Source organism: Chitinivibrionales bacterium (assembly GCA_014728215.1).
GTDB lineage: Bacteria > Fibrobacterota > Chitinivibrionia > Chitinivibrionales > WJKA01 > WJKA01.
The window spans coordinates 1-57,671 of the sequence record WJLZ01000185.1; the positions used below are offsets into that span (position 1 = coordinate 1).

Annotated in this window: 51 protein-coding genes and 1 pseudogene (1 of these 52 running past the window's edge); 26 read left to right on the forward strand and 26 right to left on the reverse strand. The window is 48.5% G+C overall.

Annotated features, from left to right (window positions below; genetic code table 11):
• The 4 genes from GF401_16120 to GF401_16135 all read right to left on the reverse strand — a co-directional run.
• Positions 1 to 368: single-stranded DNA-binding protein (locus GF401_16120; GenBank protein ID MBD3346582.1), on the reverse strand; the 368-nt coding region annotated here is incomplete at its 3' end.
• Between the two features lie 123 nt (positions 369 to 491).
• Positions 492 to 1,013 (reverse strand): AAA family ATPase, encoded by a 522-nt coding sequence (locus tag GF401_16125; GenBank protein ID MBD3346583.1) that lies wholly within the window; start codon positions 1,011 to 1,013, stop codon positions 492 to 494.
• 25 nt (positions 1,014 to 1,038) lie between these two features.
• The gene (locus tag GF401_16130) at positions 1,039 to 1,302 is read right to left on the reverse strand and encodes a hypothetical protein (GenBank protein MBD3346584.1); all 264 of its coding nucleotides are present in this window, start codon (positions 1,300 to 1,302) and stop codon (positions 1,039 to 1,041) included.
• Positions 1,299 to 5,735, reverse strand: coding sequence for an activase (locus GF401_16135; protein ID MBD3346585.1), 4,437 nt, complete (start codon positions 5,733 to 5,735; stop codon positions 1,299 to 1,301). Before GF401_16135 ends, GF401_16130 begins: the two co-directional genes overlap by 4 nt.
• A gap of 151 nt (positions 5,736 to 5,886) precedes the next feature.
• Between GF401_16135 and GF401_16140 the strand changes: the two genes are divergently transcribed.
• Complete coding sequence (locus GF401_16140; protein ID MBD3346586.1) at positions 5,887 to 6,471, forward strand: cytochrome c; 585 nt, start codon at positions 5,887 to 5,889, stop codon at positions 6,469 to 6,471.
• 171 nt (positions 6,472 to 6,642) lie between these two features.
• On the opposite strand, the gene GF401_16145 is transcribed toward GF401_16140, so the two are convergent.
• From GF401_16145 to GF401_16155, 3 genes are all read right to left on the reverse strand, one after another.
• Positions 6,643 to 10,152 (reverse strand): PAS domain S-box protein, encoded by a 3,510-nt coding sequence (locus GF401_16145; protein ID MBD3346587.1) that lies wholly within the window; start codon positions 10,150 to 10,152, stop codon positions 6,643 to 6,645.
• A 230-nt stretch (positions 10,153 to 10,382) separates the two neighbouring features.
• Positions 10,383 to 14,618, reverse strand: coding sequence for a PAS domain S-box protein (locus GF401_16150; GenBank protein MBD3346588.1), 4,236 nt, complete (start codon positions 14,616 to 14,618; stop codon positions 10,383 to 10,385).
• 211 nt (positions 14,619 to 14,829) lie between these two features.
• On the reverse strand, positions 14,830 to 15,858 hold the full coding sequence (locus tag GF401_16155) for an SDR family NAD(P)-dependent oxidoreductase (GenBank protein ID MBD3346589.1): 1,029 nt from the start codon (positions 15,856 to 15,858) through the stop codon (positions 14,830 to 14,832).
• 236 nt (positions 15,859 to 16,094) lie between these two features.
• On the opposite strand from GF401_16155, the gene GF401_16160 reads away from it, so the two are divergent.
• Entirely contained in the window at positions 16,095 to 16,649 is a 555-nt protein-coding gene (locus GF401_16160; protein ID MBD3346590.1) for a hypothetical protein, read from the forward strand.
• Here the strand turns inward: GF401_16160 and GF401_16165 are convergent.
• Both GF401_16165 and GF401_16170 read right to left on the reverse strand, forming a co-directional pair.
• Positions 16,562 to 16,885, reverse strand: coding sequence for a DUF2383 domain-containing protein (locus GF401_16165; protein MBD3346591.1), 324 nt, complete (start codon positions 16,883 to 16,885; stop codon positions 16,562 to 16,564). The two genes, GF401_16160 and GF401_16165, sit on opposite strands and share 88 nt — an antisense overlap.
• A complete protein-coding gene (locus GF401_16170) occupies positions 16,882 to 17,196 on the reverse strand; it encodes a hypothetical protein (GenBank protein ID MBD3346592.1) in 315 nt (104 codons plus the stop codon). The genes GF401_16165 and GF401_16170 overlap by 4 nt, the downstream gene beginning before the upstream one ends.
• 269 nt (positions 17,197 to 17,465) lie before the next feature.
• On the opposite strand from GF401_16170, the gene GF401_16175 reads away from it, so the two are divergent.
• Together GF401_16175 and sppA are read left to right on the forward strand one after the other, a co-directional pair.
• Positions 17,466 to 17,912, forward strand: coding sequence for a CBS domain-containing protein (locus tag GF401_16175; GenBank protein MBD3346593.1), 447 nt, complete (start codon positions 17,466 to 17,468; stop codon positions 17,910 to 17,912).
• Positions 17,913 to 18,050: 138 nt separating this feature from the next.
• Entirely contained in the window at positions 18,051 to 19,820 is a 1,770-nt protein-coding gene (gene sppA, locus GF401_16180; protein ID MBD3346594.1) for a signal peptide peptidase SppA, read from the forward strand.
• Between the two features lie 367 nt (positions 19,821 to 20,187).
• Here the strand turns inward: sppA and GF401_16185 are convergent, their stop codons facing one another.
• The 8 genes from GF401_16185 to GF401_16220 form a co-directional block, all read right to left on the reverse strand.
• A complete protein-coding gene (locus GF401_16185; GenBank protein ID MBD3346595.1) occupies positions 20,188 to 20,475 on the reverse strand; it encodes a hypothetical protein in 288 nt (95 codons plus the stop codon).
• Positions 20,476 to 20,489: 14 nt separating this feature from the next.
• The gene (locus GF401_16190) at positions 20,490 to 21,182 is read right to left on the reverse strand and encodes a hypothetical protein (GenBank protein ID MBD3346596.1); all 693 of its coding nucleotides are present in this window, start codon (positions 21,180 to 21,182) and stop codon (positions 20,490 to 20,492) included.
• A gap of 216 nt (positions 21,183 to 21,398) precedes the next feature.
• The gene (locus tag GF401_16195) at positions 21,399 to 21,860 is read right to left on the reverse strand and encodes a DUF2383 domain-containing protein (protein MBD3346597.1); all 462 of its coding nucleotides are present in this window, start codon (positions 21,858 to 21,860) and stop codon (positions 21,399 to 21,401) included.
• Positions 21,861 to 21,967: 107 nt separating this feature from the next.
• Entirely contained in the window at positions 21,968 to 22,630 is a 663-nt protein-coding gene (locus GF401_16200) for a peptidase M15D vanX D-ala-D-ala dipeptidase (GenBank protein MBD3346598.1), read from the reverse strand.
• A 77-nt stretch (positions 22,631 to 22,707) separates the two neighbouring features.
• On the reverse strand, positions 22,708 to 23,802 hold the full coding sequence (locus tag GF401_16205; protein MBD3346599.1) for a prolyl oligopeptidase family serine peptidase: 1,095 nt from the start codon (positions 23,800 to 23,802) through the stop codon (positions 22,708 to 22,710).
• A 142-nt stretch (positions 23,803 to 23,944) separates the two neighbouring features.
• Positions 23,945 to 25,027 carry an acyltransferase family protein gene (locus tag GF401_16210; GenBank protein MBD3346600.1) on the reverse strand — a complete coding sequence of 361 codons (1,083 nt, stop codon included), beginning with the start codon at positions 25,025 to 25,027 and terminating at the stop codon, positions 23,945 to 23,947.
• 124 nt (positions 25,028 to 25,151) lie between these two features.
• Positions 25,152 to 25,535 carry a response regulator gene (locus tag GF401_16215; protein ID MBD3346601.1) on the reverse strand — a complete coding sequence of 128 codons (384 nt, stop codon included), beginning with the start codon at positions 25,533 to 25,535 and terminating at the stop codon, positions 25,152 to 25,154.
• A gap of 41 nt (positions 25,536 to 25,576) precedes the next feature.
• Positions 25,577 to 27,016 carry an AAA family ATPase gene (locus GF401_16220; protein ID MBD3346602.1) on the reverse strand — a complete coding sequence of 480 codons (1,440 nt, stop codon included), beginning with the start codon at positions 27,014 to 27,016 and terminating at the stop codon, positions 25,577 to 25,579.
• Positions 27,017 to 27,530: 514 nt separating this feature from the next.
• Here GF401_16220 and GF401_16225 point away from each other — a divergent pair.
• Positions 27,531 to 28,511, forward strand: coding sequence for a sodium:calcium antiporter (locus GF401_16225; protein MBD3346603.1), 981 nt, complete (start codon positions 27,531 to 27,533; stop codon positions 28,509 to 28,511).
• A gap of 176 nt (positions 28,512 to 28,687) precedes the next feature.
• The gene (locus GF401_16230; GenBank protein ID MBD3346604.1) at positions 28,688 to 29,260 is read left to right on the forward strand and encodes a methyltransferase domain-containing protein; all 573 of its coding nucleotides are present in this window, start codon (positions 28,688 to 28,690) and stop codon (positions 29,258 to 29,260) included.
• 153 nt (positions 29,261 to 29,413) lie between these two features.
• On the opposite strand, the gene GF401_16235 is transcribed toward GF401_16230, so the two are convergent.
• From GF401_16235 to GF401_16245, 3 genes are all read right to left on the reverse strand, one after another.
• Positions 29,414 to 29,674 (reverse strand): hypothetical protein, encoded by a 261-nt coding sequence (locus GF401_16235; protein MBD3346605.1) that lies wholly within the window; start codon positions 29,672 to 29,674, stop codon positions 29,414 to 29,416.
• Between the two features lie 13 nt (positions 29,675 to 29,687).
• Entirely contained in the window at positions 29,688 to 30,149 is a 462-nt protein-coding gene (locus tag GF401_16240; GenBank protein MBD3346606.1) for an arsenate reductase ArsC, read from the reverse strand.
• Positions 30,150 to 30,425: 276 nt separating this feature from the next.
• Positions 30,426 to 30,977 carry a hypothetical protein gene (locus GF401_16245; GenBank protein MBD3346607.1) on the reverse strand — a complete coding sequence of 184 codons (552 nt, stop codon included), beginning with the start codon at positions 30,975 to 30,977 and terminating at the stop codon, positions 30,426 to 30,428.
• 207 nt (positions 30,978 to 31,184) lie between these two features.
• On the opposite strand from GF401_16245, the gene GF401_16250 reads away from it, so the two are divergent.
• Positions 31,185 to 32,138, forward strand: a complete 954-nt coding sequence (locus GF401_16250; GenBank protein MBD3346608.1) for a DUF362 domain-containing protein — start codon at positions 31,185 to 31,187, stop codon at positions 32,136 to 32,138.
• Between the two features lie 397 nt (positions 32,139 to 32,535).
• Here GF401_16250 and GF401_16255 read toward each other — a convergent pair whose 3' ends face one another.
• Positions 32,536 to 33,147 (reverse strand): hypothetical protein, encoded by a 612-nt coding sequence (locus GF401_16255; GenBank protein ID MBD3346609.1) that lies wholly within the window; start codon positions 33,145 to 33,147, stop codon positions 32,536 to 32,538.
• A gap of 258 nt (positions 33,148 to 33,405) precedes the next feature.
• Between GF401_16255 and GF401_16260 the strand changes: the two genes are divergently transcribed.
• The 8 genes from GF401_16260 to GF401_16295 all read left to right on the forward strand — a co-directional run bounded on the left by GF401_16260 (position 33,406) and on the right by GF401_16295 (position 41,810).
• Positions 33,406 to 34,329, forward strand: a complete 924-nt coding sequence (locus GF401_16260; GenBank protein MBD3346610.1) for a hypothetical protein — start codon at positions 33,406 to 33,408, stop codon at positions 34,327 to 34,329.
• Positions 34,330 to 34,375: 46 nt separating this feature from the next.
• Positions 34,376 to 37,285, forward strand: coding sequence for a PAS domain S-box protein (locus tag GF401_16265; protein ID MBD3346611.1), 2,910 nt, complete (start codon positions 34,376 to 34,378; stop codon positions 37,283 to 37,285).
• Positions 37,282 to 38,694 carry a response regulator gene (locus GF401_16270; GenBank protein MBD3346612.1) on the forward strand — a complete coding sequence of 471 codons (1,413 nt, stop codon included), beginning with the start codon at positions 37,282 to 37,284 and terminating at the stop codon, positions 38,692 to 38,694. Before GF401_16265 ends, GF401_16270 begins: the two co-directional genes overlap by 4 nt.
• A gap of 316 nt (positions 38,695 to 39,010) precedes the next feature.
• A complete protein-coding gene (locus tag GF401_16275; protein ID MBD3346613.1) occupies positions 39,011 to 39,481 on the forward strand; it encodes a hypothetical protein in 471 nt (156 codons plus the stop codon).
• On the forward strand, positions 39,403 to 40,581 hold the full coding sequence (locus GF401_16280; GenBank protein ID MBD3346614.1) for a DUF116 domain-containing protein: 1,179 nt from the start codon (positions 39,403 to 39,405) through the stop codon (positions 40,579 to 40,581). Before GF401_16275 ends, GF401_16280 begins: the two co-directional genes overlap by 79 nt.
• A 43-nt stretch (positions 40,582 to 40,624) precedes the next feature.
• Positions 40,625 to 40,849 (forward strand): hypothetical protein, encoded by a 225-nt coding sequence (locus GF401_16285; protein ID MBD3346615.1) that lies wholly within the window; start codon positions 40,625 to 40,627, stop codon positions 40,847 to 40,849.
• A gap of 27 nt (positions 40,850 to 40,876) precedes the next feature.
• Positions 40,877 to 41,458: a hypothetical protein gene (locus GF401_16290; protein ID MBD3346616.1), complete on the forward strand. Its 582-nt coding sequence runs from the start codon at positions 40,877 to 40,879 to the stop codon at positions 41,456 to 41,458.
• An 82-nt stretch (positions 41,459 to 41,540) separates the two neighbouring features.
• Positions 41,541 to 41,810 carry a hypothetical protein gene (locus GF401_16295; protein ID MBD3346617.1) on the forward strand — a complete coding sequence of 90 codons (270 nt, stop codon included), beginning with the start codon at positions 41,541 to 41,543 and terminating at the stop codon, positions 41,808 to 41,810.
• Here GF401_16295 and GF401_16300 read toward each other — a convergent pair.
• The 3 genes and pseudogenes from GF401_16300 to GF401_16310 all read right to left on the reverse strand — a co-directional run bounded on the left by GF401_16300 (position 41,800) and on the right by GF401_16310 (position 45,685).
• The gene (locus GF401_16300) at positions 41,800 to 43,200 is read right to left on the reverse strand and encodes a hypothetical protein (protein ID MBD3346618.1); all 1,401 of its coding nucleotides are present in this window, start codon (positions 43,198 to 43,200) and stop codon (positions 41,800 to 41,802) included. The two genes, GF401_16295 and GF401_16300, sit on opposite strands and share 11 nt — an antisense overlap.
• Before the next feature lie 544 nt (positions 43,201 to 43,744).
• A complete protein-coding gene (locus tag GF401_16305) occupies positions 43,745 to 45,277 on the reverse strand; it encodes a phosphotransferase (protein MBD3346619.1) in 1,533 nt (510 codons plus the stop codon).
• Between the two features lie 18 nt (positions 45,278 to 45,295).
• Positions 45,296 to 45,685 (reverse strand): annotated as a pseudogene (locus tag GF401_16310) (M48 family metalloprotease).
• A 412-nt stretch (positions 45,686 to 46,097) separates the two neighbouring features.
• Here GF401_16310 and GF401_16315 point away from each other — a divergent pair.
• From GF401_16315 to GF401_16325, 3 genes are read left to right on the forward strand one after another with little or no spacing between them, the layout of a single operon-like run.
• Positions 46,098 to 47,282: a hypothetical protein gene (locus GF401_16315; GenBank protein ID MBD3346620.1), complete on the forward strand. Its 1,185-nt coding sequence runs from the start codon at positions 46,098 to 46,100 to the stop codon at positions 47,280 to 47,282.
• Positions 47,283 to 47,322: 40 nt separating this feature from the next.
• Positions 47,323 to 48,327, forward strand: coding sequence for a hypothetical protein (locus GF401_16320; GenBank protein ID MBD3346621.1), 1,005 nt, complete (start codon positions 47,323 to 47,325; stop codon positions 48,325 to 48,327).
• A 24-nt stretch (positions 48,328 to 48,351) separates the two neighbouring features.
• Complete coding sequence (locus tag GF401_16325; protein ID MBD3346622.1) at positions 48,352 to 49,095, forward strand: hypothetical protein; 744 nt, start codon at positions 48,352 to 48,354, stop codon at positions 49,093 to 49,095.
• On the opposite strand, the gene GF401_16330 is transcribed toward GF401_16325, so the two are convergent.
• The gene (locus GF401_16330) at positions 49,046 to 50,608 is read right to left on the reverse strand and encodes a Do family serine endopeptidase (GenBank protein MBD3346623.1); all 1,563 of its coding nucleotides are present in this window, start codon (positions 50,606 to 50,608) and stop codon (positions 49,046 to 49,048) included. The two genes, GF401_16325 and GF401_16330, sit on opposite strands and share 50 nt — an antisense overlap.
• A gap of 253 nt (positions 50,609 to 50,861) precedes the next feature.
• On the opposite strand from GF401_16330, the gene GF401_16335 reads away from it, so the two are divergent.
• Positions 50,862 to 51,545 (forward strand): alpha/beta hydrolase, encoded by a 684-nt coding sequence (locus GF401_16335; protein MBD3346624.1) that lies wholly within the window; start codon positions 50,862 to 50,864, stop codon positions 51,543 to 51,545.
• 71 nt (positions 51,546 to 51,616) lie between these two features.
• On the opposite strand, the gene GF401_16340 is transcribed toward GF401_16335, so the two are convergent.
• On the reverse strand, positions 51,617 to 51,895 hold the full coding sequence (locus GF401_16340; GenBank protein MBD3346625.1) for an RNA-binding protein: 279 nt from the start codon (positions 51,893 to 51,895) through the stop codon (positions 51,617 to 51,619).
• Positions 51,896 to 52,216: 321 nt separating this feature from the next.
• On the opposite strand from GF401_16340, the gene GF401_16345 reads away from it, so the two are divergent.
• The 7 genes in view from GF401_16345 to GF401_16375 are tightly spaced (at most 54 nt apart) and all read left to right on the forward strand, a layout consistent with a single transcriptional unit that may run on beyond the window.
• Complete coding sequence (locus GF401_16345) at positions 52,217 to 52,981, forward strand: hypothetical protein (GenBank protein ID MBD3346626.1); 765 nt, start codon at positions 52,217 to 52,219, stop codon at positions 52,979 to 52,981.
• Positions 52,978 to 53,823, forward strand: coding sequence for a polyphosphate kinase 2 family protein (locus tag GF401_16350; protein MBD3346627.1), 846 nt, complete (start codon positions 52,978 to 52,980; stop codon positions 53,821 to 53,823). Before GF401_16345 ends, GF401_16350 begins: the two co-directional genes overlap by 4 nt.
• Positions 53,824 to 53,877: 54 nt before the next feature.
• Positions 53,878 to 54,129, forward strand: coding sequence for a ferredoxin (locus tag GF401_16355; protein MBD3346628.1), 252 nt, complete (start codon positions 53,878 to 53,880; stop codon positions 54,127 to 54,129).
• A 46-nt stretch (positions 54,130 to 54,175) separates the two neighbouring features.
• Complete coding sequence (locus tag GF401_16360; protein ID MBD3346629.1) at positions 54,176 to 55,336, forward strand: peptidoglycan DD-metalloendopeptidase family protein; 1,161 nt, start codon at positions 54,176 to 54,178, stop codon at positions 55,334 to 55,336.
• Positions 55,017 to 55,664 carry a DUF2760 domain-containing protein gene (locus GF401_16365; GenBank protein MBD3346630.1) on the forward strand — a complete coding sequence of 216 codons (648 nt, stop codon included), beginning with the start codon at positions 55,017 to 55,019 and terminating at the stop codon, positions 55,662 to 55,664. The genes GF401_16360 and GF401_16365 overlap by 320 nt, the downstream gene beginning before the upstream one ends.
• Before the next feature lie 3 nt (positions 55,665 to 55,667).
• On the forward strand, positions 55,668 to 57,512 hold the full coding sequence (locus tag GF401_16370) for an Hsp70 family protein (protein ID MBD3346631.1): 1,845 nt from the start codon (positions 55,668 to 55,670) through the stop codon (positions 57,510 to 57,512).
• Positions 57,505 to 57,671, forward strand: the beginning of a protein-coding gene (locus tag GF401_16375; GenBank protein ID MBD3346632.1) for an Hsp70 family protein. It continues 2,641 nt past the right edge of the window; the window shows 167 of its 2,808 coding nt (coding positions 1–167); it begins with the start codon at positions 57,505 to 57,507; its stop codon lies off the right edge, out of view. Before GF401_16370 ends, GF401_16375 begins: the two co-directional genes overlap by 8 nt.

A 57,671-nucleotide genomic window follows, 5' to 3' on the forward strand; every position in this document is an offset into this window, starting at 1 on the left:
ATACCATACCGTGTCATGGCCCATCCCCATAAACGCTTCCCGCTGGGCTCCCGACGGGTGACCTCGAAACCCTGTACAGGACGGTTTGGGTGGAGATCCGGCGGTTGCCCGACCTCTTCGTGTATGCCGAGCCACTCCCTTACCGCCTTGATTTCACCGAAAGGAATCCCTGTCTGGGCCATTCCCCACGGTCCGGGATTCATCCCTACCAGGAGTATTTCCTTTGGCGCTTTCCCATACCGGCGGAGATAGAGATCATAGGGACGGCGGGCATAATCGAGCGGATTATAAACATAGGCCACCGGTTTACCGAATTGTAACTGCTGAACGTCTCTGCTCAAGGTATCGGTGATTGATTTAAGATTCATGATTACGCTCCTGGAAGAATTATATCCATAACTGCACGATTACATAATTCAGTCAATTTTCCACTTCAGCGATCCGTTTCGAGAACGATTGATTTACTGCACGTCTCCACTTGCCCACAGTCACTATCGGGTCTCCTCCGATTCTTCCATATGTCGAATCACAACATTTTCGGTCGAATAGAGAATATACACCTGCGAAAACCCTTCACCGGTAATGCCGTCAAGGGTAGCATGTAAACGCCGGATCTGCCGGGAAATAACATCGGTTTCAACCCGCCGGGTACGCTTTCTGTTACGTTCGACACAGACATTCCGGGGAACATCAAAGACCACCGCAATTACATTTTCGACACCATATCTCCCGGCAATCCCGAGTATATGACGTCTGATTCTCCTGGCCACATTAGTGGCATCTATCACCGTTGTCCGCCGATTCTTGAGGCGCTTGTGGATTATATGATACAGAAGCTCGAAGGCATCCTTGCTGACCTCCTGATTATCGGGATTATCACAGACCATCGCCCGGCAGCCGTCGGAAGAAACGATTTCGGTGGATAGAAAATAATTCTCTGCAAATGTCGATTTCCCCGATCCCGCAGCACCAACCAGAGCAACCAGTACCTTATCAGGAACTACAATCACCATATATTAACAAACACGTCTTTTCGATTTACTCTCGGCAATGCGGTTTTTCATCAAAGATATTATAGGCCCATGCATACAACGCACCGCCCAGAAGACCGTCGACAAAACCCCACAGCAAACCGATTATACTTCCCTTTGGACTTATCTCATACCCCCGGTACACTTCACCGATCAATAATTTTTCCCTGCTGATCCCTCTGAACATGATGAGCCACCATGTTAAAAAGAATATACCCAGCCCCCATACAAGGCCGAAACTCAGACCGCACGCTTTTGGATTCAGTTTCATTGGTCCTCCCTCTTTTTTTTTAGCAAATTCTCTGCGATATCTCTCTGCGTATCGGTACATTCATCTTTTTTCGATACAACAACGGCATCGATTACACCATCCGCCCGGGACCGGTATTTTTTACCCTGTCGATTTTTGCCCTGCCCTTTCCGTAAGCTTCGGTGAATTGCCTTGACCCGCATGACAAAGGCCTCCAGATTGGCTTCAACGCTCTGTGGGAACCGGTTCCCATCGGTTTCGATAGCCATAAAAGGAAGAATGTCCGAACCACCACTTACGGCAGCGCGACCATTACCTCCGGTCGACCGAGTTCTTCCTGCAGTATTCATCTCGTTTTTCAGAATCGATTCGGCAATTCTGGTCTGCATGCATCCGAAGGGCCCGATAGCAACTACTCCACATGAACCGTTACGTATTTCATGCATCGATAACCCGACGGTCAAGGCATGTTCTCCATGAAACTGAGGATTTATAAGATGTTTTACTCCATGGATAGTGGCTTTGATATCAAGCGTACCCTTACGGCAGAGTCCCGATCTCGCGAGCTGGGATCGGATTGTACGGTCCCAGAACTGTTGAACACCGCCCACAAGCCCTGCACTCATGCGTGCGGGAAAAGTCGGCTGCTTTTCGCAAAGCTTATTCTGAATGACAAAATTGGAATAGAGCAGACATTCCGACATGGGCGCTACCTTGACCATGATACCATTGGTTTCAAAATACTCCAGTATATTTTTCCGCGAAAATTCTTCCCTGCGTACAAATATCTCACCTGTCAGCGTCACAACCGGGATATCATCAGGATCGCACCGCAGTGGAATCCTTCTCAACCGTTCACTAATTTGCCGAAGAAGTGCCACAAAGGAACCGTGATATTTCCGTTCAAAAAACTCCAGTATCCGGTTCCATGATGAATCCAGCACTTTGTTTGCGGCTGCAGGATCGACCGCCGCGACATTGAGAAGGCTTCGTATGTCACTAAAAACGTCCGAGACAACAATCACCTGCCAAGACCGCAAAAGGACTCCATACCCGAGCCCACTGAACCCGTCTTCATCCGAAATAGTCAGCACCGCAGCATCAGGGATACGCCATCGTTTAATAAGCAGCTCGAGTCCCCGGGCATACTGACCGAGCCTGCACGGCCCCCCGCCGGTGGCAACACTGAGCAAGCTGATTGTTCCCGGATCACGTGGTGCTTCCCGCAAAAACCGGGAATATGCTCCTGCGAGGAGAATAAAGGGAAAGCACTCTTTACAAGATGCATTCTTCCGGCCTTCCATGAGTGTCTGCTCATCGGGTACAGGAAGAGCCCGTGCCCGGATACCTCTTCCTCTCAACACCGACACAAGGCCTTGAGCATACCATTCACCCATCGGTGGAATGACAACCTCGACCCGTGGATGGGTTACAGGATAGATATGGCCGTCGCATGCAACCACTTTCATTTTACCCGGTACCATCTGCGCCCTGCGAAAAGTCGATTCTGAAATCTGTACTTCGGGTTCGGATGTCCGGTAGTGGTTGATGATATCGATAGCGGCATCGATACGGGTGTCGATACCTGCATCGGCTGTATGTTGATCGAGTTCGAGAGCGAGTGATGGTTTTTGTCCCATAATTTCTCCAAACCAGGTAAGAAGAAAAGAATCGGGGCCACAGGAGAAATTGGTAATGTAGCAGGCATAGAGATTTTTACGTTCCGCAACAAACCGGGCGCCCTTCATAATTTTTTGTCCCAGTGCCCAATAGTCTTTTGTATGGACCGGATAATTGTCAATCGGGAGCATGTCGAGGGGTATGACCATATGCCCCCGAGACGCGATTTTATGAGGAATCCCCATGTTGGCATCGCCTGCATAGGCATTATAGGACCGTCCGAAGAGTGCGATACCGAAGGTTTCGGGATGATCATCAAGAAAGGCAAGCGCTTTCTTTCCCTCCTGCCTGAGCCGTTGTTCGAATGTTTCCTGATAAGCACAGGCTTTGGTGAATGCAGCACGGGCCCGTCGTGCTCCAACTCCCATCTCCCGAGCGGCCGTAACAAATCCACTTTCGCCGTCCTGGTACGATGATTCCATTTGCACCACCGGAGAGATAATTCTGGAACGTGAAGCTTCTATCTCGCGGCGAAATGTTGACTTAAGGTAATACGGTTCTCCCTGAGCGATAAAACAGACCCGCCCCTGGGCAGACTTCGTATTTACCGGCATGAGCATGATATGGGGAAGGAAAATATAATCGGGATTTCTTTTTAAAAGATGATAAAAACTTCCGTGTGCCAACTCGGCCGGTAAACAGAATGATGCCTGGGTTCGGGAAAGCCCCCGGGAATCGATCTCATCGGAAAGAACAATCGAGAAGCCCAATTCGGAGAAAAAACGTGCATACAGAGGCAGCAGTGAATGGGTAAGAAAGGAATTGGAGATCCCCACGCTTTTTCTTGCATGTCTGTTGTAATGTTCGGCGGATGCACAGGCCGAATTGGCGGCTTCGATAAGCATATGATGCCGTTTTGCCACAAGATCGAGAAAAGCTGTATCCACATTTTTATTCATCCTCTGGTTGTAATACTTGTCGCAGATACCGCCAAAGGGATACCGACGGCCCTCGATGCGGATTTTGGCTATAGTACATTTCCGGTCGCACCGTTCTTTGCCGCCTCCGCAGGTAAAAACGCCTTCACGCGTGGCAGTACGTTGCGCAAGTTGACCGAGGTCAAAAGGGGCGGGTGAACATTGTCCGGAATCCAGGCGCCGCGCAACTTCTAAAGCCGCACCAAAGGCGCCCATTAAACCCGGGTCGGGAGGAACAACAATTCGGGTTCTGATAAGCGACGCCATTGCAGCAGGAACAGCCTGGTTATAGCAGACCCCACCCTGCATGAAAATTTTGCGGCCCATCGGGCGGGAACCCTTTACCTTATTCAGATAATTGCAGCAGATTGAATAGACCAGCCCGGCAATGATATCATCACCCCTTAGGCCTTCCATGACAGCCCGTTTGATATCGCTTGAAATAAATGCCGCACACTGATCCGAAAAGTTGGGGGGACGCCTGCTTGCAAATGCATGATCGGCAATGTCTTTTGTATCAACACCAAGACTTTCAATAGCAGCTTCTTCCAGAAAAGAGCCGGTACCCGCGCTGCATGCTTCGTTCATGGCATAATTTGAAGGCACCCCATTTGTCAAATACGTATATTTGGCATCCTGGCCGCCGATCTCGAAAATAGTATCGACATCACTGTCGAACCAGGCTGCTGCTGTTGCATGGGCGATAATTTCATTGGTAATATTGTCGGTGAGGGCATGCAGCCCTGCAATCTGACGGCCCGAGCCGGTTACTCCCAACCCGATAATCGTCACATCGATTGCACCAAGATCACGGGCAATGGCCTCGTAACAACGGCGGGAGGCGCCTGTCGGATCGCTGTTGGTGCGCAAATAGACAGAAGAAATTATCATTTTATCTTCTGCACGAATAAGCACCGCCTTTGTTGTTGTAGAACCGACATCAAGCCCCAGAATATAAACATCCCCTTCCCGGGGGGTGCCGTGATTCTGTTCTTTATAATCAACCAGACTCAAGGCATTGCTGAGTGGAGGATGAAATCCGAATGATCCCTCTTTATTATTCGAAAACACCCGCCTGTTAGAATGAATCGGTTTGCACTCATTATGCATGGCCCATATGGCCGCTCCAAAAGCTTCGAATACATCGGCTTGAGCGGGAATATCCACCAGTGGATACCGTTGCTTGAGAATTTTGACAACAGCGGTGTTTTTCGAACCACCACCGACAAGGGCGATGGATGAAGGGGCGGAATCTTTTGTCAACTCGCCTATTTTATCCGCAATCATCGAACAGAGCCCTGCGGCGACGTTTTCCTTTGGCTCCCCCTTATTAAGAGCATGGGTAACATCGCTTTTGCAAAAAACCGCACATCGGCCGGCAATCTTATGCGGTTCCCCCCGTTGCGCCAGCGAAACAGCTTCATCGATATTCAAATCCATCCTACGAATCTGCTGCAAAAAGAATTCTCCTGTTCCCGAGGCGCATTTGGTTCCCGAATTAACACTCAGAATATCCCCCTTTTCGCCGATACGATAGGCCATATGCGTCTCGCCACCAAGGCTGATCACATACTCCGGAACCTGTTTATCGGCATAGACCTCCTTGAGCGCATATTCCATTGCTACCGGCTCTGAAATTTTCGACAAAGTAATCTGAGACCGGAGGTTTCTTCCGGTTACCGCAACGGCATCGTAGTGATGGATATTTTCTCCCTTCAGATATTTGCTTGTCACCCCATGGGGATCTCCCTGATGAGCTATGCGGCGTGACAATTCAATCAGAATTCTATTCTTATCAATTACTAAACCGACAATTTGAACGGTTGTTGCACCAAAGCAGATTCCGAGTGTTTTCATAGATTTTTCCGTTGCATGAAGTGAATGATGTCTGATGAGAGGTTTTTACAGCAAAATGCGGGCCAGAGAAAGAAGCGTTGGAGTACTCCCTCCCCATTCTGGTACGATATTTGCAGAGTTCAAGAAGCTGTACAGAAATATTCGTCTTTAAATGTTTCAAGGAGAATCTTTTATGAAAAAACCGTCACGGATCGTTATCTCCGTTCTTTCCACAATTGCAGTTCTTGCCATTATTGTGCTTATTTTCATATTTTCGGGTCTCTACAATATTGCTGCTACCGAACCTCATAATCCATTAATCGGATGGGCATTTAGTACAATACAAGAGCGTTCGATTAAAACTCTTGCTCCTGATGATGCCGCAGTCCAGGCATCGGAGGAGCTATTTGAAGGCTATCAGAAATTTTCAGCCATGTGCGTTTTGTGTCACGGATCTCCGACCCGGACCCGGTGGGAACCGGCCCGGTATATGCTGCCCCAACCACCGAACCTGAAGGAAGAGGCTGCTGAATGGTCGCTTGCAGAACTCGTATGGATCGTGGAGCATGGCTTAAAAATGACCGGTATGCCCGCCTTCGGTCCATCCCATTCGCCGGATGAGATTATACAGATAGCGACATTTGTGGATACACTTCCAGGCTTCAGCGTATCGGAGTATAAAGAATTTACCCGTCATCCGCCCACGGAGGCGCCGATGGAGGAAGAGGAAGAGATTAAAGATTTCGAGAAGGAATAGGGTTAAAGGTTGAAACGCACCAGCCCGGCACTGAAGTGCCGGCCACACCTATACTGGAAATCCGAAATGAGATGGATCTATAGATAAATGCAATATTCTTATATGGGGGGCGTTGCCCGGTGAACATTGATAGTTTAAAAAAAACCTCCCCTTAACCCTACCCGGCCTTTGCTAACCCAGCGTAAAGTAAAATACCGCTCCCTTGTCTTCTTCGCCTTCGGCCCATATCCGGCCGCCGTGGCGATTGATAACCCGCTGGACAATGGAGAGTCCCACGCCGGTTCCATGATATTCTTTTTCCTTGTGAACCCGCTTGAAAGGTTCAAAAATGGTTTGTGCAAATTGCATATCAAACCCTGCACCATTGTCACGAATAAAAAAGACGGCTTCTCCGTCATGAGCGGTTGCACCGAATTCGATACGGGTTGTCTCTCTTTTGGAGGTAAATTTCCAGGCATTGCGGAGCAGATTTTCGATGGCAAGGCTAATCAGTCGCTTATCGGCATTGGCATGGAGATCATCCTGAACAACAAATTCCGCTTTTCGATCCGATTGCGAAATGCCAAATTCCTTAAGAGACGTGCGGACAATGTTGCTCAGGTTCACATCCTTTCGGTTCATCTCCTGTTTGCCGATACGCGACAGGTTGAGCATGTCATCGATCAGCCGTCCCATTTTCTCTACTTCAACATCAATATGTTTTAAATGCTCCATGCATTCTTTACTGATCTGGTCGGTGTATACTTCTTCAAGAAGGCTCGTATAGGCGGTGATAGTCTGGAGGGGGTTGCGAAGGTCGTGGGAAACCGAATAGGAAAAGGATTCAAGATCGCGGTTGGCGGTGGCGAGCTGTTCGGCCCGGCGATTGAGTTCTTCCTCAAGATCTTTACGTTCGGTTATATCGAAACCCGTCGCAATAATATATTCCGGATTGCCGTTATCATCATACATTGCACTGTTTCGCCACCGTATAAACCGCTGTTCCCCCGACTTTGTCAGCCAATAGATTTCATTTTCCACAATCGATTCACCGGCAAACAGACGCTCGACGACTTTATCATTCTTCTTGCGCTCCTCACCAGACAAAAGCTCAGAAAGTGAATGATTGTTAATCTCATCGGCACTGAATCCTGTCGACTGCTCACAGGCCCGGTTACAGCGGACGATTTTTCCATTTTTGTGGATTACCATTATCAGGGCACCCGAAGTCTGCAATACCGCATCCATGAAATTTCTCTCATCTGCCAATCTTTCCTGAAGCTCATGGAGGGGCGAAATATCCACAAAGGCCATGACGGCACCTGATATTCCGGTATCCTGCTCGATAATCGGTGATGCACTCACCGAGAGCCAGAAATCATGGTTTGCCCGGGGGCGGACTCTCATTATTTCATTCCTGACCGTCTCCCCTTTAAAGGCGCGGCGGACCGGTATCTGCTCCAGAGGAATCGGTTCCCCGTCAGGTGAGAACACCCGAAAAAGCTGGAGTCGCTGTGCAGAATCCTTATAAAAATCAGCTTCCGAAAAGCCCGACATCTCTTTTGCAATGTCATTCATACGGAGAATGGTTCCATCGGTGCTATACACCACATACCCGTGGGGTATGGAATTAATCGTCGCTTCGAGCTGCGCTGTTTTTTGCTGCAGTTCATCTTCGATCCGTTTCCGTTCGGTAATATCCATAAGGGTAATGACCCCTTCCACGATATTCCCCTCTGCATCCATGATAGGCGCCCCGCTGACTTCGGTATCGATCCATCCGGTGCCGCTTTTATGTTTGAACCGCATCTCCCGCCCTGTTGTTGTCTGTCCGCGTAAGGCTCTGGTCAGAGGAATATCTTCCAGTGGATAGGGACTCCCGTCACTATGATATGGTTTCCAACCATTGATATAATGTTCGATACCATCATGGGGGTATTCCGGCCCGAAAAGATTTTGGGCATACTCATTGGTATAGATAATTTCGCCTGAAGGTGCGACGGCAATCATCACCCCTGCCGGTAGACGACGCAGAATTGTATCAAGTCGCTGGCGTTCGGTGGCAATCTGGTTGAGCAGGTTTTCACGTTCCGCTTCAACTCGTTTGCGTGCGGTAATATCTTCTGCCACAAAGATTGCGCCACTGATTTCTTTTTTGTCACACCGGAATGGGACGGCTGATATTTTAACCCATTGATCCTCTCCTGTTCGGCTGGTATAGACAAATTCGACACCCGGCCTGACAGTTTCTCCCCGTAAAGCCCGGGCGTCCGGCCACTGTTCCGGAGGAAGTAACCGTCCTTCGTCATCGATCGCAAGCCACAGCTCTTTGAGTTCAGGATCCCGCGAGGGCATATACCGCTCGAGACCGAACTCCCGCGTAATCGAGTTGCTTAAGATAAAACGTCCTTCCTGGTCAAGAACACCAATACCTAAGGGCAATTGCTCCAGTATGGACGCCAATAGTGTTTCATTTTCCCGGAGGATCCGCTCCGCCTTCTTTATTTTGGTAACATCCCGCCACCCGCCGATAGCCCCCGTCACATTACCCTCGGAATCCCGAACCGGCGCTGCATTAACCGAAAACATTACCGTGGATCCATTCCGCTTCAGCATTATCTCAAAATCGGCATAGGCTTTGCCGGTAATAATCGCCTTCGCCAGAGGAAGGTCTTGGGCGCACACCCTTTCGCCATCGGGCAAGTACAACTCAAGCATATCGAGGCGTGCCGTGTCGCTGGTATGAAGCAGTTTTTCCACCGGTACCCCGAACAATTCCGCCATCCGGCGGCTTGCATTTTGCACCCTGTGATCGCTGTCGGTGATAAGTATCCCTTCGGGAATGAAATCCAGCAGCACATCCAGTGTCGCTGATTTTTCTTCCAGTTGCCTCCGTGTTGCTGCAAGCTCGGTAATATCATTGCCGTCAATAAGGATTTCGACAGGAGTTCCGGAGTCATCATCTATAGCCCTTGCGCTCCAGGAAAACCATACTCGCCGGCCGTCTTTGCACATTCCTTCACTTTCCTGAGAATAATATCTCTTCGGATGGGCAAAAATATCCCGCAGAATAGTACTGTTGTTGTTCCCCCGGGAATCGACCGTGGGAATAATCGTTCCGATCAGCGGCATGCCAAGAAGGTCGTTGCGCTCATAACCAAATATCTTTTCACTGAATCTGTTGAAAAAGGTAATCCTCCCCTTCCGGTCGAAACCGATAATAATGCTGTTCCCTTCTTCAACGAATTTACGATACAATGACTCTGATTGCTCAAGTTTTCTTTGAGCATTATATTGTTCGGTAATATCTTCGATCGCCAGGAGAATCAACGCCGGTTTTCCTTCTTCTCGTATCATCCGACGGGCATTGAGCAGCATGACCTTTTCACCGATATGTTCAAACCGGTGTCGTACCTCGAAATTATCGACAACCGCCTGCCGGGGGATTATCGTTTCGAGCAATTCCCGCAACTGCGAAATATTCCATTGCCCGTTCCCAAGTTCATAAATCACCCGTCCTTCGGTCTCCTCAGGTGATACCTGAAATTTCAGAAAAAAGTACCTGTTGGCCGATACCACGTGCATAGTATCGTCGAGCACTACTAGCGCCTCATGGGCCGAATCGATAATACTTTCCATATACGCCATTTTGTCCCGGTCATTAAAGGCTCCCCTGCCGATTGCATGAATGCCGTCACCCATCCCAAACCCCCAACTATATTACTTACAGTCAAGACTGCGTAGCTGTTTTGAATGCCTTTGTAAAGCTATTAGCAGCAAATAATGTGCCGCACGGGAAAAACGACACTACGACGCGAGGACGCGAGGACGCGAGGACGCGAGGACAAAGGAAAAATTAACCGTTCATGGCCTGAAAGGCTATGGCACACATTATTAAACTCGAAACTCGATCTTGCACGAATTCGCCATTCTCACCCAAACGTAAAGTAAAAACAGGCTCCTTTTCCCACCGCGCCCTCGGCCCATACTTTTCCGCCGTGGCGGCTCACCACTCGATAAACAATGGATAATCCGACGCCGGTTCCACGATATTCTTTTTCTGCATGCCCCCGTTTGAAGGGCTCGAATATTGTCTTTGCAATCTTCATATCGAACCCGGCCCCGTTATCGCGGATGTAAAATGCATATCCGTTATTATACGGGGTCGTGCCGAATTCGATGCGGGCTTTCTCTTTTTTGGAAGTAAATTTCCAGGCATTACGAAGCAGGTTTTCGAGGGCAAGGGTAATCAACCGCTGATCGGCAAGGGCATGAACATCTTCTTCGATATTAAATTCCACATTCTTGCCGGATTGGTCTCTGTGAAGTTTTTCCAGATACTCCCTTACGATGGCGCTAAGGTCCACTTCCTCACGAATTATCTCCTGCCGCCCTATCCGTGAAAGATTAAGAAGATCGTTTATCAGACTGCTCATTTTCTGGACCGCCACCTCGATTTGGTTAAGAAAACTTACCCCTTCCTCAGTAAGTTGCTCGCCATACAGTTCTTTTACAAGTGCGGTAAAGGCGTTTATTGTCTGAAGGGGATTGCGAAGATCGTGGGAGACCGAATAGGAGAATGATTCCAGTTCGCGGTTTGTTGCAGCAAGCTCCTCGGCTCGTTGATGGAGTTCATCTTCAAGGCTCTTACGGCCGGTGATATCCTGAACAGTCCCGAAACCACCCAGCAGTTCGCCAGATTCATCGAATTCGAGTTCCGCCAGTTCCCGGACCCATTTAACGGTTTTCTCGGCAACAATACGATGCTGAATATCGTAACTTTCTCCTTTCATTGCCGCATTCCACTTTTCATCGACAAATTCCCGATCGTCCGGGTGAATGAAAGACAGGAAGATTTCATAGGTAAGCGGTGTTCCCTTCGGAATACCAAACATATGGTAGACTTCATTCGACCACACCAATTCATTATGACGGGTATCCAGACGCCAGCTTCCGATATGAGCAACTTCCTGGGCCCGGTTCAGGTCCTTCCGGTTTTTTTGCAACTCATCCTCTACCCGTTTTCGTTCGGTGATGTCCCGTAAACTCGCCACCGCACCGGTTACCCGTCCTGATTCATCATGCACCGGAACGCTCCCCGCCAGAACAAAAACCTCTCTACCGTCTTTTCGCCGTATAATTATTTCCATATCACTGACCCGTTCGTCTGTCCGCACTGTCCTGATAAGGGGCATTTCTTCAGGCTGCAACGGTTCACCATCGGGTTTTAACAGCTCATATGACCCGGGTTCCGGTCCCTCTGCAGCACCGGTAACCGGACTGCCGAGAATGCGTTTCGCCGCCGGATTGAAAAAATTGATTTTGCCTTCACTATCGGAAAACACGATGCCGTCGGGTATGGCATTGAGGATAACCTCAAGGAGCACCTTATTCCGACGGATTTCTTCCTCTGCAAGTTTACGGTCGGTAATGTCGATGCCCGAGGCTATCACATACTCCACATCGCCGGACTTAGCGCGCACGACACTGTTTCGCCATCGAACAAACCGTTTTTGCCCCGACTTTGTCAACCAATGATTATCATGCTCGATCATTGATTCATCCGAAAGGAGTCGATTCGCCACCAGTTCCACTTCCTCGCGCTCTTCATCGGCGATAAAAAGATCTAATACCGATCGACCCTGTACTTCAGCCCCGGTATATCCGGTCGATTCTTCGCAGGCCCGGTTAAACTGAATGATTTTTGCCTCCCTGTCCAAAACAGTTATCAACGCACCTGTTGTTTGAAGGATCGTTTCCATGAAATTGCGCTCTGCTGCACACCGCTGCTGCAATTCATGAATATCGGTCACATCGGCAAACTCCATAACAGCGCCATACACGGTTCCTTCCGGGTCGGTAACCGGTGCGGCGCTTACCGATATCCAGTAATCGCGACTTTTTCGCCGAATTCTCATAATTACATCACGCGTCGTCTCACCATACGTCAGGGCCCGGTGTGAAGGTATTTGCTGAAAGGGGAAAGGATCCCCGGAGGGCGTCTCGATTCGAAGATTAGTCATTCGCTGTTCATAGGATAACTCATATTCATTTTCAGTATACCCCAGGACATCTTCTGCAACAGTATTCATCCGCATTATGGTACCGTCACGATTATAGACGATGTATCCATCCGGAAGAGAATTCACGGTGGCCTCAAGTTGTGCGGTCCTTCGCTGCAATTCATCTTCGGCTCTTTTGCGTTCGGTAACATCATGAATAATCGAAAAAAGAAGATGTTTTTCTCCTACATTTATCGGCGATGAGTAGACTTCCACCCAGCGGATGGATTTGTCTGCCAGGCGATGAGGGAATATATGATGATCGCGCTGCTGTTCGATTGTTGCCTGTATCTCTTTATGCACCTGATCCGGCAAAAGCTGATTGATTTGCTTAATACTCATTCCCCGCAGCTGTTCAGGGGAGTAGCCGTAGTAAAGCTGTGCAGCCCGGTTAGCGTCTTCGATAGCACCTGTTTCAGGATCGATTATAAGCATAACAGCGCGGTGTTCCTTGAACATGCTGTGAAATTGCTGTTCGCTCCGGGAGAGGGTTTCCTGAAGAGCGATTATCTCACTGATATCCGAGAAATTCATTACCGCTCCCGCGATGGTGTTCTCATCGGTCATAACCGGTGCGGCACTCAGTGACAGCCAGCGAACTTTTTTTGCAGCGCCAAATTTGAGCACCTGATTCCGGACGACTTCGCCTTTGAGTGCACGAATAACCGGGTTGTTTTTTTTCTGCAGAGGACTTCCATCGGATTCCAGAATATTGAGTATACGCATTCGCTGAACCAGTGGACGATGAATAATCGAATCATCATAACCAAGAATAGCTTTTGCGGTATCATTAATAATCTGAATACCCCCCTTTGTCGTATAAACGATAAATCCATTCGGCAAAGCTTTCATTGTTGCGTGGAAACGGGCAACCGATTCTTCGCATTTTGTAAGAAGTTTTCTCTGCTCGGTAACATCACGCCACCCGCCGACGGCGCCGGTAACCCGGCCTTTCGCATCACGGACCGGAGCGGCATTAATCGATAATATTTTTTGAATTTCATCATGGGTGTACACCAGTTCAACATTATCAAAACGTTGACCGGTTATTATCGCCTGGGATAAGGGGAGGTCATCAGGTTGAACCCGCTTCCCGGCAGGATAATGTAAATCGAGCATTTTCAGACGGTCCGGCTCATTGGCACTTAGCAGTTTTTCAGCAGGCATGCCGAATATTTCACTTATATAGCGGCTTACTTTTTTTATTTCATGATTGGCATCGGTAATCATAATCCCTTCGGGGATAAAATCGAGCAGCGTGTCGAGTGTGGCCGATTTTTCGACAAGTTCTCTTCGCAATGCAATGATCCCGGTTATATCATTGCCGTCAATAAGGATTTCTATAACCTCCCCCACCTCATTCCGTACACCTTTTGCGCTCCAGGAAAACCATATGCGACTGCCTTCCCGGCATACCCCTTCATTTTCGTTTGCATAATACCTTGACGGTTCAATAAAGATTTCTTCTGCAATAGGTCTGTTATCATTGCCTTCCGAATCGACAGTGGGTATTATGGTGCCGATAAAGGGTCTTCCGATTACTTCATTGCGGTTATAGCCAAAGAGCTTTTCACTGAAATGATTGAAAAAGGTGATATTGCCCTGCCGGTCGAAACCGATAATGATACTGTTGATCTCTTCAACAAATTTATGATACTTCAATTCAGCCTCTTCAAGACGCACTCGATTTTCGTATTGATCGGTGACATCTTCAATAGCGAGTAAAATCAGCGGAGATTTTCCCGGCCCCTGCACCATTTGCCGGGCATTGAGCATCATGACTTTTTGGCCGATATTTTCAAACCTGTGCTGTACTTCGAAATCTTCGATGGTTTTCTTCTCGGGAATAATCTCTTCGAGTAAATGTCGCAGATCCTGAATATCCCACTGGCCGTTACCGAGATCATAGATCAGCCGGCCTTCGGTATCCTCCGGCACAACCTGGAATTTTTTGTAGAACGAACGGTTGGCCGATACCACATGCATTGCATTATCGAGCACAACAAGCGCTTCGCGCATAGAATCAATAATGTTCTCTGCATACTGACGGGCTTCAGTGTTACTTGTATCAGGTGCAGTAATCGCATGGTTGGCGTGTCTGTTCATCGCCGGTTCTCCTTCTCGGCTTTACTCCTTTTATTATCCTTGCGCATTTCCGAAGGCCAATAGCGAAGACTGGTGGCCGTTCGCTGTCCCCTTTTGCATATCCGCAAACATCGATTTCCGTATTCAGGAAAAATATCGAAGTAACAAAATACCGGAGTGGACGAAACACGGATATTCATTTATGATGTTCCACTACCTTGACACCCCTTTGTCAGCAATCTCTGGCATGCTTTTTCGTAATACCTGCAAAAACTGCGCCCGCAATTCCGACACCGAGTGCAGCCACACCAAGAAGCGTTCTGTGCATGGTAACCCAGAGCTGATAGCTTCTATTGAGTGATCGGTCATCGAAAGGCCCGTGGGCGCCGAAATCACCTTTGACCGGATCCCAGAGGTTGTCTGGCCGGTCTTCCTGGGGGCCGTCGTAGAACTGCGAATTGTAGCCGGTTTTGCCCAGATACTTGTCAACAAAACCGGGGATACAATTATTCGCCCAGATCGCTTTCAGGGTACTTCCCCCAACATACACTTCCCTCCGTTTATGATGGGACGACCAGACAATCGCCTTTGCGGCTATTTCCGGCTGAAAGATCGGCGGTACCGGCTGCCATTTTTTTTCCCGGACCGTTGTCTTGCACCAGGTAAACTGGGGGGTATTGAGTCCCGGAAGTTGTACCATGGTAATATGCACACTGGAATGATCGTGCAGCAGTTCTTCACGGAGTGCTTCGGTAAATCCCTGAATGGCATGTTTTGCCCCCGAATAGGCTGTTTGAAGCGGGATGCCACGATAGGCGATCGATGATCCGACCTGGACAATGGTTCCGCTGTTGCGCGGCAGCATGCGACGAAGAACCGCTTGCGTGGCGTACACATAGCCCAGGTAAGTGACTTCGGTTACACGACGGAACTCATCGGGATTGCTTCTCATAAAGGGTCCGAACACCGTAGTCATTGCATTATTGACCCATATATCAATAGGACCCAGGTCCTGCTCGATTGTTTTGACGGCATCCTCAATCATATCGGCGTCTGCAACATCGAGGGGCAGCGCAAGGGCCATCCCCCCAAGCGCTTCTACCTCCCGACGGGCCGCCTCAAGACCTTCAGTGCCCCGGGCAATAAGACCGAGCTTGACCTTGCCGTTTAAATACCGTGTAAATTCCCTCACCGTTGCCCGCCCCACACCACCGGATGCTCCGGTTATGACAACAATTGGTGTATCTGGTAAACGACTCATGCCTGTCTCCTTCCTTATCCTTTCCCAACGATTATCCTGAAGTTAAGAGAATATAACTGAGCAAAGGATATGCCATGCTTTAGGCGAGCGCATGAGGTAAAACAATGCTCTGGCCGAAATGTAAAGAATGGCATCTGTATGGCAATGGAGCCTCAGAGCCCCTTTTGCCTTGGCATAACATTTGCATTTTACAACAGACATCAGCGTCTCAATGTTACTTTTAAGGAGGTTATATTATGAAACGAAAAAATATCATTACAAATGTAATAATGATTGCAATGCTCTGTGCGGGGATGCTCATGCCCGCTATGGCATCTCCTTCTCTACCTACGAATGGCCGCGAAATTGCCTTTTCCGGATGTGGTTGCAAGGCTGATGTCGAACTTTTACGTTCAATTCGAGATGAGATTGCTGCAGCCGAAAATGTCCAGATGGCCCGGGAACGGGCATTGTCTACCACGCAAAGCGCCCGCAAGGCTCTGAGCAAAGCCCGGTTAATGGCGCCCTGGAGCGAGGATCTTCGTGAAGCATACCGGCGGCTGGAAGCGTATGAAGAAAAAGTAATGGCTGCATCTGATTCTGAAGAAGTAGCCGAGGAATTCGAAACATTTGTCCGGCTTGTATCCGCAGGCAACACCATGATGGTTGCCAATAATGATAACGATCTTGAACTCGATGAAGAAAACAATAACAACGGATGCGATTACTCTACCGGCGATGTCATCGCTATTATTGTCGGTTTCATTCTTGGAATTATACCGGGAATAATACTACTCTTTGTGCTCTGCTGATTGTTCCGATTATGCGCCGTCCCGGTACGTAAAGGACGGGGCGGTTTCCAGCCCCTGTTTTGCATGTGAGCCGAAAGGTCATCAATATGGCGTTGATGATCGTTACGGCAATTATCGAGCCGATCGTGGATTTTCGAGTTTTCGATCCGTTTGATTGCGGTCCTGTAGGCATGAACGGCATCGGTGTCAAGCTTGATCAATGAACCGATCTTTTCTGCAATCTCCTTATCCTTCACCGAGGCTCCTTTTCTGTTCTTTTCTTTTTGGCCTGTTCCGCGGCTTCCTCAGCTGTTTCCCTGTGCTCTTTCCGGTGACTGTCGGCATCCGGTTCAGCGGGCCGTCCACCGCGTTCGGTTGCCCTCCTCTCAGGCTCCTTCATGGCGGTTCGCACCTGGGTAGCCTGTGTTCCCTGGTCGGGTGGTTGATGAGCACCGCCAAGTCCCGGAGCCTGCTCCATTCGTATCATTTCTTCGGCTTTCTCTTTGCCATATTGCTCGGCAAGTCGCTCAAAACGTTCCTGCTGTTTGTCTTTTTTTGATTCGGACATAATAGCTCCAGCGTAGAAAGTTAAAGGTTTAAGGTTGAGAGCAGCGAAATAGCGGAAGTGAATACATTTTAAGCATTCTCTTTCGCCCGGCCCACACACGATCGGTGTTGTGCTCTTCCGCTCCAACTTTTCTGAAGAAAATGCAAAATGTATGCCAAACCCCCCTTTTTTGAGACTGTTTTCTGATCTGATGGCACATTTTTTGCACCATTTTCAGGATAATTACTGAGATGATGCTGAGTGCAGTGGCCTTTTTACCATGAATCTTTATGAAAGGAGAAGCTTCTATGAAAGCGGAAGAGATTATGACGCACACGGCAGAAAGTGTCGGTGCTCTTGAGACGGTGCGCCGGGCAGCACAGCTGATGGAATCGATGAATGTGAGCGCGCTACCGGTTATCGACAAGGGTACACCGGTTGGAATGGTTACCGATCGTGATATTATTGTACGCTCGGTTGCTCAGGACAAAAACCCTTCAACCACCACCGTGGGCGAAATTATGACTCCTGAAGTGATTTTCTGCATGGTTGATGCCGACATTTCGGAAGTTGCCCATATCATGCAGTACAAAAAGATCCGCCGTCTTCTGGTAAAAAACCAGGATGATCAGATCGTAGGTATTATCTCTCTTGGCGATCTCGCTATGAGTACTGAAGCAAACCTTACCGGAGAAGTCATGCGCGATGTAACCGGGGTGGCTCATCCTGAACGATAATAGTTTGAAAGCATGTAAACAACCTTAGGGTGAGTCGAAAGTGTAAAGGTTTTTTTGACTCACCTTCAATTCCCGGCCGATTCCCGGCTTTTTGTTATCGATAGAAAATGGAAGTAACTAATCTGTGAAGGAGAAAAAATGAAAGTGTTTTTCACACGGCTTTTTATCGCACTCGGCGCAATAACCTTTATTCTTATTGTTGTGGGCATACTCTCAATGTTTTTTTTCCGTATGCGTGCCCGGGTATCGGACCGGACTATTCTGGAAATCGATCTTTCCAACGGGGTTATCGAACATATTCCCGACCAGCCCATTGCCCGCCTGACGATAGGCAAAATACCACGGGTACTGACAGTGACCTCGGCGCTGCACAAGGCTGCGGATGACGACCGCATCAAGGGAGCCATGGTAAAGCTTGGTCCTGCCGGTATCGGCCTGGGCCATGTACAGGAGATCAGGGATGCTGTCGCCACTTTCCGAAAGGGTGGAAAACCGGCATGGGTATTTTCCCCAACATTCGGTGAGCTGAGTCGTGGTAATGCGGCCTATTATCTTGCCGCCGCGTTCGATAAAATTTATACCCAACCCTCGGCATCGGTGGGGCTGACCGGTTTGATGGCCAAATCTGCTTTTTTAGAAGAGACCCTCACCAAACTGGGCATTAAACCCCGCCTCGATCATCGTGAAAAATACAAAACTGCATTGTATGTATTAACTGAAGACGAATATATCGAACCGCATGAGGAAGCACAGCGTGCTATTCTGAATTCCCTGTACGATCAGATGATAACCGATATCAGCGAATCGCGAAAAATCCCAAAGGAAAAACTGTCATCGATTATTTCCGAAGGTCCCTATCTTGCCAAGGAAGCACTTGATTTGAATCTGGTCGATAAACTTACTTACGAAAGCGATGTTTTCAATGAATTACGGGATGCGACCAGCGGGCGGAAGAAAGCTTTGAGTGCCGCTCGGTATCTGAAACGAGCCGGAAGTCCCTATAATAAAGGAAAGACAATCGCCCTTATCCATGGCGTAGGATCAATTACCCTTGGGAAAAGTCGGTATGCGCCACTCAGCGGAAATTTTGTCATGGGAGCGGAAACCATTACTCGGGCATTCAGGGCCGCAGTTAATGATCGATCGGTGAAAGCGATCCTGTTCCGGGTCGAAAGCCCCGGCGGTTCTTATGTGGCATCCGATGCGATCTGGCGTGAAACTGTCCGTGCCAGGGAAGCCGGCAAACCGGTTGTTGTTTCCATGGCCAATGTTGCGGGATCGGGCGGCTATTTTGTTGCCATGTCGGCCCATTCGATTGTCGCACATCGGGGAACGATTACCGGGTCGATCGGTGTTGTCGGCGGAAAAATGCTCACCACCGAATTCTGGAATAAATTCGGCGTGGCGTGGGACCAGCTTTACACCAGCGAAAATGCAACGATCTGGTCAACCACCAACGATTATACTCCCGAACAATGGAAATGGGTACAGAATTGGCTCGATATGGCCTACAGAGATTTCATGACCAAAGCCGGCAAAGGGCGGAATATGATGCTCGAGGAAGTTCGTGAGGTTGCCAAAGGACGGATCTGGACCGGAGAACAGGCAAAAGCCCGGGGGCTGATCGATGCAACAGGGAGTTTTGCGGATGCATTGCAAATTGCCAAGGAAGCCGCGGGAATCGATGCCGATAAACCGGTAAAACTGAAAGCCTTTCCGCGTCCTCGCACCTTTCTTGAACGCCTTGCTGCAGGAGAGCCTTTTACCGCCTTCGAAAGCAACGCCGGCGATGCAGCAGCAATAGAAACACTGCGAAAACTGCAGCCGATTATCGCCCGCCTCCGAAAAATGGGCCTTATCGAAGACCCCGGCGAACTCTCGATGTCGGAATTTGATATTCCTGAATAAGAAAAGATTGGAGTAGTGGAGTGGCGGAGTAATGGGTAGTTGCCATATTTCTATAGATCCTTTGCAAAAACGATAAAACGATTTTCGGAATCGAGAAAAACACGTCGTTAAAATCGGATATTTTCCCGTTCTTATTCATGCTATTTGGATTTTATGGACAAAGAAGTGACAAAATGACGGGAGAAGATGAGGAGCGATCCGAGTCCCGAGATGCTATTGGGAGAGAGACAACAATTTGAGACAAAAACCTATACCCTGTATCCTGAACCCACTATTCTGCTCTATTATTGTTGCCGATTATCATACCCATCACCATCCTCTCTCCCGTAAACCGCCCCTTGCCCCAGACCTTCAGCGCATCCCGCTCTCACCCGATTTCCACACCGCACGACCTCAGAAACCGTGAAAGGTCCGGGAGTCCCACGGGTGGAGGAAAGGGATATCGGGGGCCGGGTATTTCGGTGGCGATACTGTCGTGGTAGAGAATATAGGAAGCGAAATCGCGGGGGTAAACCGAGGGGTCATTGCCTACGATCCGGCCACGAACTGATGCACGATTCACCACTGTATTCCACTGCTCATAAGGTACATGCCCGATTCCTTCAACCCCGTGTGACATGAGGGAAATATAGATTTCGTCGATACCATTTCTCATATCAATATATCGTGTCAGCCATCCAGCGATCGTTTTGTATTGAATGCCATCCAGTAGGGAATCGAAGCAGTGTGTAATGCCCAGGAGGGGCTCATCTGAGAGAAGCAATCGGCCATCAGGCGCCGGGACTCAATCCCCCTTTCTTTATACCAGGCACGGTAAAAATCGGCAGTCGGCGCACTGAGTGATTCAGGATGATCGAAATACAGTCGGCAGACATTATAGCCATTGCGTTCGGCAAACACCCCGATGTCTTCATCAAGGTCTTCATCAAACCCCCACTCGGCTTCCGGGGCAACGACCTGCTTGAGATCGGGCATTTTCCAATAATGGAACCGGGAATTCTCTTCGGCAAGAAATTGTTTTACCCGGGGGCCGCCGTCGACATATTCCCGTATGTCGGTATCACCAAATCCGCCAACCTGAAAAAGGGAACGAGCTCCCAGGGAAAAGGAAGGCCACTTATAAGTACATTTCAATATTAAAATTGTTCCTCCCGGTCTCAGCGTACGGATGATATAGTTCTTATACTCCTCTCCCAGGCGCAGGCGTTTTACACGGATAAGCGCAACTTCATCGAGAAGATAACGGTCCTGTACCGGATCATGAATCAGATGTGCCATGATATCGCGTGAGCGTTTTACTATATGATGCCCCGGCATGCGGGCCCACAAGTGTTCTTTGTAAAACGACATTGATTGATTCATCTGGAAGTCCGGCATGGCTGAGTTTTTCAACAGCCGATTTTGCCGGATCGTAATTACGAAATGTGCAGAAAATCCTGTGCATTACGAACCTCCCCTTGTGTGTAAATGCGGGTAAGACAATTTAAACCGATACATACTTTTGTTCGGCTGCTTTTTCGGCTGCATTTGATCCTCAGCCAACAACGGGCCGGTTAAATACCGGCCCGATTTATCCGGCTAAACATGGGTCTTCTGCTCCCAGGTGCGCTTTTTGAGTGTCTCCTGGATGTATTTGAGATGCTCCTGTTCATCAGTAAAATTACGCTGGATTACCTCGTGTACCTCCTGAGGGACATCCCATTTTCGAGCATCACCATAGGTCTTGTTGGTAAGTTTTTCATTTTGTTCCATGGCCTTGAGCGCCTGTTCGGTTCCCATTCTGCTTCGCAGTGCGGTCATGCCTTCAATGAAATATCCTTTAATATCACGCGTCAGCTCCGGCGGTTCTTCTCCCATATCGAGCAGAAGCGCTGAAAGATCATCGATATGACGTTCATGATCTTCCTGATACCGAATGAGTTGTTCCTGAATATCAGGATCCTCAACTTCGTCAATAGCCTGGCTGTATCCATGAGATGCATCGATATCGATTTTTATTAATGAGACTAAATGTTCAGTTATTTGTTTTTCTGATTCCATTTGATCCTCCTTTAATAGAGTGCTCATATTTCTTGGTAAGTCAATACGACACCTGCGGACAAAAAAATCCGCCGGTGACTCAGATAAGAATGCAAATTGCATGCCATTTATTCAACGATATCATATCGTTTACGCACGGCTTTTTTGTCGAAGGCATTAAAATGCCACCATTCGATTGCAAGGGGGAGAAACCCTGCTTGAGTCATGGCATCACGAAGGATATGACGGTTGGCGACTTGCTGTTTTGTGAGACGGCCTGATTGGAGATATTTTTTTTCGAGTCGGGGCTGGGAAAGGGGGCCGAAGTGATCGATGGGACATCCCATGTCGAGGCGGATGCCATTTGTATCGGCAATGGTGACATCGACCGCGCAGCCATAGTTGTGCATGGAGCCCCATTTCGGATTGGCGACATAATTTTGCATGGCTGTATTTTTCACCAGATTCCACATTTTCCGCTGCACCCGACGAGGCCGGAATCCATCAGCCACAAGAATTCTCAAATGAGGATACTTCTGTTTCAGATATGCATTGGCAGCAGCCAGTATTTCTGCAGCCGGACGGCGGAGGTAACATTTTTTTAAACCACCATAAACATCGGCTTTCATGAAATTATCGGTACCGCCGTATTTGAGTTCCACTCTGATTGTCGAATCGAGGGTGCGAACATCCACAAACCCCAGGCCAACAAGTTTTCTTTCATAAGCTGCGCTGTTGTCCTTGAGAGGAACTGTTTTCGAATACGCCGGTTCGGCCGCGTTGAGATGCAATAGGGAAACAAAAATTGGAAGGATAGTAAAAAATGAAAAACCGGTTAATCTCACTGGCAGATAGCCCCTTTATGCGTTTAATCTTTTTTTTGCTTGCTTAACCAGAATAACCCTGCATTATAAATTACATCGTGACGGCCGTCGAATATTTTCAGGATTGCATTACGCGATTTTTTCTCGAACAGCACGTATCGTCCGGCATCGGTATAGAGACTGTCGGCAAAATATCCTGTCATTGCAGGAGGGAGGCGGTGATTTTTATCGATAAAGGTATAATACTTTTCCGGTATTCTATCACGTCGATAGGCGAGATCATTAAATGCCCTGATCGAATGACTCGGGGGAACAAAATTATCTTCGATCCCCGTTGCGATATAGACATGCACCTCCTTTCGCCGGGCGTTACTCAGATAGCTGCTGACACTCCGTTTTCGACACTCCTTTTCAGCGCTGTTTCCGTTAACCGGCGGTCCGCCACAGGAATTTTCGATATATCCCGAATAATCGTGCCGTGCGCCTTTTGTGGTCTGATACCATTCCACCAGATCGTAGACCGGCACCCAGGCTGCGGCCGCTGTCCATAACTCCGGATACCGCCCTACCATAATAAGGGTAGTCATCGCCCCGCCCGAGAATCCCGTAATGTAGACACGGGTTGTATCAATCCGGGCATTTGCTTTTGCCCAGGCCAAGGCATCTAAAATATCCTGAATCGCAAGCTCCGATGCCGTTGATTTCGGATTGGTATAGGCTCCCCGGTAATCGGGATGAATAAACACCCAGTCGTTTTTTTCCGCCCATACTCCATAGGGGATGCTGAAATGCTGCATATAATCAGCGCTCCAGGAATGGAGCACCAGAAGCAGTGGTTTTGTATGTGATGATCCTGAGTTATAAAACAGCGCCCGCTGCATGGTGCTGTCGGCAGATGATCGTATTGTAATTTCCTCCACTCCCTGCGCCACCGTTCGCCATGCCCGAGCCTTTGACATCCGGGCTAAGGAGGAATACGCAATTTTGTAAAAGGTTTTATATCGGTCTTCCCTCAAAAGCTCAAGCTCCGATTCATAACCGTTATCGGGAGCCGAGATCAGGAAAATCACCAGAAAAATAAAGTGTTTAATCATATTATTTCTTACCCTTTCATCGTCATCGTTTTGTGACCTTGTCATAATCTCGCACAGTGAGACGAAGAATCTGTTATCATTTTTTCGAGCACCAGGAACAAGGATGATTTACAGTAAATGGTCTCAGAACCCTGATCTTCAACTATCAACCTTTAACTTTTAACCTTCACCTTGATCATACGCCCCCTTACGGCACAATCCACTTCACCCCCGGTACTTTTCTGATCACGATTATTATCATAAGCGAAATTGCGAAAACGACTCCTGCGAAAACCGGCACTCCAAGTGCCAGGGGCAATGATGATTTACTGAAACTGAAACCGGCCAGACCCCGCAGAAGCATCGAAATAATCATGGCATGAATCAGATACATTCCCGGCACACATGCAGCAACGGCAATGGTTATCTGGTATCCTTTGGGCTTCACATGATCTGCAGTTACAATGCCCTTTCCTTTCATCGCCAGAAATATGCTCAGCGCCATAACTATGACATTGATACTGTAATAATCGTAAAAGAGTGCATCGAACGTGCCGCCGTTGCGCACGATAGTCAGGTACCAGGTCCCCACCGTTGTAGCTCCAAAGGCAACGAACCATGCAATAATAAGCAGCAGCCGCTGCATAGGGGTTGGAACAACATCCCGAAGTGCACGGCCCAGCACAAAATAGCCAAAGTAAGCAAAAAGCGATTCGGCATTTCGTACCGTTGGATAGATACTGAAATGGTAAAATGATTCGACCATGGGAAGAAGGGAGCCGAATAGTACCCATAAAATCAGGAAATAGAGAACACTCCGAGTGCTTGCATGCTGCATGTAAACATTAACGATGGGCGCAATCAGGTAAAGTCCGATAAGAATATACAGAAACCACAAGTGGTAATAGACAGGTTCCAGAAATATGAGCGTAAAGAAATTTTTAAAAGCGAGGGGCTCATGGTTGATATAAATGCGCCACAAGAAATACAATCCACTCCAGACAAGAAAAGGGATGAGTACTCGACGAACCCGGCGGCGGAGAAACCGGCCGAGAAGAGAGCCGTCCGCCTTATCAATAAGAAATGTACCGCTTAACATAACAAAAACCGGAATACACCATCGGGCTGCCGAATCGTAGAGATTGCCGATCCACCACGCAGTACTTCCCACCTTCTGGTATCTCACCAGAAGCGGTGCGGCACTATGAATAAGGATGACTGCAAATAATGCGGCGATTTTCATAATCTCCGGCCAGAGAAGGCGATCCGTTTCGTACGTATTGGAGTTCATACGTAAAGGGAGTGCAAATTCTGTGCCCCCGGTAGGATCAGCGGATTGGGGGTGAGGATCAGAGGCCCACGGGGGAAGAGGGGGTCAAAGATCAAAGGTGGGGGATTTTTTCATAACCTCAACCTCAATTTTTCCTGCACTTGTTTTTACGAATAGCCATTGCTTTATCGATGGTTTCCAGGAATTGCTTGCGGCGGAATGATTTATGGAGAAAAACATCCCAGAGGTCATCACGGTCTTCAACCCTGGTAACTGAACTTATGAGAATAATCGGGATGTTATGGCAATGGGTTTCGGAACGGATTTTTGAAATAAGCTCGACACCGTCAAATACCGGCATCATCAGATCGGAAATGAGAATATCGGGACATTTATTCGATGGATTGCTGATCCATTCCCAGCATTCCTCTGAATCGGAAAAGGTTTTTGTCGTATAGCCGTTTTTTTCAAGAATCAAGGTGAGTACTTCGAGCATCCCCCAATCATCATCAACAATAGCAACCATCATAACAGGATTATCCCTTTCACAATATAACTACATATTACATTTTAGAATTGAATACTGGATCCATGCAACAATTCCTCCGTTTTTTCATCAATGTCGCAAATGCTCATCCCGCCTTTATCTATCCGGAAGCTTCTCGTGTTGGCGTGATACTCACTCTCCCGCATTTTGACAATTGAAAGAAACCTGCACATGTGCGCTTTATTTCTGAGATAGCGAAGGATAATTGTCGAATCGATGAGTTGATCGGTAAATTCGATCTGTCCCACGAGCTGAGGCGGTGTGAAAAGCGGCATGTTTTTGCTGATAAGCGTCGTTGCGCGGCAATCGCGAAGATGAGCCAGAAAGGCCGAAAAGAAGAGCGGTATCCGTTCCGAATAGATCGCGGCCATAGCAAAGCCTTCAATGCCATCGATAAACACCCGCATTTCCCCTTCACCGTTACGAGTTTTCAGAACATTGATAAGCCGCTCAGCCAGAGCATCGAGAATAAGCTCATGGGGAGCTTCCCAGAGCATATGAATTTTCCCCTTTTCGGTCATCGAGCGAAGCGGCATATTTAAACTATCGGTCTTGCGCAGTAGTTGTGACGGCGTCTCGAGGAACCCCATATATACTCCCTCCTGCCCCCGACACGCGCCTTCCAGAAGAAAGGAAAGTCCAAGGGTGGTTTTTCCCACGCCCGGCATGCCCACAATGGTTGTGCTCGATCTTACAGGAATGCCCCCACCCATCATTTCATCCAATCCCCCGACACCGGTCGACATACGGGAAGAGTTGCCGTTCTCGACTATACTTAACGGAACAATTTTTGATTCTATCTGCGGATACACCCGGAGCCCCTCGCTCGACAACTCCACTTCGTGCCTCCCGGCCATAAACGCGCTTCCCCGGGTCTTGTGAATCGTGACCTGCTTGGTGGCCCGGGGGCCGAGAATAATATCCGAAAGCTGGATAATGCTGTCGACAACGGTTAACGCCGGATCAGGCTGCGGCTGCTTGTTTGTCAGGATTATCGTACAGGTGTGCATCTGTCCCAGCGACCTGATTTGCGTTATCAGATCCACGAATTCAAATTTGGAATTTGCCTGGTATAGGGCATTCCCTATTCCTTCAAATATAAAAATGTCTGCCTGCTTTAGCTGAATCGATTCACTGATCATCTTAATCAGGCTCCGTACCCCATGCTTTTTTATCTGTCCCTGGGCCATTATGTAATAGAGTGACCCCGGAAGGCAATCTTTATCGTAAAAGGTAAATGGATCCAGATGGGAAATAATTTCGTTGGGGCTCTCGGTGTGTAGGTTGAGATACAGACACTGCATATTCTGAGCCTTGATACAGTTAAAACATATCTGATGACACAGAATAGTTTTGCCTGTGCCGGGGGTGCCGTATATAAGATGTGTATCATTGGCAATAAGACCGCCCATCAGTATTGTATCAAGCCCTTGGATTCCCGTTGGAATTCGTTTGGTGGTCATATGGTGTAATCTCCATTGTTAAAATCGAAACTCAATCCAGATGCATCTTTTTTGCAGGATAAAATCTGCAAAAAATCGATTGAAGATAGCCGGTGCAATTACGATGCATGAGTGTGATTCGAAAATCTCACCCGTGATTTCAACCATGTTCCTGATTTTCACCTGCAAACAGCATGCCTGTATTCCCTCTGCGGTTGTCACGAGCAGCTCCTCCAACAGGCTAATTTCACCATGCGTGTCGGTATGCTTCGTCCCGCCCTTACAAAATCAATGTATCAGATCAGCGCAACGATTCAGTGCCGGGGTAACAAGGCGGGTACACACCAGGAAATCCCCGAACTGAAGGGCTATACTGAGCGCACCTCCTCTCTCCTTTCATTGGCACGATATTTGTAGACAATTGCAGTTTATCACTACAAAGCTGTATTTCCATCAGCCGCTTCTCAGAAAGGTTGATCTCATGTCCACCATAGGTTCGCAATGGCCGGTATTTGCCCATATACTCATCATTTGTATTGCAGCAGTGGCTATCGGTATTCTGGGAACTCATCTGAGTACAGTCGCCGACCGTCTTGCCGATAAAACCGGTATGGGTGAGGCCCTGATGGGCGGTATTTTTTTAGGCGCAAGTACGTCACTGTCGGGCATAACTGCATCAGCAGTTGCGGCCGCGCACGGTTATGCCGAACTGTCTCTTTCCAATGCTATCGGTGGTATTGCGGCACAGATGCTCATGCTTGTCGTTGCGGATCTGGCCTATCCCCGTGTCAACCTGGAGCACGCCGCAGCATCGGTGGAGAGCATGATGCAGGGAGCACTTCAGATAACCATGCTCGGCCTTTTGCTCTTTGCATTTATCGGTCCTGATTTGTCGATGTTCGGTATTCATTACATGACACCGATTCTTCCTATTACCTACATAGCCGGCATGCACTATATCTCCCGAGGCCTGAAAAGGCCCATGTGGCAGCCGAGGATAACATCAGAAACCAAAACCGATGAGCCCCAGGAAGCGCCCCAGGAGGGAAAATCACTGATAAAAATCTGGATCAATTTTATCGCAACCGCCATGGGTATTATGGCATCGGGGTGGGCACTCACTGTTGCAGCTGAGGGCATTGCTGAAAAAACGGTCCTCTCTCAAAGCATTATGGGTGGCCTCTTTGTCGCGGTGACAACATCCCTGGCCGAACTGGTGACATCAATCGCTGCAGTACGTCGAGGCGCGCTTACCCTTGCGGTCAGCGGTATCCTCGGGGGCAATGCTTTCGATGCCCTCTTTGCTGCTATTGCCGATGTTTTCTATCGTGACGGTCCGATCTATGCTGCAGTATCGAAACGTGAAGCCGGTCTTCTGGCAATTACGATTATTATGTCGGGTCTTCTTTTACTCGGTCTCCTTCGAAGAGAAAAACGGGGAATTGCCCGAATCGGCTTTGAAGGGATCGGAATTATTATTGTATATGCGGTGGGGATTGTTGTGTTGGCGAGGTGAGGTGGAAACAGGGGTGAAAGGTTAAGGGCAAAGATGAAAAGAAACGAGGAACGTAGACGAAAATCGTGGCTTAAGAGAAGGCTGGTCACCGGCCGATGTGAGACAGATGAATACGGTGATGTATTTTACGATCACCGTCACCGAATACCGATCATTATCAATGGGAACATTTCGCAATGAGCAAGATATTCAACCCCGAAAAAATGCATCGTCTTGACAGTAAGAACCGTAGACAGCTTATACCGCCCCAAAAAGTGCTGAAAATGCTCGATCTCAAACCCGGTGAGACCCTTCTGGATATCGGCGCTGGAATCGGCTATTTCGCTATTCCGGCGCTCGAATTTGTGGGCAATACAGGAAAAGTCATTGCAGCCGATATCTCCTCCGTGATGCTCGATGAACTCAAACGGCGGTCGGGAACCCGAAAAAACCTTGAGACCCTCCGGTGCAGCCCCGATGCGATCCCTCTACCGGACAGCAGTGCAAACACAGTACTTTTTGCATTTGTCTATCACGAAATAGATGATCGGGTGGCCTACCTCAAAGAAATCCATCGATTGCTAAAGGACAACGGAGAAGTTGCAATTGTTGAATGGGACACGGTTGTATCTCCCGGAGGCCCGCCGCTTAACGACAGACTGGGAATGGACAGGGTGATTTCCGAAACACAAAATGCGGGACTCGTCCTTGTTAAAGGTGAAAGAATTAACGAGTATCAGTATCTTGTCCTTGCAAAAAAAAAGTACTGATCAGAACACTGTCACAGTTTCTACTTGCGCGGATGTACTGCATGATTGTTCCGGAATCCTCTGTTTCGGGCGACCCGACGAGTATCGGTACGGTTGAATTATCTCTGCATCGGCCCGGCTCCGATCCGGTAGATGTTGGTATCACCAGAAAGTTTATGGTTTTTCCTTTGGGAACCAGTTTTTGGTATTGGTGCAGATTTTTACGAGCATAAACATGACCGAGACTTCGATTATTGTAACCGGTGTCAGGAACGGAAGGAACCTTTTATTGAACCATTCCTTTCCCTTAGCAGTGATTATCCATTTCCTAGAGAAATATCCGGCCAGAATGCACAAGCCCACCCAAAGCGTTAAATAGCGCTCGAAGACGCTTTTCATTTTTCTTTCTTCAACTAATGTGACATCATAGTCCATTATGATTCTCCATTCATTCTCTGTTCAATGAATCCGGCAATCTTTCCACAAACCACCGTATTTCATCACGTACCCGACGGTAGACATCAAGTTTTTCTTCTTCGCTTTGCACATCCTTCGCAAGCCTCGGCGGATCATCGAAACTGACATGATACCGCTTGACCTTTCCCGGAAAAACCGGGCAGGATTCATTTGCCGCATCGCACACCGTAATAACCCAGTCGAACTCAATGTTTTTGAATTCATCGAGATGTTTTGACCGATGGCCCGAAATATCAACCCCGGCTTCGGCCATTACTTTCACCGCATATTCATTGAGCCCGTGTGTCTCGATACCTGCCGAAAAAGCGTCGATACGGTCGCCTTTAAGATGACGGGCCAACCCCTCAGCCATCTGACTCCGGCAGGAATTCCCGGTGCATAAAAACAGGACTTTCATAGTACTCCGCTTTATCCTTTCCGTTGATTGGTACATAACGATTCTGGATTTACCGCTTTGATCTTTTTCAGTCTTCGTTCATCAGCTCTGACTGTTGTATCATTTTCAAGAAATTCGAAAATGGTTTGGACCGTTTTTGATTCCAGTGTCTGCTTTTTGAGACATCGGCGTTTTATCTTTCGTTTTTCGCCACATATCGAAATATAGGATATGTAGAAAACCGGTACAAATCATATCATATCCTTCAACCGGCATTTTAAAATCCTTGATATTTGAGGGTTAAAAATTGAGGAGTGAAAGTTTGAAAATGCCTTACCACTTACCCTGCCCCTTAGTTCGATGGATATAATCATAACAAACCCCTGCCCCAAGAGCATACACAAAATGAAGCACTCCATCAATAGCGAGCGCCTTGCGGCTCCATTGCCAGGGCGGAGAAGATATTTTCATCCATGGAAGGATCATCATGCCGGTTATCCAGATCTTTAGAAAATGGATAAAAGTTGCAGGTATACCCCGTATTGCAAAGAGCGACAGTATTCCCCGGGGAATTCCCCAGATTATCCCGTAAAACCAGTGGACCATATTCCCGAACCGTTTTCCTTTGGCGTTATTGATCGGTCTCACCCCAAGGACAATTTTCCCTGCTTTTTCGGGGGTATTGCTTGGTTTACGATCGGTTATTTTCATTTCTAAAAGTTGTGCGACGGTGATTGCTGCAGTCCCGGTAAGCCCTGCCAGAAGCCCCTGACCGATTGCACACCCGAGTTGCCCCAGAGCATCACCAAGGCCGCATGCACGCTTCTTCTTTGGCCGTCCCCAGGAAACAGCAAAATATTTCGTTTCCCGCTTTTTCTTTTTCATAGCTCTCTCCTTTTGTAGGCAATGGAATTGTAGAGTAAGGGAGTATTGGTATTTCTCAGTGTCAGCTTTAATCTCAGAAATCAGCACTCAGCCATATTTTCCCAGATCGTTGTCTCCAATCGAATATCCCTCAACCCCAACCTGCAAACCACATGCCACCGCTTTAGCCTGGAGACCGAAAACCTCTCCGGTCGGAAGCTTTATGGCATGAAGATTGCGCCTGTTAAGGGCAATGAGAACGATATACTCCAATCTGAAGGAGGACACACTATGGCATCAAAAGTATCGATAGCACACAATCCCGATATTGCAAAGAGCGTTCCCCAGGCACTCGATATGCTGGGGGATTTAAGTGAGCTTTTTAAGGGCAAACACGTGGCGATCAAGCCAAACGATACGTGGGTGTCACCGGATGATACTACCGCCTGCACCCAGGCCGACACGGTACAAGCCGCGATCCGGTATGTCAAACAGTTCAGCCCGCGGGTCATAACGATTACCGGTGGCTCGGGTGACGGACAAACTGATGAGGTTTTCCGTATTCTGGGAATCGATCGTATAATCAGAGAAGAACGGGTTGCCTTTTTTGACCACAACCGCCCTCCCTTCGAATCGGTGAGGCTCGATTCCGGCCCTCAGGAGGAGGTCATGGTCAATCCCCATATATTTTCCTACGATACCCTTGTTTCTTTGTCGCAGCATAAGGTACACAAGCATGCAACCGTTACGTTGACAATGAAAAATATCGGTATGTCTTATCCAGCGGCCGATTATTACGGGCATCCGCGCAGCAGGGGGTTGAATCCGCACAATTTCTTTGATGATCTCCATGGGTTTATCGCCGCCATGTGCAAACGATTTCCGCCGCAGCTGGGAATAATCACAGGCCATCCGGCCATGACAGATACCGGCCCGATCGGGGGATATACATTCGAATCGGACCTCGTTGTGGCCGGAACCGATTTCGTTGCAACAGATACAATCGGTGCATGGCTCTTAGGAAAAGAACATGTTGCCCATATCGAACAGGCTGCACACCTCGTCCTGGGAACGGCCGACATGAAGCAGATCGAGATAGCAGGGATGCCCCTCGATGATGCCCTGCAGATTATGACCGAAAAAATTTCGGCTCCGGATGTTGCCGATATTCAGGGTAAGTGATTCTGGGACTAGTATGGAATTGCTATGCTGAATTCCGAGCCCTATACCTGTCCAAAAGTAACGTGGATTTATTGTTTATTGTTTCTGGAATTACGATTGCAGGTACAGGGCTAATCGATGTCTTTCTTACAGTTCTTCATTATGAAGCCGGGAGTTACTTTTCCCGCATCGGCTACCGAGTAGCATAGAAAATCATCCGGAAAGTGGGATTTCTGTTTTCAACGCACTACCGCCGAAACACCTACACCCTTACGGTGCCATTTTTTAATGACCCTTACCTTCTTTCTGTGGTTGTCCCTGGTAATCGTAGGATTTGCCTTTTTGTATATGGCAGGGATGGAGACCGGCATTCCCCTGATATAATCAAAGACAATCAGAAAAAAAGATCCCATCACGATCATCTAATCATCGCCCCCATGGAAAGCGCGTGCTGGAACATTGTATAATGCATGCGGGTCTGGTAGAGAATGTCGCCAAGTATCTGCTGCACTTTTTCATTTTCCGCATTTTCAATCAGCCATTCATATTCGGGTATCAGCTCCTGCTCAAGCTCCATTCCCGTCCGGAGTGCATCCCTTCCCGAGGTCGTGTTTACCAAGGTAGGAATCGAATCGGGCACCTGCTTGCCGAAGGCCCGGTAAAGATCAGAAATCCATTCGATATGATTTTCTTCCTGGGGTATTACCATATTATAGGGCATGTGCATCGCATAGGCCTCCGCATCTTTCTGATACTGCTGTTTTGATAACCGTTCCCTGGCCAATACCTTATCGAGCCGGTTAATCCAGAGTTCGCTTTTGGGTGCGGGAAGCGTATCGGGAATCACCGGCCTATAGTAGTCGGTGCCGTCCCATGCCCGCCCGCACATGGGACAATGACCATCCATATCACCGTTCGATCCATGACCATGCCCCCGTCTTCCATGGCCGTGCATCTGGGCAGAAACAACAAATCCCGCAAGAATCGCAAGCAGTGGTGATAGTTTCAATAAGCCGGTGTAAAACTTCATTTCTTCCCTCCCTCCGATTCAAAGCGCACATTTTATCATTTTTAATAACTGCAATTTTCATAATCGATAAAAACTTAAACATATCGTTTATAAAGGCATTTTGTATCTGAATAGTTTGCGGCATAATGAGCAAACAACATGCCTCAAGTATTTGGAAGGACAATGATCTATCCAATCTAACGTAGTACATTACTAGATAAAAATCGTGTGAATCCGAATTTTTGCATGCTTTAAACGTAGCAAAGAATTTTGGCAACTATGAAAGCAAAAGAATATATACTCGCAATTATCGCAGGAATGGCAATGGGTATCCTCCTTGTCCATTCTCTAACAATGATTATTCGTGAGTTTTTTCACTGGCACGAAGGATATTGGCATCTCCATTGGTATGAGATTCCGGATGCGATCAACCAGGCCTATTCACTTGCCCATCTGCCTAATGCGATCACCTATGGTATACTGACTTCCATAGTTTTTTATCTCTGGCGGAAATCCAATACTACCTATCGACGGATTGCCGGACAATCACTAAAGTTTGCCCTTATCGGCCGTGAAGCATCAACGATAATCCACGACATTAATAATCCTGTTTTCGGCATCCAGATGTTCGTCGATATTTTGAGGGAAGAATTGAACGATACAGAAAAGCGTGATATTTGCCAAAAAATAAAATCGAGTGCAGAACGAATTTCGGGCCTTGTTGCGGAAATAAAGACACTGGCGTCAAGTGACGGACAAATGATTATAAATAAAATGCCGAACAGAATGGACCAGCTTACAACAAAGGTATCGGAAGACCTCCGTCTTCATGCCAAACTGGAGATCGACCGGAGCCTGGCAAAGGAAGTGCCTGTTGATCCACTCTACTTTGAACGTGTACTTTTAAATATTATTAAAAATGCCGATGATGCTCTGCGTGGTCGACATGGCGGCGTTATTCGCCTCTCCCTTCATTCTGAGAAAAACCGTGCCCTTATCTGGATCGCCGATAACGGCCCCGGCATTCAGCCTTCGATCAGAAAATGTTTATTTGAGTTCGGCGTAACCCACGGCAAAAAACATGGCACCGGCCTAGGTCTCTATGCAGCACATCGTATTACAGAAGCTCATGGCGGAACGCTAATGCTGAAGGATAGCAGCAACAGAGGCACCATTTTCGAAATATCCCTGCCATTAACCTGATTAAATGTCGTACTGAGCCCAGTCAACAACGTATTTTCTTACCGGTATGAAATTGTCTCGATGGTTATTAATTTACTGTCTTTTCCTGCTTATATTATCCCAAGCAGCTTCCGCTCGCCGGTCATTACCCCATTTTTCCGAGGCCGAGAGGCAGTGGCTTTCGGAGCATCCGGTTATCAGAGTTGCGCCCGACCCCTATTTTCCGCCTATCGAATGGTTCGATCACTCGGGCACCTTCACCGGTATAGCATCAGAATATGTGGCGATCGCGGAAAAGATGCTCGGGGTGCGGTTTGAAATCGTGCACTATGAATCCTGGGATGATTTGCTTGCCGGGGCACAGGCACGGGAGGTTGACCTGCTTTCCGCGGCAGCCCAAAGCCCCAACCGGAGCAACTATCTTTCATTCACCGAACCTCATCTGGTTTTTCCGGGCGTTATAATCACCCGCAAGGATGCACAAGACCAGCTTACAATCGATGACCTTCACGGCATGAAAGTGGCCATTGTCTCGGGATATGTCTGGCATGAAATGGTCGGTAAGGAGCACCCCGAAATCATGATCGACCCGGTCCCCGATATCCAGACCGGCCTTCGTAAAGTCTCCTTTGGTATTGCCGATGCCATGGTGGAGAATATCGCGACCGCCAGCTGGGGTATCGAACGTGAAGGGATCACCAACTTGATGATCAGCGGCAAGACGCCCTATACCTCCCGTCTCTCCTTTGCCTCTCGGAAAGACTGGCCCGAACTCAATTCGATCCTGAAAAAGACGCTTGCAGCTATCGACAGCAAAAAGAAAGATGAGATCTACCGCCGGTGGATCCGTCTTGACTCGGTTTCGGTACTGCGCCAGCCGATATTCTGGATCAGTCTTCTGAGCGTCCTGGGCGCTGCATGTATCATTATCCTTTTGGTGATAGGATGGAACCGGTCTCTTCAGCGAAAAGTCGAGCAACGTACCGCGGAACTCAATTCGTTGCTCCACAAGCTCAGCGAATCGGAGCACAAATTTATCGAGATGGTCGAAAATGCCAACAGTATCATTCTCTGCATGGACCGTAGCGGCAGGGTGACCTTTTTCAACCGCTTTGCCGAAACCTTTTTCGGGTTCAGCTCAAAGGAAATTATCGGCAGAAATGTGATCGGCGCCATTGTGCCGCAACAGTCAACCACCGGTGAAGAACTCGTGCAGCGAATGGCCGATATCGGCAAACATCCCGAGCGCTATGCCTCAAATGAAAACGAAAATGTCCGGAAAGACGGCTCCAGGGTCTGGGTGAGCTGGACTAATAAGCCGATATGTGATCTCAACGGCAACTTTTCGGAAATTTTGTGCGTGGGTAACGATATAACACCGCTCAAAGCGGCCCAGGAAGAGCTCCGGAAGGAAAGGGATTTTTCCGAAGCTGTTTTCCGGACCGCAGGAGCGCTGGTCTGCGTTTTAGACCAAAAGGGCAAAGTGGTGCAATTCAATGGAACCTGTGAACAGATCTCGGGATACCGCTTTGCAGATATCAAAGGACTCAGTCTCTGGGAGACCGTCATTCCCGAAAATGAGCGGGCAAAAGTACAGGAGCGTTTCAGCCGGCTTGTTGCTGGAGATTTTCCCAATCATGGTGAAAATCGCTGGGTTTCGCGCACTGGAGAACCCCGTCTTATTTCGTGGCATAACACAGCGCTAACTGCGCCCGACGGTACAATTGAGTATATCGTTGCAATTGGTACCGATATTACCGAAGCCCGCCGGGCAGAGAAACGGGCCGATGAAGCATTGGCCGAGGCCGAAAAACGGTACCGCTTTTTATTCGAGGAAAGCCCTGCCGGGGCATTGATCATGCGTTCGGATGGAATCATTATCGATATCAGCCGTTCTCTTGCCGATGCGCTCGGGTATGCCCGTGAAGAAATTATCGGCAATACCGCTGCACGCTTTGTGGCCGAAGAAGATCGCGAGGAACAGTTGCAGCGCCTTACCCGTCGGTTCCGCAATGAACAGACCGAACAGGCCGAAGTGAAAGTGAAAGCAAAAAATGGTGACATCCGCGTTATTCTCTTCTCGGCCGGTCAGGCGGTGCTTTACAAGGACGGCAAACCCGATGCGGTGCTGGTTGCGGGCATCGAAATAACCGACCGTAAAGCCGCCGAGACCCTTGCAAAACAACGGGAACAGGAACTCATGCACGCCGACAAAATGGCAAGCCTCGGAATCCTTTCCTCGGGCGTAGCCCACGAGATCAACAATCCCAATAATTTTATCATTCTCAATGCCGATAACCTGCGCGATATCTGGCACGACGCCGACGGAGCACTCGATAAGCTCAATGATGACGGTTTTCCGATTACACTCGCCGGTATCCCCTGGAACGATGTGCGTGATGAAGTGCCGCGGCTTATCGATGGTGTCAGTGAAGGCGCCAAGCGGATCCGGAATATCGTCGTGAATTTCAAAGACTTTGTCCGCCCCCAGAGTTCCGCCATGGACCAGCGGGTATGTCTCAACAAGGTTATCGACGCCGCCACGGTCATTGTGGCGAATCTGATACGAAAGTCAACCGATTGTTTCGAATTGTCGCTCGATCATTCACTGCCGAAAACCAAGGGTAATATGCAGAAAATCGAGCAGGTGGTGATCAATTGTATTACCAATGCCTGTCAGGCCCTGCCCGGCCGCGACCGGGCTGTCCGCATAACAACATGGGGAGCCAACAGTTCTGCAATCCTGGAAATCACCGATGAGGGCGAGGGGATCGCTCCTGAAGCTCTTAAGCATGTTTTCGATCCTTTCTTTACCACCAAACGGGATAGCGGCGGGACCGGGCTCGGACTTGCGATCTCCTATACTATTATAAAAGAGCATAACGGCGATCTTACGATTACCTCAGAACCCGGTAAAGGTACAACGGTCAGAATCGTCCTGCCTGCCCTAACCGAACCTTCTGGAGAAGTGATATGACAACAGAACAATCAAAGCACCCCGATCTTCCGATTCTTTTTGTTGATGATGAAATGCAATTCCTGCAGAGTGCATCCTTTACCATGCGCACTGCCGGCTTTACTAATGTGGTCACCTGCCCGGACAGCCGCACAGTCATGGACCAGCTCAAAAATCAGCAGGCCTCTTGTGTCGTGCTCGATATGATGATGCCCCATGTTACCGGTGAAGAGCTTCTGAAACTCATTGGCGAAGAGTGTCCGCAAACACCGGTTATCATGCTGACTGCAATCAACGAAGTCGCGACCGCGGTTGCCTGCATGAAATCGGGCGCCTACGACTACCTGGTCAAACCGGTTGACAAAAACCGTCTGGTCACCTCGGTTAAAAAAGCTTTGGAAAGCCGGGCCATGATCGCGGAAAACCAGGCGCTGCGGGATACGCTTTTGAACGGTACACTTAAGCATCCGGAGCATTTCGAAGAAATTATCACCCACCACTGCGGTATGACGGCTGTATTCCGGTATATCGAAGCCGTGAGCAGAACAACGCTTCCTCTTCTGGTGACCGGTGAAACCGGTTCCGGAAAAGAGCTGATCGCGCGGGCCTTTCATGCCGCTACCGGCCGCAACGGCGAATTCGTTGCGGTCAATGCCGCGGGCCTTGACGACCAGATGTTTTCCGACACGCTCTTTGGCCATGAAAAAGGCGCCTTTACGGGTGCAACAACAAAACGGGCCGGCATGATTACGCGTGCCCGGGGAGGGACAATTTTCCTCGATGAAATCGGTGACCTCCGGATCGAATCACAGGTCAAACTGCTGCGGCTTATCGATGATAAGACTTTTTATCCGGTAGGAAGCGACATTCCGCAGAAAACCGATGTCCGTATCGTGACCGCCACCAACCGCGATCTGTCGCTGGAGCAGGAGGAAGGTCGCTTTCGAAAAGATCTGTTCTATCGCCTTCAATGCCACCATGTCCACTTGCCGCCACTGCGGGAGCGGGACGGCGATATTGCCCTGCTTACCGATTATTTTATCGAAGAGGCAGCTAAGGAAATTGTGATCGCGATCCCCACTGTTCCGCCACAATTATACATGCTCCTTAACAGTTACCACTTTCCGGGAAATGTGCGGGAACTCAGAGGTATGGTTTTCGATGCCCTCAGCCGCCACACCAAGGGCGTGCTCTCCCTCGATGCTTTCAAGTCCCATATCGACCGTGCAGCCACAGGAACAGAAAAGAAAAGTGCCGAAACTCCACCTTCCTCCCGAGTACTGTTCGGCGATCCTCTTCCCACCCTGAAAGAAATGGATTCCCTCCTTGTCGAAGAAGCGCTCCGGCGAAGCGACCAGAATCAGTCTATTGCAGCACGTATGCTGGGGATAACCCGTTCTGCGTTGAATAAGAGGATAAATCATGCTTGAATAGGGGGCATGGGGAAGAATGAGTTTTCTTATGCCTCTTCGACACGATCCTGATTAGTGGAAAAATCGAATCAAATAATATCTTTCTTATTCTTTCCGAGCTTCGCTTCCACACAGCGCTCAACCTCAAGTTTCTTCTTGCTTTCCGTGAAAAAAATCAACAAAGCGTGAATTTTCTCACACCCCTTTTGTGCTCTTCTTTATAGTTTTTCTGCTTTGAATTGCCCTTTTCGGGCTCCTGGGGCCGATTTGTTGAGTTTGGCATGGTTCGTGCATTGGAAGACGGCTCAACACGATAACAGAAGAGGAGTCAGCCATGACAAGGAACATGACACTATTCGGAGCTGGACATAAAATAGCGGCGCTTGCTTTTCCGGGCATTGCGCTGAGTTTGCTGATCGGTTTTTTGTTCAGGGATGTTTTCCGGTTTGGAACTATTCCTGCGCCGGTACTTGTGGGAAGTGGCATCGGCCTGATGGTAGTCGGGTTGAGTGTCAATTTCTTTTCCGCTTTTTCCATGATGCGTGCCTTTAAGGAGCACCGTCTTCTCACAAGCGGTCCATATGGTTTAAGTCGCAATCCAATGTATGCTTCGTTCATATTTCTAACAATTCCCGGCCTGAGCCTGGCGCTGAACTGCTGGGCCGTCCTGGCGGCGTCAGTCGCCTTGTATGCCGCCACAGCCCGCTTTGCTAAGGTTGAAGAAGAATGGCTGGCAGCACGGTTCGGCACAGAATGGGACGCATACGCGCACCAGGTCGGCCGGATTTTTCCAAAGGTATGGTGATAATGACTACTGCAACAGAAACACTGAATCGGGCGGCAACCTATGATCTTCGGGCAAATCCGGCATGGACCGTCAGCCTGGGCATGCTTGCCGATGAATTTGTAATGGAGGGAAACAAATACTGCGCGGAATTCCTTCGAGACTATTTCGCATGGAGTCCGAAATGGGCGCGCGGTATTGTCAATATCGAGACAATGCTGGAAGCGCTTACCTTTGGTGTTTTGTGGGACCTCTATGCAGAAGAATACCCTCATCAAAAGGCGGAAGACCGCATGGAAATGCATGAAACCGAAAGGACGGTGATTCCCGAGGGTCGTGCACTTGCTGCAGTCAACCATTTTATCTCGCTTTTGCAGTTGATGGGAGAATTCGATGAAGAGGCGCGGCGGATCGAGCGGTTTGCAAAATTTTTTGCCGCTCGATCCGACACCGAAATCCGGCACTACCTCGATGCCATGACCCGGTTTGCCCGCTGGTTTCGCCGACGCGGGCAGGAGCTTTTAGGTGATATTACCGGACATGTTGAAGAATTCCGCATGCACGCGGCATTAGGTGATGAATACCGTGATGATGCCGCTCTCAGGAACCGTCATGAAGTCGAGTATCATCTCAACCTGCTCGCTGCAATTATTCTCAATTGCGCCTGGCACGACCGGTATACTGCCGAAAAGAAGAAGCTTCTGGTTCTTCCCGACTGTATGCGCCCCGATAACGGGAAAACATGCCATGCTCTGAAAACCGGCCTTGGTCTGGTATGTATGGGCTGCACAAAAGAATGCGCGGTCAATCAGGCACAATGCTGTGCTGCCCGATTCGACATTCCAACCGTTGTTGTCGAGCACCAGTCGGCAGTGTTTGCCGAAGAACATGTGCAAACCAATCGTAAAGAAGGCTATGCCGTTATCGGCGTCGCCTGCGCCCTGAGTCTTCAGGCAGGCGGATGGAAAGCACAGGATGCCGGGATTCCAGCCCAGTGCCTCCCTCTGAATTGCCCGGGCTGCACTCGCCACTGGACAGAGGGTGAACACCAGGCTACGGAAATAAACCTGGGACTTTTAATGGAACTCATGGAAGGGGCTAATTTTTCTCCTCAATGGTGAAAAAGGATGCGGTGGTGGAGCATTGGGGAATGGAGGAAAAATAATGACTCTTAAAAGAATAAAAGTGTTAATCAGGAGGTTGCAAAAAAGATCGAAATGGTCAGGAGAACAAAGTAACCATAAAAGCAAACAGGAATTAGCAGAGACACGTGATAAAGAAATACAGGAACATCCCCCGGCACCACTCGCAAAGGAACAGCGCAGTTTATTAGATGACGAATCGAAGCGCCAGTTGGATGAATTTTTAAATTGCCTCCATCTTCGATAATTTAATGCTTTTTAAAGAAAGATTACTATGATTACACTTTTCCATTTACTTTGGATTCCTGCAGGTGCACTGGTCAGTTTTGCGACATCCTGGGTCTTCGGAGATTTACTGTTGTTGCAACCGGAACTTTGCAACGTGATCTATTGTGAGATACTCATCTGGTTCTTTATTATCTATACCGAACAAACCAAACTCAGCATTTTTGTATGGATACCGAAAAGGATTACTCAACTTATTATTCCTGCATCAGCAGCCTGGTTTCTGATCACTACAATTATTCTATTCCAATCCACAGCATCCGGCCTAACGGGAGTCACAATGGTATGGGGCATTTTTCAGAACACCGCACAAATAATTATCAATGGAATACTCTTGCTGATATTTCCTGTAATCGTTATCTTGCGTACTTATGCAGCTTCAAAGAAACAGGTCAGCTTCAGACCCAATCCGGCAGCAGTTGCCTGGGCATGTATGTTCATGGGTGCCATAGGTTGTCTGGGTGGACATAAAGTCTATACCTGTACTTCACCCTCTCTGGTTTTTAGAATTGTTTTCAGCGACAATACCCCTGCAACATCAGAAGGTGCTCAGTGCAGCGCAAAAAAATAAGAGTCTGACAATAATTGGGGCTGGGGTTGCGGGCTGTTCGGAATATCGAAATCCCCTTGTCGGATCCAGGAAGAAGGAGTGCATGGACAACCAGCCTTGGGACAGCACTGGCGTTGCTCCACCGTGCGCCTGTTCCGGCAAAATTCGGGCTCATCTCAATTCATCGGTTTGCCCGGGCCTTCAATCTCCTGGTCTTTCCTCATTCAAAAATCCTGGTTCCCGTCCTCCTGAAACACGCTGCTTGACAGCAGCAACACTGTTTATTGCTACTGCAATTCCCTATGGACTGAGGGCAAACCTCCGGTGCAAAACTATCTTACCGCCGGTGGCTCGGAGAGAAATCACCAGCTGAAAAGCTCATGATGGATCTGCTCCGGCGGTACACCCGCTTGAGCAAGACTGGTTTCGAGTTTGGTAATCATGCCCGGGGGGCCGCAGAGAAGAAATTCGTATCCGGAAAAATCTCCGCTTAGATATTTACGCATCATCGATGTGGTAATAAACCCTTTCTCGCCGGGATACTCGGGCTCGCTGTTGAGCACATACACAACTTTCACATGTCTGCAGGAATCAAGTTTATCCCGGTAGACGACGTCTCCGGCTCGCTCGCATCCGTAAAATAGCCAGGCGGGCCGGTGACGGTCTCTTTCGAGCAGTCTGATTAAACGACGAAAAGGCGTAATACCGATCCCGCCAGCGATCATGACCAAAGGCAGATCACTCAGGAGCGCATGCCAGGTGAAAACACCATAGGGACCGTCAATGGCAATCCGCTCTCCGGGCTGAACTCCCTGCAGCTCCGTACTGGTAATTCCCTGTGCTTTAGCCGTAATCGCCAGTTCACCGGTTTGGTGATTGAAATCCGATACGGTGTAGGCATGAGCACCTTGAAACGCTTTCCTTCTGATATAAATGAATTGTCCCATTCTGGGTACCACCGGTTTTTTCTCAGGACGCAACGAAATATCGATAACCTGTCTGGCTGCGGCTGCAACACGATTAGTTATGTACAAAGACGAAAATATCCCGAAACGGAACAGCAAACGGTACCCAAGAAATCCGGCCATTACTACAGTCAGTATAATCCAGAAAATTCGGAGTGATGTCTCACGGATAGTCATGCCGATGGCAAAACTGTGGATAAAACCTAATGTTAACAGACAATAACTCGACAGATGAAAGGTAAACCATTTGCTCGCTGTGAGATATTTTCGAAAGGGAACACTGGTAAGGTAAATAAGCGCGACGATCACAAGCGCGATAATGCCCAGAATCACATACCAGTCAAAGGCCTCTGTCAGGTCGACAAAGATGATATTGCGGTCGAATTTATCGAGATAATAGAGCGTTATAAACACCGGGTGAAGCAAAATCAGAATCGATGCTCCCTGCCCCAGACGCTTATGGAAATTGACTACCCAGACCAGATCTTTGATAACCAGGGATACCACGCCGCGAAATCCGAGCAGAAACTGCCATGCAAACAAGACCATACCTGCCAGGGATCCGGTCTTGGCAAGCACCTTAAACAGAAGAAGCCGGGAAGTAGGTTCACGGGTATCGATATACAACAGCGGAATCATCGAAGTGAGTACAATTATACTCATCAGAATTAATTTTCCCCACTCTATCCGTAAAAAATCATCTCTCCGCGGCAACGAATTCAATTTGTTGTTCATGTAAACTATTTTCTTCCGGATTAAAGGCACACGGCTCTCTGGTATAATACGTTTTTGACGCATCTGAGTGCAATTGGTGTGCCATGATGAGGGGTAAGGGGAGTTGAAAACTGGGGGAAAAGAGACAAAAGTTAAGGAGCAAGATTACGGAGACACATGTAAATACAGCAACTTTTCGTATTTGCCTACCCGTAATCTTACCCTCCTCTTCTCTTCCTAAACAAGCTGCCGCACCTGTCCTTCTTCATTGATAAAACGTAGGAAAATGTCATCGGTGGCTTCTTCGTCAAACTCCTTTTTCACCTTCGAAAAGACCTTGCTCTCTGATAAATTATCTTTTTCCCCACCTGGTAAGATTATTACCGGCCTGCTCCATTTTCACTCCGTAAGATTGGTACTCAATACATCGCAAGCACGACCATAAATGGCAAATTTTATGCCAATACCGAAAAATAGTCTTCATTGCACCCAGGGTGATTCCGATTTCCGGTTTGTGTCGTCAGCATATCGAACCGGGATTTTTTCACATCCGGCAATCACCATTCTTGTAAATAAGAATTTCCCAACAAAGAGTCGGTGACAAAAAGCCTTTGGAGTTTTCCGGTCTTTACACATTCAGGAGCATGCCGTTCTTTTGCAGAGAGATGCTGTTTTCTACCAGAACTCGCAATTCGTCGCTCTTCCCTTTGCCGAGATGAATCAGTAAATCTATAATGCTCAGATTCGCACGGATACGAAACAAATCGATTTCCAGCTTGAACGACTCGCAGGGAATTCCGCCGTATTCATCATAGTATTCATTTTTGAATTCTTCATCGGTGTACCATTCCAGAATATCCGGCCGATTCCTGAACTGATAACTGAAATGGGCAAGGAAAAACCCAATATCAAAGGAAGGTGGGAATTCGTAGGAGCTTCCAAAATCTATCGCCGCAACATAGAGGGTGCTGAAATCACGACTCTTATCCTGTCCCACAAGGATATTGTGAGGTTGATAATCGCCGTGACATTGAACGAATCGGTCCGGCGACCCGACAAAAAGCATATCTTCCGCTTCTTTGACATATGCAATCAGGTCCGCTATCTGTTTCTGGAAAGGACTGAACGTCCGCCGGGCATTATCGATGTAGGAATCAAAACGGGCATGTTCGATATTCATACTGAGACCAGCTCCAGCCACATGGAGCCGTTTTTTATGAAGTGACGCGGCCCAGCGAGCCGCCAGGCGGTAAACCTGCGCGCCGGATTCGCGGGATGAAGCCGACAGCATCGAATACATGCATTTCCCGCGCATCCCTTCCTCGATTATCAGGTATTCTCTCTTGTCTATTTTCAGAATCGCCGGTATACGGTAAGGTCCGCGGTCAAAGCCGTTTTCATGAATAGTCTGCATCACCTGCACCCGGTGAAGAAACCCATTGAAATGTTTTTCATCCGCGGTTTTTCGAAGAACAAGGCGGTACCGTCTTTCATCCTCACCCTTGGGTCCAATAGTCACCTTTGTTACCGAAGTGTCCCGGCCTGAACGAATTGTTTCTTTGAAATAGGGTCTACACCGATTGTGGCGTATCTCTTCGGCAATTTCTTCTATGCTTTCGACCGGATGATCGAAAAAGGTTGGGAGTATCCCCACCACCGATTCATCATGGGCATCGCTGCCTGAAGTGGCCGTGAATTTTATCCGGTGCCAGTCGGTGAGAGCGCGACAGTTTTCCCGCACGTTATGGTTGCTGCTGAACACTTCGATGCCGTCAAGGAGGCGACTTGAAAGCCGTTCATCCGACGGGTGGGCGCCGCCGCGCCAGGGATGGGCCCACACAAGCGCAGCTTCCGGATAACGGGCCCGCAGATCGGCAACAGTTGTTCTTTGATGAATCGATTCACGGGCGCCGAATATGAGCACATGACCGAAATCGGTACTCACTTCCTGGGCAGAAAACAAAAGAAAATAGGGTTCCAGATCGGTCTGTTCTCGAAGCTCATGAAGCTCCTGCGGCTTCCAGAGATAATGATGTTCGGTGATTACTACGCCCTGGATATTCTTATCTTTCAGGCGATAGATCAACGCAACCGGATCGATTCTGCTGCAGCCCGAATGCTTTCTGGTATGACAGTGAAGTTCTATCAACATACTGTTCATTCCTGTTTGGGGAAAATATCATGGATCATAATATTCAAGAGCTTCAGGAATCATCTTTTTAAGATTCCGTATACGGCGTTTATCCCCTGGGTGGGTACTTAGAAATTCAGGAGGATGTGCTCCGTCTTTCGCCTCGATCATTCTCTCCTACAAATCAACGGCTTCCTGCGGGTCATATCCTGCCATGGCCATGAAAATAAGCCCCAGACGGTCGGCTTCGGTTTCTTGCAGACGGCCGTATGGAAGGAGTATGCCGACCTGAGTGCCCAGACCGAATGCGGCAAAGGCAAGCTGTCGCATTACCTGTGGGTGGTCCCACAGAGCAACATCAAGGGCAATTCCCCCCAACTGGGCCAGTAGAAGCTGACTCATTCGTTCGTTGCCGTTGTTTGAATGGAGAGTTTTCATACTGCTCCTGTTGTTCCATGTCGTTTGTTCAGAAATCAGCCCATTTTTCAATCAGAGGAAAACATCGTGAAACCAAAGAGTATTAGAAGAAGAATTTTTACACACTGCATAGCTGCTCCTTCTCTGAATCCGGTAACTCTGATTATCTTCCCATGTTCATTTATTCGAATTTTCAAATACCAGATGGATAAGCAAAAAGCTCGAATCAATTGCAGTTGATAGTTGCAAATTATATGCCATACTATGGGATCGGAAAGAGAAGAATTTAGTCAATCCGGCAAAGCGCTAATTTCCATTATATTATTCAGGCAAGAGAGTTCTCTGCCTCATCTACAGAACTCTCAGGGCAGCTACCTTGACATAGTATTTCAAGTAAACTTTATTGGCACATAACTTGCAGGAGCATCACTGCATGAAAACGCAAATATTGATTGCAGTCGTTGCCTTGGTAATTGGTCCAAGCTGCGGAACCGATGACGGTATAGGCAGGCGTTCGGCCTGCAGCAGCAAATCGATATTGAGTGGTAAAATCGCAAGCGCCCAGAGTAGCTTTACCCCTGATGGCGCGGGTGAAATAACCGATGACATGCGGGAGATGGCGGTCGATCTGGTCGCCTACAATGGGTGCGATTATCTGAAAAATACGTTTTTCACTCTTGTCGAAAAGTACGGCGCAACAAGCAGCGGAGATGCCTCCCCGACCGTGGGCACGTTCATGATCAGGTCCTGTTCGATCAGTCAGGTCGATTCGTATCATATGGATATTGAAATATCGGGCATCGGATGGCGATGGGTTTCCCGCACCAGATCGCGTGCAGGAGCAGAGTTTGCCCTCAACGAAAATGTCAAATTTCAGGCGACGATGGTCACAACCGGGACGGTCAATATGGTATACGATCAGCAGGAGAACATTGCCACTGCCTATTTTGCGCCCACAGCACCGGTGGATATCGGGTTCAATGTTACGGCTGATATTGATATCCACAGCGAAGAATTATGGTCGTCTATCATGGGAACCGCGGCATCGATAATCGGCGCCTCCCCTGAAAAACGGAGCCGTCAATCGATACGACAAGTATTCTCTCGACATTTCCAGTCGCGACTGAATCAGGGATTCACGTTCATTATAGATTTATGCACCGGCCGGCGTTATACCCGTTTCGGCACGTTCCCTCCAGGAGAGATACCGCCGTCCGCAACACCGGAAAGAGGCATGAATTTTCAGATAAACACTGCAGCCGAACTGCATGCCGGCTCGCTCCTTATGGCCGGACCTTATGCAACAAAAAAGGTGCTGGTTGCGGAGTTCACAATCGATAAGGGCGGCCCGGTAACTGCCCAATGGATATGCCGTAAGGATGCCAAAAGCATTGCAGAGGCCTATGTCTACAATCGTCCCCTGCCCGGCATACGGCCGATCAAACAGAAAATCGTGGGAAGGGGAAAAAACATTCATTTTCCTATCAGTCCTAAAACCGACTGCCCTGTCGTTCTTCTCATGGAACCTTTAGAAGAAGATCAGGCTACGACATCTTTTGTTTATCAGGTTTATTATGAGGGCGATGTAACCAGGCCGCTGACTGAGTGCAAAAATTGATATCATTCACCTAATACGGATACGGATCAGGAGGTTTTGCATGGATGTCTGGGAATGTGCGCTGGCCTTTATGGATTCACAGGCTCTTTTGACTGCGGAAAATCTTGACATATTTACTCTGCTTGACAGCGATCCGAAAAAAAGCGGGGAAATTGCCGATACTGTTGCTATCCCCTCCGATTCTGCGGAACGGTTACTCGATCTTCTCTGCTCGCTGAAAATCCTTACCAAGGATCCGGAGGGCCGGTACCATAATGACCGGCAAGCTTCCAATATACTGGTAAAGGGAAAACCGGGATATATCGGTAACATGTTTGTTCATCTGCGAGAAGATCTGTATCCGCTCTGGAGTCATCTCGGGGAGACGCTCGCTGCCGGTACTTCGCTCAAAGAGCGTTTTCTTACCAATGGCGGCACTGCCACGGGAACTGATCCCGATAAAATACGGGCATTCATTCTGGGTATGCACCCCCTCACCTATACTGCAGGGAAAGAATTTGCCGCCAATGCGCCTGAGCTGGATGAAATTGAATCCATCGTCGATATCGGAGGTGCGGGCGGCTCGTTTCTTATCGCTTGTGCAGAACGGTTTCCCCGGTTGAAAGGCACTGTCGTAGATCTTACATATGTGGCTCCTACTGCGCAGGAGCTTTTCAGAGAGAATAATCTGGAAGACCGCCTTGATTTTAAAACCGCCGATTTTTTCAGAGATCCTCTTCCGAATAATGCGGATGCCTATGTTCTGGGCTTTATTCTTCACGACTGGAACGATGAGCAAGGCTCGCTTCTTCTCACAAAAATTGCTGATGTTTCCCATCCCGGCGCGCTATTAATTATTGGAGAATATCTTTTACAGCCCGATAAAACCGGCCCCCGGCATGTGGTTCGGGCCAATCTCAATATGCTGGTTGCCGCCAAAGGAAGAGAACGGACTGCAGATGAGTACCTGAAATGGATAGAACAGTACGGTTTTGAGCTTATGCGCATTCAGATGACCAAATCGCTGCGCGCATTTCTTGTTTGTAGAAGGAAAGTAGTCGATTAACTGAGTAGTGAAAAGGAGGTTCGTATGAATGAACGTCAAGAAACGGCTACAGCACGCAATACCGGTGACCGGTGGCCGCGAAGAATTTCATGGGGAGGAATTTTTGCCGGGCTCTTTGTTGCTCTGGGTGTACAGATGTTACTTGGTTTTTTAGGGGCGGCGATCGGGCTTGCCGTTGTAAACCCTGCCAATCCGGGAAAATTGACCATCGCCGTGGTGATCTGGCTAATTATTTCGGGCATTATTTCGCTTTTTATCGGCGGCTGGGTTGCAGGACGTCTTTCGGGCGAGCCCTCGGGTCTCGACCGAGGTATTAACGGGCTGGTCGTGTGGGGGCTGGTCAGTCTTTTTTCATTTTATCTGGCAGCGACCACTGCCGTGGGAATTATTTCAGGAGCTTTCAGCCTGGTGGGGGCGACAGTAAGCACTGCAGGCAAGGCAATCGAAGCGGTAGCGCGGGAAGTAAGCCAAATGGTTCAGAAACGACTCGGCGGGCCGGGCTCCACCCTCGAACAAATAAGAAGGCAGGCAGAACAACTGCTCGAGCAGACTGCCGACACGCTTCAATCCCCCGAAACCCGTCGTGAAATACAACAAGATCTGCAGGTGATCTATTCGGCACTCGGTCAACTGGTCACCGACGGTGAAATTCCGCAGCAGAAACAGCAGCAGATCCGGCAGATACTGGTCGCCAGTCTATCATCACTTCATCCCTTCCCTACTCTTCCCGTATCTCAAAGGGAACAAAAAGTGTATTACCCTGCCTGAAAACCTGGAGCACCACGGTTGTGCCTGCCTTGAGGCCGTTGGTGAAGCGGTTGAAATCTCTGAGCGATTCGATATCCATCCATTTTTTCCCGCCGGCTTTGGCACGCATGATAACATCACCGATCAGCAATCCAGCCCGTTCATCGGCAATATCGGGGGCAACCCGGGTGACAACGACACCATCGATATCGCCCGGCAGATCCAGTTGTCGCCGGATTTCTCTCGTTATTTTTTCTACGCCGATACCAAGTTTATTTTCCACCTTACCCGGCCGTCGTGCAGAAAGTGGCCGTTCCTGTTGTTCCTGCTCTCCCATGGCTTCTGCAGTCCGCTGGGCTATTTCAATGGTAAGTTCTTTTCGGTTGCCGTCACGAATGATTGTCACCGGCGCTTTTTCACCAGGCGGAAGCGTTGCCACGGCATTGAGCAGGTCATTGGGATCCTGCACCTGTATGCCGGCAATGGAAAGGATAACATCACCAGCCCTGATTCCTGCCTTATCCGCAGGGCCATCCTCGAATACATCGGCAATAAGCACCCCCTCGCGGACTTCGATCCCCATACCTTCCCGCAATTTGGGTGTCAGGGGCTGGACGCTGACACCGATCCATCCTCGAACAACTTCTCCTTTATAAATCAAATCCTGTGCAACCCGCAGCGCCATGTTTATGGGTATCGCAAAACCGATTCCCAGGAATCCCCCGGTTTGAGAAAAGATGAGCGTGTTGACACCGATTACAGCACCGTAGATATTGACGAGGGGCCCGCCGGAATTACCGGGATTGATCGCAGCATCGGTCTGCAGAAAATTCTGATATAGTATGCCATTCTGCAACTGACGGCCTGTTGCTGAAATCACGCCGGTGGTAAAGGTCGAACTCAAACTGAACGGGTTACCCACAGCAGCAACCCAGTCACCGACCTGTATGTTATCGGAATTGCCAAGATATACAATGGGCAAATCATCCGGAACATCACCATCAATCTGAATCACCGCAACATCGGAAAGTGAATCGGTCCCCACGATTTTTCCCGGAAACACCCGCTCATCGGCGAGACGGATTTCAATCTGTTTGGCTCCGGCAACAACATGATAATTGGTCAGGATATACCCTTCGGGCGAAATAATAAATCCCGAACCGAGTCCCTGTACACGGCGTTCCCGCTTTTGCACCTGTGGCTCTCCACCATTGGGAGGACCGAAAAAGGGAATATCATCAAAAAAGCGATAAAAAGGATTACGGTAGTAAAGCACGGTATCGATACGGGTGGGAATGATCGACACCACCGAGGGGATCACTTCCTGACTCACGTTCCCGAACACATCGCGAAAAGGAGCGATCTCCTGTTCATCCCATTGGATCGGCGGAGATTTCCGTCCAAAATGCACGGAACCTTCGCGGGGAAGGTCATTCTTGTTTTGAGCATAACAATCCGGAGCAAACATCACCGCAACCAGAACTGTCAGAATGAATGGTAAAGATATATCGCGAAATGTGAGTATATGCATCATAGACTCCTCACTTTCTCTGCAGGTTTATTGTTATTGTAGAGAATTTAACAAAAGCAATTTTTATGCCCGTTTGGGAGTGCGATACTATGCTGCACCCGAACCGGTATCAGTGGGATGGACATAGTATGTGGCGCAGGATTTGCATAACGTACTAAGGAATCTATAATTGTTGACATTTGAACTAATATAGATAAATTGAACATGTAAAGATATTAAATAACTACAACAACACGCTCCACCATAAAGAGGGCTTATGGTTCATCGTACCGATGCACACATTAATCATCTGCTGCCAGTCACCATAGAGAATATCACCGAGTATCCCCTTTCAGGCAAGGAATGGCGTCCTGTGGAGATATTGACACATCGAGGTGCGATTCTCAGCCGATATTATGAAGCCGATAAATCTCGATATGCTGCTGTGTGGATCGGTGGTATCGGAGGAGACTGGGATACACCCGCCCGGGGCCTCTATCCCCGTCTGTGTGATAAGCTGGTTTACGAACAGATTAGTTCGCTCCGGGTACGTTACCGTGATCCGCATGATCTTGATGAAGCCGTTCACGATACGGTTGCGGGTGTACTATTTTTACAAAACCGCGGCATTGAACGTATTGGTGTAATTGGTCATTCTTTTGGTGGTGCTGTGGCAATACAAACAGCTTTGAGCAATGCTAATGTAAAGCTTGTGGTAACCCTTGCGACGCAGAGTTATGGTACAGGAATGGTTGGCAAAGTCGCTCATGACTGTGCCTTACTTCTTATACATGGAGAAAATGATGATATCTTGCCTCCGATTTCATCGTCCTATGTTCATAGACAGGCGCATAAACCTAAAAAGCTCGTTATTTATCCAAAGGCAACGCATAATCTGGATGAAGTTTCGGAGGAGGTATATGTGCTGGTGAAAGAATGGATAATGCGCTATGTAAAATAAATCGGCAATACAAATAAGGCCGACCGGTCACCACTTGGTCCTGTCGGCCCACACCATAAACCCCTATTCTTTTAATCCGCCCATGACAATGACGGCTGGGCGCTTCGTCTCTCCTTTGCTTCACTTACTCTGATGATTCTGCCTCCCATCATCGTTCCATTTAAATTATTGATTGCCTTCTCCGGATCGCCCTGTTCAAATTCGACAAATCCGAAACCGCGCGACTTCTGAGTGTACCGGTCTCTGACGATGGTAACCGATTTAACTTTTCCGTACATCGAGAAAAGCGACTCCACACCCTGTTCAGCTGCTGCAAATGGAAGATTCCCCACGTAAAGTTTCTTGTTCATAAGACCTTCGATCCTTTGTTTAAAGTTAACAATGTTTCCTCTTCTGAGAATTCCGCTGCTTATACGAAATGATTTGCAGATATCCTCCTTTCTCTTGAGTGATTATTAATATCCTGCAGCGGTGTATCGATATGCATGTCCATTTCCTTATGCCGGTAATCGGTATAGAAGCAGATGCAAATTGTATGCCAAATGACTTTACTTGCAAAGGTTTATCAAAAATGCAGCAATAACGGCATTTTGAGGAAAGGATTGTATACCATATTATATAGCACGATAAATGTTGTTTGCGTGGCATGAATATTGCAATCCAGAGAATAAATATTTGAGGATTTAAGAAAGGATTTGCTTGTGGGACGACTAATTATTTTAACAGGACCATCATGTGCAGGCAAAACACCGCTTCGACGGTGCCTTGCCCGTCTGTATCCGGAATTGGACCAAACATTGAATAAAGTGGTCCTCTACAACAGCCGGCTTCCCAGAATCGGCGAAGTTGACGGAAAAGATTATCATTTTCGCACGCGTAAGAAAATCGAAGAGCATCTGCGTGCCGATAATTTTATCGGAAAGGATGTTCGCGGGGATTTGCAGGCCCTTAATGTAAAAAGCCTCAGCGAAAATCTCCATCAGAGCGATATGATGTATGAAGGGAACACCTTTATCGCCAACAAACTGGTGACGCATGCATCACTGGACCGTTTCAATAAGGTCAGTATAATGCTTTCGCCTTTGAACGGTGAAGAAATGAAGCTTATTCATGAAACCGAAACCATCGATCCCGGTCCATTTATTACCGAAGTAATGCGAAAAAAGCTTTTGCGACGTATGCGGGCATACAAAGGTGAAATATCTATTAAAGATCTTGAAGAAGTCGAACGGCGGGCAGGGTCTGCCTACGAAGAACTCAAGCTTGGGTATCATTTCGATCATGTTATGCCCAACCATGACGGTGAAGACAGCGAGAACTGGGAAGCCTTTTACTATCCCCTTGGTGATGCACGCACGACCCTGCTTGCCTTCGTTGCTCTTCTGAAGGGTGAATCGTTTTCATCCGAGCACTGGGAGAAAGGGTCTTTCGCATGAATAAAAAGCGGAACAATACAAATAAATCAATGAAAATCGATGCAAATCAATATAAAGTAAAGGCCGTTAAAGGCCCCCATTTAACCGCGATTCCTTCAAGAGCAGGTAAAGACTCCTGGAAAAAGCCATATAAAAAGATTCGTTCCGATCTCCGAAACCAGTTGGTTGAACTCGAAGAACTGCTCTATGCCAATGGAGACAGAGCAATACTCGTAGTGTTACAAGCCATGGATGCCTGCGGCAAGGACAGTACGATCCGCAGATGTTTCGGGAAACTGAATCCGCAACGCTGCAGAACACATAGTTTCAAGGAGCCCAGCAGGCGGGAAAAGGCCCATGATTTTTTATGGCGTATCCACTATCGTACTCCGGCCCGGGGAACAATCGGCATTCTCAATCGTTCACATTACGAGTCGGTGCTGGTTGAAAAAGTAAAGAATTTAGCGCCTGAGAATGTTATCGAAAAACGGTACGATCACATCAATGCCTTTGAAAAGATGCTTGCGGATGAGGGAACTATCGTGATCAAATTCTATCTTCATGCAAGTAAGCAATATCAAAAGCAGCGTCTGGAACGTCGTTTGCGTCGACCTGACAAACGATGGAAATTCAATAAGAACGATCTGGTCGAACGAACACGATGGGATGAGTATAGTCAGGCCTACGAGGAAGTTTTTGATCGATGTTCAACTCCCTTTGCACCCTGGTATATTATCCCCGCCGAACGGCGGTGGTATCGTGATGTTATTATTCTTAAAACAATGGTAGAACATCTTCAGGCATTACAACTGAAGCTGCCCGAACCGGATGTGGATCCAGAATCGATTATTATTCCCGATTGATTGGATCATATAAGAAATAGAGTATAATCATTTTTAAACAAAGGAGATTTATTTATGGCCGATAGAAATAAACCCGGCTCAATCGAAGTCAACAGACAAATACGAGTATCAGTAGATCAGTCCCGCTGTAAAACAGTAGGTTCCTGTGTAAAAATTGCGCCTGAGATTTTCAGATTCCGATCGGGAGATAAAAAGGCCGAAGCGATCGTGGAGACTATCCCGCCCGCACTACTTCAGAAGTGCAAAGAGGCTGCGGACAACTGCCCCTATGATGCGATTAACATAAGTGGCGAATCAGTCGAATAAAAACATTAAGAACCAAACCGGCAGCGGTCGGCCGATTTTCCAGAATATGCAAATCGGTTTTGCAAAAATGAAAAAGGCGGTAACACAGGGTGCCTTTATGCAGCGGTGGAGGTTTTACTCCGGCCTGTGGCTATGCCTTGCCGCAGCAACCGGTTGTAATCGCCTGGACCTGCTCACCACAGATGCTGCAGATTCCTTGGCAATGCTTGATACTGCGATCAGCCGAGAATGTGAAAGTGACACTGTTCATACAGGTTCTTATGCCGAATATAACCGTACTACAAGCTCTAGCTCCTCATGGCTCCGGTTTCCGGTTGCCGATAAGGATTGCCGCGATATCTCGTCGGGATATGGTGCATCACGTGAAGGAGGAAAACGCCATCATGAAGGTATCGACATACCCGCCGACCTCAATACCCCGGTAGTGGCGGTTGCGGATTGTGAAGTGATGCGCTGGGACAGTTCCAATTTAGCGGGCCGGGAACTCTGGTTGATTGATACCGCAACAGAACGCATGTATTATTATGCCCACCTCCACAAACGCCTTGTCTGGAAAAAGCAGCAGGTACACAGAGGCGATACCATAGCACTGGTGGGAGCAACCGGTAATACACGAAATAACCCTCATCTCCATTTCGGAATCTATATAACTAATTTTATCGATCCAGCACCATTTTTTCCGGATAAAGATGCGGCCCACTTAATAGAAAGTGCCCAGAGTCCCCGCATTCGGAAGGAAGTTGAAAAGGAGTTGAAAGCCCTGGCCCGGGATTCAGAATTTTTCACGTATCAAAACTGGCATAGTAATTGCAAATTTTGGAAAAGTTTTTCACAAGACAGTTCTTCACTGCACTCACTGCAGCCATGTTTTTATTTCTGGGGGAATTATGAGAAAAGCGAATCCGGATTGGGTCCGATTGCATTTTTTGCTTGCCGTAACACTGATTCTAATCGTGATACTTGCCGGAGCGGCACTGGTCGGGACCGGGCTTTCGCCCAGGGCATTTTCACTGATAATTACGGCTATAATTCTGGCGTCAATAGCTTTTATAATCACGGCATTTCAGATATATCGGGGACGACAAGCGGCCGCGCCGCCTCAGGGGCCGGAACCGGCATTTCAGGCAGCACCGCCCCAGGCCGCAGCACAACAGAAACCCGCACTCATGCTCCTCTCCCTGCTGCAGGAAAAAGGACGCCTCCTTGATTTCCTGATGGAGGATATCGACAGCTATTCCGATAAACAGGTAAACGCAGCCGCCCGGGTTGTTCATCAGGGGTGCCGCGAGGTTATCAATAATGCATTCGAACCAGTGCATATAACCGAGCAGAAAGAAAAAAGCGAAATTACACTTCCGGCAAATTATTCATCCGATGAATTCAAAATCACCGGTTCGATGCCCAAAGAACCGCCTTATAAAGGAACACTTCTTCACCGTGGATGGCGTGCCAGCAAAATGAAACTTCCCCAAAGAACCCGCAACACTCAGCCATCGAATTCACCGGTGATTATTCCCGCAGAAGTGGAGGTATGATCGATGGCAAAAGACCATACTATCGGGATCGATCTGGGCACCAGTAATTGTGCCCTTGCCCTTGCTCTTCCCGATTCTATTCAAGTCCTTCCAGTTCCACAGATATCCGGTCAGGACAGAATCAGTGAAGAATCAACGTTCGCTTCAGCGCTCTATATCCCCTGGGACAAGCAGTTCACAGAAGGCAGCATCAATCTTCCCTGGAGCACCGGCAATGAAAAGTATCTGGCCGGCAATTTTGCCCGTGAAACAGGCGCGCGGATGCCCGACCGGCTGATAACATCGGCAAAATCATGGCTCTGCCAGGGAACAATCGATCCACGTAAACCGGTCCTTCCCTGGGACTCCAAAACGGTAAAAGATAAACTCTCTCCCCTGGAAGTCTCCCGTTATTTCCTCACCCATTTAAGGAATGCTTTTCTGATGAAATGCAGCGAATTCGGCGTTTCTGAAGACCTTGCTTCTGCACAGGTCGTACTCACCGTACCGGCATCGTTCGATGAAGCCGCACGGACTGTCACGGCTCAGGCTGCGGTTGAAGCAGGATGGGGTGAGAATACTGTTTTGCTTGAAGAGCCCCAGGCGGCATTTTATTCCTGGCTCCACGTTGCCGGAAATCAATGGCGTGACCAGGTAGCGCCGGGAGAATTGATTCTGATTTGTGATGTCGGCGGCGGAACCACCGATTTCAGCCTTATTGCCGTTGGTGAACACGAAGGAAATCTTGAACTTGAACGGATCAGTGTCGGCCGTCACGTGTTGTTAGGCGGTGATAATATGGACCTTGCACTGGCCCATGCGCTCCGGATGAAACTGGAGGAAGAGAACGAATCTATCGAAAGCAACCGTTTTTTAGCGCTCATACACTCGACACGGAAAGCAAAAGAAAGCCTCTTTGAAAAGGAAGATCTGGATGAAATACAGGTAGCGGTCGCCTCCAGCGGTTCCGATCTCTTTGCCGGAACATCATCGACAACTCTTACCCGGAATATGCTGACATCGGTTGTTCTGGATGGTTTTTTTCCACTCACTGGAGCCGATGACCTTCCTGCGGAGTTACCACGGACGGGCCTTCACGAATTCGGTCTTTCCTATGAGCCCGATCCGGTGATCAGCAAACATCTGGCCCGGTTTCTTACGGCAAGCCTCGCAAGTGTCAAATCAAGCGAATCACTCAGTGAACTGGTGACAATTTCCGACAAACAGCGTCTTGACAAATCGTGGCTCTGTCCCGACGCGGCGGTATTTAACGGCGGAGTTTTTCGTGCCGCACCGTTGCGACGCCGGGTTTTGGATCTGATCAATTCATGGGCGCCCCAAAAAGAGATTCGGGAGCTTGCCGGAACCGATCTGGACCTGGCTGTGGCCCGCGGGGCCGCGTTATATGGCCGATTGAAAACAACCGGAAAAGGCGTGCGAATTCGCGCCGGGGTTTCACGAAGCTACTATATCGGACTCGAACCATCTATGCCCGCAATCCCCGGTTATCGGCCGCCGGTCAAAGCAGTCTGCGTTGCAGAACTGGGCATGGAAGAAGGCGAAGAACGTATTCTCCAAGACAGACTATTCGGCCTCGTTGCAGGTACAACATCGATGTTCCGTTTTTTCAGCTCTTCGCAGCGGGCAGGAGACCGGGTTGGATCCATTATCCAGAATGCCGAAAAGGAACTGGAAGAAACCGCAGGCCTCGAAATGCTCATCCCTGCCGAAGAAGGAAAAGAGCCGGGGCATACCATTCCAGTCAAACTCCACACCGTGCTCAGTGAACTGGGCATGCTTCGCCTCTGGATGCAGCATACCATTACCGGTAAGAAATGGGAACTTACGTTTAGTGTGAGAGATGAGTGAGAGTGAGTTAAGAGTTGAAGAAAAGGATACAGAATTCTCAGGAATTTCCATGGCAAATCAGCATACCTTTGCAATAGGAATCGATCTTGGCACGAGTAATTGTGCCATGGCATATATCGACCTTCGCAATCCCGATAGCGGCTCCCATATTTTCGAGAT

Excerpts from the sequence above, each read along its gene's own strand:
- GF401_16295 (MBD3346617.1), top strand. The coding sequence starts at position 41,541 with ATGGACAACCAGCCTTGGGACAGCACTGGCGTTGCTCCACCGTGCGCC.
- GF401_16330 (MBD3346623.1), bottom strand. The coding sequence starts at position 50,608 with ATGATGCATATACTCACATTTCGCGATATATCTTTACCATTCATTCTG.
- GF401_16145 (MBD3346587.1), bottom strand. The coding sequence starts at position 10,152 with ATGGGTGACGGCATTCATGCAATCGGCAGGGGAGCCTTTAATGACCGG.
- GF401_16140 (MBD3346586.1), top strand. The coding sequence starts at position 5,887 with ATGTTTCAAGGAGAATCTTTTATGAAAAAACCGTCACGGATCGTTATC.
- GF401_16275 (MBD3346613.1), top strand. The coding sequence starts at position 39,011 with ATGACAAGGAACATGACACTATTCGGAGCTGGACATAAAATAGCGGCG.
- GF401_16335 (MBD3346624.1), top strand. The coding sequence starts at position 50,862 with ATGGTTCATCGTACCGATGCACACATTAATCATCTGCTGCCAGTCACC.
- GF401_16235 (MBD3346605.1), bottom strand. The coding sequence starts at position 29,674 with ATGGACTATGATGTCACATTAGTTGAAGAAAGAAAAATGAAAAGCGTC.
- GF401_16195 (MBD3346597.1), bottom strand. The coding sequence starts at position 21,860 with ATGGAATCAGAAAAACAAATAACTGAACATTTAGTCTCATTAATAAAA.
- GF401_16370 (MBD3346631.1), top strand. The coding sequence starts at position 55,668 with ATGGCAAAAGACCATACTATCGGGATCGATCTGGGCACCAGTAATTGT.
- GF401_16240 (MBD3346606.1), bottom strand. The coding sequence starts at position 30,149 with ATGTACCAATCAACGGAAAGGATAAAGCGGAGTACTATGAAAGTCCTG.
- GF401_16280 (MBD3346614.1), top strand. The coding sequence starts at position 39,403 with ATGGCTGGCAGCACGGTTCGGCACAGAATGGGACGCATACGCGCACCA.
- GF401_16260 (MBD3346610.1), top strand. The coding sequence starts at position 33,406 with ATGAAAGCAAAAGAATATATACTCGCAATTATCGCAGGAATGGCAATG.
- GF401_16300 (MBD3346618.1), bottom strand. The coding sequence starts at position 43,200 with ATGCGTCAAAAACGTATTATACCAGAGAGCCGTGTGCCTTTAATCCGG.
- GF401_16320 (MBD3346621.1), top strand. The coding sequence starts at position 47,323 with ATGGATGTCTGGGAATGTGCGCTGGCCTTTATGGATTCACAGGCTCTT.
- GF401_16230 (MBD3346604.1), top strand. The coding sequence starts at position 28,688 with ATGAGCAAGATATTCAACCCCGAAAAAATGCATCGTCTTGACAGTAAG.
- GF401_16160 (MBD3346590.1), top strand. The coding sequence starts at position 16,095 with ATGAAACGAAAAAATATCATTACAAATGTAATAATGATTGCAATGCTC.
- GF401_16130 (MBD3346584.1), bottom strand. The coding sequence starts at position 1,302 with ATGAAACTGAATCCAAAAGCGTGCGGTCTGAGTTTCGGCCTTGTATGG.
- GF401_16325 (MBD3346622.1), top strand. The coding sequence starts at position 48,352 with ATGAATGAACGTCAAGAAACGGCTACAGCACGCAATACCGGTGACCGG.
- GF401_16305 (MBD3346619.1), bottom strand. The coding sequence starts at position 45,277 with ATGAACAGTATGTTGATAGAACTTCACTGTCATACCAGAAAGCATTCG.
- GF401_16255 (MBD3346609.1), bottom strand. The coding sequence starts at position 33,147 with ATGAAGTTTTACACCGGCTTATTGAAACTATCACCACTGCTTGCGATT.
- GF401_16185 (MBD3346595.1), bottom strand. The coding sequence starts at position 20,475 with ATGAGAAATGGTATCGACGAAATCTATATTTCCCTCATGTCACACGGG.
- GF401_16210 (MBD3346600.1), bottom strand. The coding sequence starts at position 25,027 with ATGAACTCCAATACGTACGAAACGGATCGCCTTCTCTGGCCGGAGATT.
- GF401_16245 (MBD3346607.1), bottom strand. The coding sequence starts at position 30,977 with ATGAAAAAGAAAAAGCGGGAAACGAAATATTTTGCTGTTTCCTGGGGA.
- GF401_16315 (MBD3346620.1), top strand. The coding sequence starts at position 46,098 with ATGAAAACGCAAATATTGATTGCAGTCGTTGCCTTGGTAATTGGTCCA.
- GF401_16355 (MBD3346628.1), top strand. The coding sequence starts at position 53,878 with ATGGCCGATAGAAATAAACCCGGCTCAATCGAAGTCAACAGACAAATA.
- GF401_16125 (MBD3346583.1), bottom strand. The coding sequence starts at position 1,013 with ATGGTGATTGTAGTTCCTGATAAGGTACTGGTTGCTCTGGTTGGTGCT.
- GF401_16190 (MBD3346596.1), bottom strand. The coding sequence starts at position 21,182 with ATGAATCAATCAATGTCGTTTTACAAAGAACACTTGTGGGCCCGCATG.
- GF401_16250 (MBD3346608.1), top strand. The coding sequence starts at position 31,185 with ATGAAGATTGCGCCTGTTAAGGGCAATGAGAACGATATACTCCAATCT.
- GF401_16135 (MBD3346585.1), bottom strand. The coding sequence starts at position 5,735 with ATGAAAACACTCGGAATCTGCTTTGGTGCAACAACCGTTCAAATTGTC.
- GF401_16285 (MBD3346615.1), top strand. The coding sequence starts at position 40,625 with ATGACTCTTAAAAGAATAAAAGTGTTAATCAGGAGGTTGCAAAAAAGA.
- GF401_16205 (MBD3346599.1), bottom strand. The coding sequence starts at position 23,802 with ATGACAAGGTCACAAAACGATGACGATGAAAGGGTAAGAAATAATATG.
- sppA (MBD3346594.1), top strand. The coding sequence starts at position 18,051 with ATGAAAGTGTTTTTCACACGGCTTTTTATCGCACTCGGCGCAATAACC.
- GF401_16175 (MBD3346593.1), top strand. The coding sequence starts at position 17,466 with ATGAAAGGAGAAGCTTCTATGAAAGCGGAAGAGATTATGACGCACACG.
- GF401_16365 (MBD3346630.1), top strand. The coding sequence starts at position 55,017 with ATGAGAAAAGCGAATCCGGATTGGGTCCGATTGCATTTTTTGCTTGCC.
- GF401_16360 (MBD3346629.1), top strand. The coding sequence starts at position 54,176 with ATGCAAATCGGTTTTGCAAAAATGAAAAAGGCGGTAACACAGGGTGCC.
- GF401_16150 (MBD3346588.1), bottom strand. The coding sequence starts at position 14,618 with ATGAACAGACACGCCAACCATGCGATTACTGCACCTGATACAAGTAAC.
- GF401_16265 (MBD3346611.1), top strand. The coding sequence starts at position 34,376 with ATGAAATTGTCTCGATGGTTATTAATTTACTGTCTTTTCCTGCTTATA.
- GF401_16340 (MBD3346625.1), bottom strand. The coding sequence starts at position 51,895 with ATGAACAAGAAACTTTACGTGGGGAATCTTCCATTTGCAGCAGCTGAA.
- GF401_16170 (MBD3346592.1), bottom strand. The coding sequence starts at position 17,196 with ATGTCCGAATCAAAAAAAGACAAACAGCAGGAACGTTTTGAGCGACTT.
- GF401_16270 (MBD3346612.1), top strand. The coding sequence starts at position 37,282 with ATGACAACAGAACAATCAAAGCACCCCGATCTTCCGATTCTTTTTGTT.
- GF401_16215 (MBD3346601.1), bottom strand. The coding sequence starts at position 25,535 with ATGATGGTTGCTATTGTTGATGATGATTGGGGGATGCTCGAAGTACTC.
- GF401_16350 (MBD3346627.1), top strand. The coding sequence starts at position 52,978 with ATGAATAAAAAGCGGAACAATACAAATAAATCAATGAAAATCGATGCA.
- GF401_16155 (MBD3346589.1), bottom strand. The coding sequence starts at position 15,858 with ATGAGTCGTTTACCAGATACACCAATTGTTGTCATAACCGGAGCATCC.
- GF401_16290 (MBD3346616.1), top strand. The coding sequence starts at position 40,877 with ATGATTACACTTTTCCATTTACTTTGGATTCCTGCAGGTGCACTGGTC.
- GF401_16220 (MBD3346602.1), bottom strand. The coding sequence starts at position 27,016 with ATGACCACCAAACGAATTCCAACGGGAATCCAAGGGCTTGATACAATA.